Source organism: Virgibacillus halodenitrificans JCM 12304, assembly GCF_001310895.1.
In the GTDB taxonomy this organism is placed as follows: domain Bacteria; phylum Bacillota; class Bacilli; order Bacillales; family Amphibacillaceae; genus Virgibacillus_Q; species Virgibacillus_Q halodenitrificans.
The window spans coordinates 1-54,161 of record NZ_BAZS01000030.1; the positions used below are offsets into that span (position 1 = coordinate 1).

Annotated in this window: 42 protein-coding genes and 4 pseudogenes; 39 read left to right on the forward strand and 7 right to left on the reverse strand. The window is 38.9% G+C overall.

What is annotated here, in order from left to right; all coding sequences use genetic code 11:
- Positions 1-872: 872 nt before the first annotated feature.
- Entirely contained in the window at positions 873-2,267 is a 1,395-nt protein-coding gene (locus tag JCM12304_RS14530) for an L-cystine transporter (RefSeq protein ID WP_019379335.1), read from the forward strand.
- A gap of 70 nt (positions 2,268-2,337) precedes the next feature.
- Here JCM12304_RS14530 and JCM12304_RS14535 read toward each other — a convergent pair whose 3' ends face one another.
- The gene (locus JCM12304_RS14535; protein ID WP_060681187.1) at positions 2,338-4,116 is read right to left on the reverse strand and encodes a DNA ligase D; all 1,779 of its coding nucleotides are present in this window, start codon (positions 4,114-4,116) and stop codon (positions 2,338-2,340) included.
- Between the two features lie 161 nt (positions 4,117-4,277).
- On the opposite strand from JCM12304_RS14535, the gene ku reads away from it, so the two are divergent.
- The 3 genes from ku (at position 4,278) to JCM12304_RS14550 (ending at position 7,297) form a co-directional block, all read left to right on the forward strand.
- Entirely contained in the window at positions 4,278-5,135 is an 858-nt protein-coding gene (ku, locus tag JCM12304_RS14540; RefSeq protein WP_060681189.1) for a non-homologous end joining protein Ku, read from the forward strand.
- A 281-nt stretch (positions 5,136-5,416) separates the two neighbouring features.
- Positions 5,417-6,436 (forward strand): acyltransferase family protein, encoded by a 1,020-nt coding sequence (locus JCM12304_RS14545; protein ID WP_019379199.1) that lies wholly within the window; start codon positions 5,417-5,419, stop codon positions 6,434-6,436.
- Positions 6,437-6,469: 33 nt separating this feature from the next.
- A complete protein-coding gene (locus JCM12304_RS14550; RefSeq protein WP_060681191.1) occupies positions 6,470-7,297 on the forward strand; it encodes a sugar nucleotide-binding protein in 828 nt (275 codons plus the stop codon).
- A gap of 95 nt (positions 7,298-7,392) precedes the next feature.
- On the opposite strand, the gene JCM12304_RS14555 is transcribed toward JCM12304_RS14550, so the two are convergent.
- A complete protein-coding gene (locus tag JCM12304_RS14555; protein WP_019379201.1) occupies positions 7,393-8,736 on the reverse strand; it encodes a YjiH family protein in 1,344 nt (447 codons plus the stop codon).
- A gap of 131 nt (positions 8,737-8,867) precedes the next feature.
- Here JCM12304_RS14555 and JCM12304_RS14560 point away from each other — a divergent pair, with 131 nt between their 5' ends.
- The 6 genes and pseudogenes from JCM12304_RS14560 (at position 8,868) to JCM12304_RS14585 (ending at position 14,612) form a co-directional block, all read left to right on the forward strand.
- Positions 8,868-10,514, forward strand: coding sequence for an ABC1 kinase family protein (locus tag JCM12304_RS14560; protein WP_060681193.1), 1,647 nt, complete (start codon positions 8,868-8,870; stop codon positions 10,512-10,514).
- A gap of 13 nt (positions 10,515-10,527) precedes the next feature.
- The gene (locus tag JCM12304_RS14565) at positions 10,528-10,833 is read left to right on the forward strand and encodes a phasin family protein (protein ID WP_019379203.1); all 306 of its coding nucleotides are present in this window, start codon (positions 10,528-10,530) and stop codon (positions 10,831-10,833) included.
- Positions 10,834-11,053: 220 nt separating this feature from the next.
- Positions 11,054-12,627, forward strand: a pseudogene (locus tag JCM12304_RS14570) (FMN-binding glutamate synthase family protein).
- Between the two features lie 127 nt (positions 12,628-12,754).
- Positions 12,755-12,958: a hypothetical protein gene (locus tag JCM12304_RS14575; protein WP_019379205.1), complete on the forward strand. Its 204-nt coding sequence runs from the start codon at positions 12,755-12,757 to the stop codon at positions 12,956-12,958.
- A gap of 972 nt (positions 12,959-13,930) precedes the next feature.
- Complete coding sequence (locus JCM12304_RS14580; RefSeq protein WP_019378259.1) at positions 13,931-14,224, forward strand: YwdI family protein; 294 nt, start codon at positions 13,931-13,933, stop codon at positions 14,222-14,224.
- A gap of 20 nt (positions 14,225-14,244) precedes the next feature.
- Positions 14,245-14,612: pseudogene (locus tag JCM12304_RS14585) on the forward strand (DUF423 domain-containing protein).
- On the opposite strand, the gene JCM12304_RS14590 reads toward JCM12304_RS14585, so the two are convergent.
- The 3 genes from JCM12304_RS14590 to hemQ all read right to left on the reverse strand — a co-directional run bounded on the left by JCM12304_RS14590 (position 14,607) and on the right by hemQ (position 16,655).
- Complete coding sequence (locus JCM12304_RS14590) at positions 14,607-14,858, reverse strand: hypothetical protein (protein ID WP_019378257.1); 252 nt, start codon at positions 14,856-14,858, stop codon at positions 14,607-14,609. The pseudogene JCM12304_RS14585 and the gene JCM12304_RS14590 overlap by 6 nt on opposite strands.
- Before the next feature lie 107 nt (positions 14,859-14,965).
- Positions 14,966-15,418: a spore coat protein GerQ gene (gene gerQ, locus JCM12304_RS14595; RefSeq protein WP_019378256.1), complete on the reverse strand. Its 453-nt coding sequence runs from the start codon at positions 15,416-15,418 to the stop codon at positions 14,966-14,968.
- 487 nt (positions 15,419-15,905) lie between these two features.
- The gene (gene hemQ, locus JCM12304_RS14600) at positions 15,906-16,655 is read right to left on the reverse strand and encodes a hydrogen peroxide-dependent heme synthase (protein WP_019378255.1); all 750 of its coding nucleotides are present in this window, start codon (positions 16,653-16,655) and stop codon (positions 15,906-15,908) included.
- A 238-nt stretch (positions 16,656-16,893) separates the two neighbouring features.
- On the opposite strand from hemQ, the gene pta reads away from it, so the two are divergent.
- Positions 16,894-17,865: a phosphate acetyltransferase gene (gene pta, locus JCM12304_RS14605; protein ID WP_060681195.1), complete on the forward strand. Its 972-nt coding sequence runs from the start codon at positions 16,894-16,896 to the stop codon at positions 17,863-17,865.
- Positions 17,866-17,982: 117 nt separating this feature from the next.
- Here pta and JCM12304_RS14610 read toward each other — a convergent pair whose 3' ends face one another.
- Positions 17,983-18,834: a lipoate--protein ligase family protein gene (locus tag JCM12304_RS14610; RefSeq protein WP_060681197.1), complete on the reverse strand. Its 852-nt coding sequence runs from the start codon at positions 18,832-18,834 to the stop codon at positions 17,983-17,985.
- A gap of 97 nt (positions 18,835-18,931) precedes the next feature.
- Between JCM12304_RS14610 and JCM12304_RS14615 the strand changes: the two genes are divergently transcribed.
- The 3 genes from JCM12304_RS14615 (at position 18,932) to JCM12304_RS14625 (ending at position 21,329) form a co-directional block, all read left to right on the forward strand.
- Positions 18,932-20,251, forward strand: a complete 1,320-nt coding sequence (locus JCM12304_RS14615; protein WP_019378252.1) for an HD domain-containing protein — start codon at positions 18,932-18,934, stop codon at positions 20,249-20,251.
- Positions 20,241-20,735 carry a YwgA family protein gene (locus JCM12304_RS14620; protein WP_060681199.1) on the forward strand — a complete coding sequence of 165 codons (495 nt, stop codon included), beginning with the start codon at positions 20,241-20,243 and terminating at the stop codon, positions 20,733-20,735. Before JCM12304_RS14615 ends, JCM12304_RS14620 begins: the two co-directional genes overlap by 11 nt.
- A 72-nt stretch (positions 20,736-20,807) precedes the next feature.
- A complete protein-coding gene (locus tag JCM12304_RS14625; RefSeq protein ID WP_060681201.1) occupies positions 20,808-21,329 on the forward strand; it encodes a YwhD family protein in 522 nt (173 codons plus the stop codon).
- Between the two features lie 621 nt (positions 21,330-21,950).
- Here JCM12304_RS14625 and JCM12304_RS14630 read toward each other — a convergent pair.
- The gene (locus JCM12304_RS14630; RefSeq protein ID WP_060681203.1) at positions 21,951-23,972 is read right to left on the reverse strand and encodes a transglycosylase domain-containing protein; all 2,022 of its coding nucleotides are present in this window, start codon (positions 23,970-23,972) and stop codon (positions 21,951-21,953) included.
- Positions 23,973-24,169: 197 nt separating this feature from the next.
- Between JCM12304_RS14630 and speE the strand changes: the two genes are divergently transcribed.
- From speE to prmC, 25 genes and pseudogenes are all read left to right on the forward strand, one after another.
- Positions 24,170-24,997, forward strand: a complete 828-nt coding sequence (gene speE / locus JCM12304_RS14635; RefSeq protein WP_060681205.1) for a spermidine synthase — start codon at positions 24,170-24,172, stop codon at positions 24,995-24,997.
- Positions 24,998-25,010: 13 nt separating this feature from the next.
- Positions 25,011-25,883: an agmatinase gene (speB, locus tag JCM12304_RS14640; protein ID WP_060681207.1), complete on the forward strand. Its 873-nt coding sequence runs from the start codon at positions 25,011-25,013 to the stop codon at positions 25,881-25,883.
- Between the two features lie 578 nt (positions 25,884-26,461).
- Entirely contained in the window at positions 26,462-26,896 is a 435-nt protein-coding gene (locus tag JCM12304_RS14645) for a YwiB family protein (RefSeq protein ID WP_040956579.1), read from the forward strand.
- On the forward strand, positions 26,893-28,563 hold the full coding sequence (gene argS / locus JCM12304_RS14650) for an arginine--tRNA ligase (RefSeq protein ID WP_060681208.1): 1,671 nt from the start codon (positions 26,893-26,895) through the stop codon (positions 28,561-28,563). The genes JCM12304_RS14645 and argS overlap by 4 nt, the downstream gene beginning before the upstream one ends.
- Positions 28,564-29,549: 986 nt before the next feature.
- Positions 29,550-31,657 (forward strand): annotated as a pseudogene (locus JCM12304_RS14655) ((Fe-S)-binding protein).
- A gap of 194 nt (positions 31,658-31,851) precedes the next feature.
- Positions 31,852-33,038: pseudogene (locus tag JCM12304_RS14660) on the forward strand (acetyl-CoA C-acetyltransferase).
- Positions 33,039-33,129: 91 nt separating this feature from the next.
- Positions 33,130-33,981 (forward strand): 3-hydroxybutyryl-CoA dehydrogenase, encoded by an 852-nt coding sequence (locus JCM12304_RS14665; RefSeq protein WP_060681211.1) that lies wholly within the window; start codon positions 33,130-33,132, stop codon positions 33,979-33,981.
- Positions 33,982-34,014: 33 nt separating this feature from the next.
- A complete protein-coding gene (locus JCM12304_RS14670) occupies positions 34,015-35,151 on the forward strand; it encodes an acyl-CoA dehydrogenase (protein ID WP_019378238.1) in 1,137 nt (378 codons plus the stop codon).
- A gap of 12 nt (positions 35,152-35,163) precedes the next feature.
- Entirely contained in the window at positions 35,164-36,303 is a 1,140-nt protein-coding gene (locus JCM12304_RS14675; RefSeq protein WP_060681213.1) for an acyl-CoA dehydrogenase, read from the forward strand.
- Positions 36,304-36,385: 82 nt separating this feature from the next.
- Positions 36,386-37,324 carry a methylmalonyl Co-A mutase-associated GTPase MeaB gene (gene meaB / locus JCM12304_RS14680; RefSeq protein ID WP_060681215.1) on the forward strand — a complete coding sequence of 313 codons (939 nt, stop codon included), beginning with the start codon at positions 36,386-36,388 and terminating at the stop codon, positions 37,322-37,324.
- Entirely contained in the window at positions 37,321-37,947 is a 627-nt protein-coding gene (locus JCM12304_RS14685) for a TetR/AcrR family transcriptional regulator (protein ID WP_019378235.1), read from the forward strand. The genes meaB and JCM12304_RS14685 overlap by 4 nt, the downstream gene beginning before the upstream one ends.
- A 31-nt stretch (positions 37,948-37,978) precedes the next feature.
- A complete protein-coding gene (gene icmF / locus JCM12304_RS14690) occupies positions 37,979-41,221 on the forward strand; it encodes a fused isobutyryl-CoA mutase/GTPase IcmF (RefSeq protein WP_060681217.1) in 3,243 nt (1,080 codons plus the stop codon).
- Between the two features lie 157 nt (positions 41,222-41,378).
- Positions 41,379-41,618, forward strand: a complete 240-nt coding sequence (locus tag JCM12304_RS14695) for a hypothetical protein (protein WP_019378233.1) — start codon at positions 41,379-41,381, stop codon at positions 41,616-41,618.
- A gap of 450 nt (positions 41,619-42,068) precedes the next feature.
- Positions 42,069-42,581 carry a DNA-directed RNA polymerase subunit delta gene (gene rpoE, locus JCM12304_RS14700; protein ID WP_019378232.1) on the forward strand — a complete coding sequence of 171 codons (513 nt, stop codon included), beginning with the start codon at positions 42,069-42,071 and terminating at the stop codon, positions 42,579-42,581.
- A 216-nt stretch (positions 42,582-42,797) separates the two neighbouring features.
- The gene (pyrG, locus tag JCM12304_RS14705) at positions 42,798-44,399 is read left to right on the forward strand and encodes a CTP synthase (protein WP_019378231.1); all 1,602 of its coding nucleotides are present in this window, start codon (positions 42,798-42,800) and stop codon (positions 44,397-44,399) included.
- A 155-nt stretch (positions 44,400-44,554) separates the two neighbouring features.
- The gene (locus tag JCM12304_RS14710; protein WP_237670158.1) at positions 44,555-44,917 is read left to right on the forward strand and encodes a response regulator; all 363 of its coding nucleotides are present in this window, start codon (positions 44,555-44,557) and stop codon (positions 44,915-44,917) included.
- A gap of 106 nt (positions 44,918-45,023) precedes the next feature.
- Positions 45,024-45,881 carry a class II fructose-bisphosphate aldolase gene (locus JCM12304_RS14715; RefSeq protein WP_060681221.1) on the forward strand — a complete coding sequence of 286 codons (858 nt, stop codon included), beginning with the start codon at positions 45,024-45,026 and terminating at the stop codon, positions 45,879-45,881.
- Positions 45,882-45,993: 112 nt separating this feature from the next.
- Positions 45,994-46,635: a fructose-6-phosphate aldolase gene (gene fsa, locus JCM12304_RS14720; RefSeq protein WP_019378228.1), complete on the forward strand. Its 642-nt coding sequence runs from the start codon at positions 45,994-45,996 to the stop codon at positions 46,633-46,635.
- Between the two features lie 143 nt (positions 46,636-46,778).
- Positions 46,779-48,065 carry a UDP-N-acetylglucosamine 1-carboxyvinyltransferase gene (gene murA, locus JCM12304_RS14725; protein ID WP_019378227.1) on the forward strand — a complete coding sequence of 429 codons (1,287 nt, stop codon included), beginning with the start codon at positions 46,779-46,781 and terminating at the stop codon, positions 48,063-48,065.
- A gap of 699 nt (positions 48,066-48,764) precedes the next feature.
- A complete protein-coding gene (gene rho / locus JCM12304_RS14730) occupies positions 48,765-50,045 on the forward strand; it encodes a transcription termination factor Rho (protein WP_019378226.1) in 1,281 nt (426 codons plus the stop codon).
- Between the two features lie 214 nt (positions 50,046-50,259).
- A complete protein-coding gene (locus tag JCM12304_RS14735; RefSeq protein ID WP_019378225.1) occupies positions 50,260-50,505 on the forward strand; it encodes a type B 50S ribosomal protein L31 in 246 nt (81 codons plus the stop codon).
- Positions 50,506-50,589: 84 nt separating this feature from the next.
- Positions 50,590-50,970 carry a hypothetical protein gene (locus JCM12304_RS19635; RefSeq protein ID WP_172675298.1) on the forward strand — a complete coding sequence of 127 codons (381 nt, stop codon included), beginning with the start codon at positions 50,590-50,592 and terminating at the stop codon, positions 50,968-50,970.
- Between the two features lie 102 nt (positions 50,971-51,072).
- A complete protein-coding gene (locus tag JCM12304_RS14740; protein ID WP_060681223.1) occupies positions 51,073-51,702 on the forward strand; it encodes a thymidine kinase in 630 nt (209 codons plus the stop codon).
- 136 nt (positions 51,703-51,838) lie between these two features.
- Positions 51,839-52,909 carry a peptide chain release factor 1 gene (prfA, locus tag JCM12304_RS14745; RefSeq protein ID WP_019378223.1) on the forward strand — a complete coding sequence of 357 codons (1,071 nt, stop codon included), beginning with the start codon at positions 51,839-51,841 and terminating at the stop codon, positions 52,907-52,909.
- Between the two features lie 10 nt (positions 52,910-52,919).
- Positions 52,920-53,771 (forward strand): peptide chain release factor N(5)-glutamine methyltransferase, encoded by an 852-nt coding sequence (gene prmC / locus JCM12304_RS14750; RefSeq protein WP_369813175.1) that lies wholly within the window; start codon positions 52,920-52,922, stop codon positions 53,769-53,771.
- Positions 53,772-54,161: the final 390 nt, after the last annotated feature.

Consider the following 54,161-nt stretch of genomic DNA (forward strand, 5'->3'; position numbering starts at 1 on the left):
GTGGAGGGCGGCAATCTAAGAACGCCACGTCCTGGGACTGGGGCTGCGCTAACTCGCCCCATCAAAGACCGTCTGCGCTAACTCGTCCCATCGAAAACATTTGTGGCAACGATTGCATGACCAACGTCCTTGAAAAAGAAACCCGCTTTTTCTGCGTGCGATGTTTCTCTTAGAAGCTTTCCTTGTCCTGTTGGCCCGCGACTCCTGCCGGAATAGCATGAAGCCACTGAAAAACTACGGTAAATTCTTGAGAAGGCTAGTTCCAAAAAAATACATCACCACTTTTTAGTCTATGAGTGGATTAAACTGGTATTGACTCTCCATTTAGGTAATTTAAACAACGAAATTTTTGGATAGCGTTTTTTGAAAATCCTCTATTTTAGTAGAGAATGACTTTTTCAGTGGCCTCGAATAGCATGAGGCGAAGAACCTGAACGGAGCATAGCGGAGGAAGCGGCTGAGGCCATGCCGGTGGAAAGCGCCCGCCTGAAACGGAAATCAATGGGGCACTTCTTCTCAAATATTTCACTGAGCTTTTCATCAATAAAGTTACGTCGCAGTATACTCCTACTATGAATGAACAAAATACTACGCTTGTATTTCAATGTCTGTAGTAAAACCTCTTAATTTGAAAAATATATCTCATATATGAATATGTCCTACAAATCCTCGCCTACAGGAAGGTATTTTGACCACTGATTTCTTCAGAAATATATTCGAATTGTTACCAAAATTGCTTGACACTTCTCTTAAATCAATGTATTTTAAATTAAGTCATAGTAAATTTATCGGAATTATATATTTTAGGTCATTTCTATAAACTTATGCATATAATAAATTTACTAAATGACTAACAGGGAGGGGAAGAAGAAATGGATTTACTTTATATATTTCTAAATATTGCCGTATTGTTAGCGGTAATTGGTTTGTTAATTTGGATGCAAAAGAAGCACTATTCTTTTTCTAGAAGAGTGTTTACAGGTTTAGGTCTGGGAATTTTATTGGGGACGGTTTTACAATTAATCTATGGCACAGGGTCTGATGTGCTGACTGCAACAACAGACTGGTACAGCATTGTTGGTAGCGGGTATGTACGTTTACTTATGATGATTGTTATACCATTAGTACTTGTATCCATTATTCAGTCAATCATTAATTTGGAAAACTCAGCTGAGTTAGGAAAGATGTCAGCGTGGATTATCGGGATATTAATAACCACTACGATGGTTGCTGCTTTTGTAGGAATAGGGACTGCTACATTATTTGATTTAAGTGCAGAGCAAATTGAAGCAGGTCAAGCAGAGAGTGAACGGGGGACAATGCTGGAAACAACATTAGGAGAGGTGCAAGACCAATCCACCCCGGATAAGATCCTTAATTTCATCCCATCAAATATTTTTATGGATATGACAGGACAACGCTCCACTTCTGTAATAGCTGTTGTTATTTTCTCTATCATCGTAGGGATAGCAGTACTTGGCGTACGACGTAAAAAACCAGAGCAGGCAGAAATGTTTACGAAGATTATAAACTCCCTGTACGCTGTGGTAATGCGAATCGTGACATTGGTCTTACGTTTAACTCCATTTGGTATTTTAGCTTTAATGGCTAATACAGTAGCAAATACAGATTTTGCTGGAATTGTAGAGCTTGGTAAATTTGTAATTGCTTCTTATGTAGCATTATTTGTTATGTTTATCATTCACTTAGTATTAGTCGGAGTGTTTGGTTTAAACCCATTAACATATCTGAAAAAGGTAATACCTGTACTTGGCTTTGCGTTTACTTCCAGATCCAGTGCGGGGACCATTCCGTTGAACATTCAAGCACAGAAAAATTCTTTAGGTGTAGATCAAGGAATCGCAAACATGTCAGCATCCTTTGGAGCAACAATGGGGCAGAATGGATGTGCGGGTATTTATCCTGCTATGCTTGCAGTCATGATTGCGCCAACAGTTGGTATTGATCCACTATCACCAGGCTTCATTCTGCAGTTGGTATTAATTATCGGTGTTAGCTCATTCGGTATTGCTGGTGTAGGAGGCGGAGCGACATTTGCTGCGTTAATTGTCCTCTCGTCTATGAATATGCCTGTAGCTCTTGCTGGTCTTCTTATATCCATTGAAGCTTTAATTGATATGGGACGTACAGCATTGAATGTTAATGGTGCCATGGTTTCAGGAACAATAAGCTCTCGTATCTTGAAAAAATTGAATCTAAAAACGTTTAATGACAAAACAGCAATTGAAGAAAGCACTTCTTTATAAATAGAAAATCCGTTTTCCTTATTGGGAAACGGATTTTTTAGTAAATATAAATCTCCAATTTGTTATTGATTTAACCTCGTATAAGTGATAATACTTTATCCATTTCTTGATTCTCGCCAGCCTTAAAGTAATCGTTGAAGGGGCAACCAAGAGTTTGTACTCGTTCTACCATATTTTTTACTGTGAAACACGTCGGTTCTAATCCTTCTTTAACTTCTTCCCAAAATAAAGGAGTTGAAACTGTAGCTTCTTCCGTCCTTCTTGGTGAATATGGTGTAATAATAGTCTTGTCCTTACCATGCTGTACATAATCAATATAGAGCCTTTCATTCCGCTTTTTCTTCATTCGTTCCGTTGTAAATAAGTTAGGATAAGCTGTCTCCACTGTCCAGGCAATGGATTGAGTGATTAATGCCGTATCCTCATAGGATAGCTTATTAGACGGAAGTGGAATGTGTATTTGCAGACCTTTATTTCCGGAGGTTTTTACAAAGGAAGTGAGCTCTAATTCATCAAGCATTGGCTTAATAATATTTGCTGCTTTAATAGCTAAACTAAATCTTTTTCGATCTGGTGGATCTAAATCAAATACAATCTCATGTGGATGTGTTTGTGTAATATATTGAAATGGAACATGATATTCCACAGCTCCATGATTTGCAAACCAAATAAGTGAATCAAGCGAGTCACAAACAATGAGCTTTTTATTTTCATAAGGGATGGAGTTAATAAAATCCGGTGCGTAGTCAGGTAGATGTTTTTGAAAAAAATGCTCATTGCTAACTCCGTCCGGTGCGCGAATAATTGTAAGAGCTTTACTTTTTATAAACGGAAGCATATAGGGGGCTATTTCCCTTATGTATACAAGTAAATCCCCTTTTGTATAACCGGTACTCGGCCAAAAAATCTTTTCTGTATTCGTAAGCTCCACCTTTTGTGGAAGCATAGCCATATCCAGCTCAAGCTTCTGCTGGGTGCACTCAGTCGCTGATATATTTGGCAACAGTGTGGAAAACTCAGGTTCTCTTAACTCATTTTTATATAAGTCAAGTGTATGAAGAGAGGCACATATTGCTGGAGGAAGTTCATAGCCCTCTCCATGCTCCACACCATTTTTAATGAAGAATTGGGCAATGGAGGAGAACGTGTCTTTATCCAATCCATGCTTACATTTCCCAATAGTGCTTATATTTTCTCCATTAAATACTCCTACAGTAAAGTAATTATTTTTCTTGTCATAGGTCGTAAGAAAACCATGGAAGGTTCGCCAATTTTTTATTTTTAACCAATCATGATGCCCTTTGCCCAGTTGGTAAATACTTCGCTTTCTCTTTGCAATCATTCCTTCTCCCTTATAATTAAAAATTATTTCCCATAATTTATCCGGGTTTTCAAATGCTTTTACAATACGTAGCTGAGGTACCTTAATAGTTGCTAAAAGAGATTCTAGAGCAATTTTCCGTTCAATATAAGGGACTTTTTCCATGTTTTCCTTGCCTTGTTGCCAAAGGTCAAATGCTAAAAAAGATGCAGGTCTGGTCTCAGCTGCTTTGAGGATAGCTGCTTTATTTTTCAGGCGACCTCGTTTCTGTAGAGCGGAGAAATTCCCTTGATAGTCATTGTTTAGAATGACGAGTTCTCCATCTAAGGTTATCGGCAGGACTTCTGTCATTTCTGATTCTACTGCATATAGTGCTTCGACAATTTCTGGAAATCCCTTTGTAAGGTCTTTATTATTTTTACTTACCAGTTTAATTTCTCCTTGATTCCAGTATATAACACAACGAAAGCCATCGTACTTTATTTCATATAACCAATTCTCTCCCTGAGGAATGTCATTACTGCTAATAGCTTCATCACTGGCATGTCTTTCCGCCTTTCTTCTTTACTAGTACTAGTAAAACGCTTGCGCTTTTATTCATAACTTGGCTTATTTTTAGAAAAATACTCGCTGAGAGGATAAAAAGATATACAACCGACAAACTATGTAGAAAAGGGAGGTACGTATTTATGCACACAATGTGGAAGGGCACCATAAGTTTCGGATTGGTGAACATACCAGTAAAAATGCATGCAGCAACAGAGAATAAGGATGTGAAGCTTCGTCAGCTTCATAAGGAGTGCCAATCACCTGTGAAATATGAGAAGGTTTGTCCGGTTTGTGATCGAAAGGTAGAGAATGAGGAAATTGTGAAGGCATATGAATACGCTAAAAATAAGTTTGTGATTTTAGATGATGAAGAACTGGAAGCATTGCAAAAGGAACAGGCCGATAAAGCAGTTGAAATTGTAGATTTTGTAAAGCTGGAAGAAATTGATCCGATCTATTTCGAAAAAAGCTATTACTTATCACCAAATGAAGGTGGCGGGAAGGCATACGGTTTATTACGAAGTGCTTTGAAAGACACCGGGAAAATTGGCGTAGCGAAAATGATTATCCGTTCAAAAGAGCAGCTTGCTGTGATCCGTGTATACGAAAATACACTTATTGTAGAGACGATTCACTATCCTGATGAAGTCCGGAGTGTACAAGATGTGCCAAACGTGCCTGAAGAAGTAGCTGTCGCGAAAAAAGAACTCGACACTGCGAAAATGTTAATTGATCAGTTAACAGCTGAGTTTGATCCTGAAAAATATAAAGATGAATATCGCACCGCATTGCTTGATTTAATTGAAGATAAGAAAAATAATGAGCAAACAACTACGGTTAAGGATGTAAGTACAAGACCGGCTACAGCCACAGGTGCTGATAATTTAATGGATGCACTGCAAGCCTCTTTAGAGCGAGCTAAAAAAGAAAAACCGAAGCCAAAACAACCAAAACGTAAAACAAAAACAACGACACAGAAAAAGAAAACAGCAACGTAAAAGTCTCTATTTTTTGAGGCTTTTTCTTTTTGTATATAAAGGTAAACGGCAGTAGAGCGTATAAGTTCGCCGTAGAATAAGATTAGCGCCTTGCACCTTTGAAATATAGCTATTACCTCGAAATATAAAAACCTTATTTCTGCCACACATATTACAAATATTCAAGTTATTTTCATTCTGCTAACAAATGGTTAACAACTACTTTAAATAGGATTGAAACTCCGTTTAAACGTGTAAAATAGGGTATAGAATACGTAAATAAAAGTTTAAGGATGAGTGTAATGGAAAGAAACGCCTTCTTTGATAATGCGAAGTTCATTTTAATATTCCTTGTGGTGTTCGGTCATATGATTCAACCATTTACAGATGGTTCTACAACTATAAACACGCTGTATATGTGGATTTACACCTTTCATATGCCTGCATTTATTTTGTTGGCGGGTTTTTTTGCCAAAGGTTCAGGGAACATTTCTTATATACTGAATTTAATAAAAAAACTACTTGTACCCTATTTGATTTTCCAATTAATCTATACAGGCTATTACTTTATGATCGGGAAATCCGGTTGGCAAAATGATTTATTTCACCCGCAATGGGCTCTATGGTTTTTGTTTAGTTTATTCTGTTGGCATCTTTTGCTGTATTGGTTCAAAAAAATACCAGCAGTATTAAGTATTACACTTGCTGTTCAAATCGGCTTGATCGTTGGTTACTTTGGAGAAATTGGACACACATTTAGTTTATCTCGTACATTTGTGTTTTTCCCATTTTTCCTAGCTGGTTACTGGCTAACAGAGAAGCAAGTAATGTTAGTTAAACGAAAAGTATTTAAAGTGATATCTGTTGGTGTAATGGCCGCAATTGCATTTGCTATCTACTACATGCCTGATTTCAATTCAGGTTGGTTACTTGCATCCAAATCTTATGGAGATTTAGGAATGAGTGAGTACGGTGGTTTAGCTCGACTAGCGGTTTATATTACAGCAGCAATTATGGTAGCGAGTGTGTTGGCATGGATACCAAAAAGTAAGCAGACTTTTACTAAACTTGGAACAAGGACATTATATGTGTACCTTCTGCATGGGTTTTTTATTCAGTATTTCCGTCAAATAGATGTATTTAAAATTAATAATCTTGTTGACTTTGTAGGATTGGCAGCTATTTCTATGGGGATTGTTCTCCTCCTATCCAGTAAGCCTGTGCTGGGAATTTGGCAGCCTATAATTGAAGGAAAAGCATCCATTATGAAGAAAGCCTATCACGAGAAAATAAGTAAAAAGCAGCCTGGAACAGAATCATAATTCTAACTGTCTTAAAGAGAGGAAGTGTTAGGTATGAAGGTTTGTGTATTTGGGGCAAATGGTTATGTTGGGTCATCCGTTTATAAAGTACTAAAGGATATTTCTGGCATAGAAGTTAGTGGGACGTTTTTAGAAGATCCGTCCATGTTTGACGATCTAGTAAAGTTAGATGTAAATGAACCGGAATCGTTTTCTGAATACTTTAAGGAAGAACAGCCAGATGTAGTCGTTTGGTCAGTGATGGCTGGACCAAACGAACATGAATTAACAGATCAAGGCTTAATACACTTAATCACACATCTTACTCCAGAGACGAAGCTAATCTATCTCTCGTCTGATTTTGTTTATAGTGCAGGAAATGGACCGTATAAGGAAGAAGATCCATTATCAACACTGCCTGAGGATCATACGTTTAGTAATTATACAAATGCTAAGGTAAAGGCCGAACGGCTCATTGATAAGGAGTTAACAAATTACGCTATTTTGCGAGCTGGTCCGATATATGGAGAAAACGAGATCGGGAAGTTGGATGAACGTACAGATAAATTAGCTTATCATTTGCGTGCAGATAAGCCGATTGCATTTCGTGATGATCTCATTCGTTCCTTTGTGCATGTAGCGGATTTGGCAGCCGTCATTGTAGAGTTCGTCCAAAATGATCTCATCGGTGTTTATAATACTGGTCCTGAAAAGACACAAAGCTTTTATGAATTTATGAGAGAAGAAGCAGAGAAATTGGGCTATGATGCAGATTTAGTAGAAAAAGGTTCTGAAGAAGAACGAGTAGACGAAGAAATTCCGAAGAATACTTCTCTGAACACGGAAAAAATTAAAGAAAAATTGAAACTAAATTTCAGATAAAACGTATAGCATATCACCCCTTTTTTTATAAAAGAAAAAGACGGTCATCTATGAGGTGACCGTCTTTTTCGTATTTGCTTATAAACCTGTATGAATTAAAAAATCAGATGGGCAATCAGTGTAATAATAGGCAATGTAATTAATGTTCGAAGTAAGAAAATAATTGCCAGGTCCTTAAATGATACAGGTACCTTGGAGCCGAGTAATAAGCCACCAACCTCAGACATATAAATTAACTGTGTAACAGACAAGCCTGCGATAATAAATCTCGTAATCTCTGCATCAATGGATGAAGCAAAAATGGCAGGTAAAAACATATCTGCAAAACCAATTAAAACCGTCTCGGATGCCTGAGCAGCATATGGTACTTGCATTAGTTCAAGTAAAGGGATAAACGGCATGCCAAGCCACTGGAATACTGGAGTGTATTCGGCAATAATCAAAGCAACTAAACCGAAAGCCATAACTACTGGGGCGACACCCATCCACATATCGAGGATATTTTGTCCGCCTTCTTTGAAAAATTGATATACACTCGTTTCCTTTTTTCCCCGGTCCAATGCTTTTTTATAACCAAATGTAAAAGAGTTGTAGCCTTTAGGAATGTCCTCATTAATTCCTTCTGCATCATCTTTTACAAAGGAATCGGCTTTTCTTGAAAGTGGCGGTATTCTTGGCATAATTAAAGCAGCGATAAATCCAGCTATTAGTACAGTTGCATAAAAAGGAACAAACATATGCTCTAAGCCTACTTCAGAAATTACTACTAGTGTGAACGTAATGGAAACAATAGAAAAGGTTGTCCCAATTACGGCTGCTTCACGCTTTGTATAGTAACCATCTTCGTATTGCCGACTAGTTAAAAGCACTCCAATAGTACCGTCACCAATCCAAGAAGCTAATGAATCAATAGATGCTCTACCTGGTAAGCGAAATAGCGGGCGCATAATTTTTGTCATTAATGTACCGAATAATTCTAGTAAACCAAAATTCATAAGTAATGGTAGAAATAATCCGGCGAATAAAAAGACAGCGAATAGAACATGAAGCAGATCATCCAATAATACCTCACCTGTATTGGGACCATATATTGCTTCCGTACCTAAATCAAAATAAACCATAACTGCAAATACTGCGGCGACAGCCCTTGTAATTGTCCAGAATATACTTACATGAAATAAGTTTTGAAAAAACGGTGTATTTTTAAAAATAGAACTAAGCCTTGCCATTATTGTCATTATTGCGGTTAGCACAATAATAATCATCATTATCATAGATAGCTGATCAGCAAGCTTATCCTGAACCCAATTTGCTAAAACGGCAATTGGTATCGTTAAACCTTCTTTTGTTTGTACAGGACACATAAATAAAAATATTCCAATGAGGGAAGGAATAATAAATTTAAGATGATCACTCCATTTGTAGTTTTGCTTGTTCATATAATCCTCCCTGAATAACTCTTTTTTGTACTATTATACAGGGGGTTGTATAAATATCCAAGCGTTTTTTTAAGTATACAGACATGTTTTATTTCATATATTACCGGGAAATGGCTATAGAGGTGTTTAATGTGAAAAATGCGTTAACATATAATATGTTTTACCGGTGTACGGTTATCGTATGGATGGTCTTAAAATTTATCTCTCAAATTTATTTTTTTCATCTTTTTCATGGGATTTGGGATGAACAGACGAAACGAAAATGGGAACACCTGCTACATAAACAGGCTGTAGAATATCGGAAAAAAGCCGTTAAAATGGGTGGGGTATTAATAAAGGTGGGTCAGTTTCTTAGTACAAGAACAGACTTTATGCCGGAAGTATTTATTAAAGAATTGAGTGGCTTGGTCGATCGTGTCCCCCCAATGCCATATAGCTATGCAAGTCGTCTGCTTAAAGAAGAGTGGGGAGCGGAACCTGATGAATATTTAGAGGATATAAACAAAGCCTCCATTGCTTCAGCTTCGATAGGGGAAGTCTACTACGCAAGGTTAAAAGGAAGCGGGAAGGAAGTTGCAATTAAGGTTCAGCGGTATCAAGTGGAAAAAATCTTTCATATGGATTTTAAAGCATTACGAGTTGTGTTTTGGATTATTTCTTTCTTTACTTCTTTTGGTAAAAAAGCAGATTTAAAATCACTCTATTTGGAACTAATACGGGTAATGGATCGTGAACTGGATTTTACCCAGGAGTTGCATTATGGAAAATATTTTAAAGAAAGATTTAAAGATGATAAGACGGTATATATTCCGGCGTTTATGGAGGAGCTATGTACAAAAAGAGTGTTGGTTATGGAATGGGCGGAAGGTGCAAAAATAACTGACCTTGAATTTATGCGTAAGCATCATATTCAACCAGAAAGAATTGCAAAAAATCTATTTAACTTTTATAGTGAGCAGTTTTTAAACCCAGGAAACTTTCACGCAGACCCGCATGCAGGTAATTTATTGATTAATAAAAATGGTATAATTACTATACTGGATTTTGGAATGGTGGGAGAAGTTAAAAAGCAAGATACCACTTACTTTAAACACTTGATTCAAGGTGTAATTATTGATGATTACGATCGTGTAATTGAAGCGTTGGAACAAATGAATTTTGTTTTGCCAAATGCAGACACGAATAAACTAAAGAAAATGGTAAAACAACTGATCGAAATGTATCGGGATGGTTCATTTAAAAATATGGATGGACAGTTGCTCGAGCAAATTAAACAGGATATTAAACTGTTTGTAAAAGAGCAACCAATTCAGTTGTCTGCCGAATATGCCTATTTAGGACGGGCGATATCTATTAATATAGGTATACTTTTTGCAATATATCCAGAAACAGACATAGAAAAATGGGCCAAACCTAAAATCAAGAAATGGCTTGGCAGCAAGACGCTAATTGAGTCAATTTATAAACAATACGCGAAAGAATCCATTGAACCTATCTTTTCTTTTCCGAAAGCAATGTTAGGATGGCTGGAAAATGGGGAAAAGGATAGAGAATGGGATAAGGAAAAACAAGAAAAAACATGGAAACATCACTTTTTTCTCGTACTGGAGTCATTTCATTTTATTATGATTCTAGTCAGTATTGCAGCAAGCTGGTATGGCTATGTAGAAGGCTATACTATATTTGGAAGCTTTGGTCTGGCTGGTATTACCTACTTTGTGATTATGTTTACTATACTTGCCAGAAAGCATTACAAGGTAATTCAATCTATAAAATAAAGGAGTGCTAAAAATGAATGAATTACTAAAAAAGGGATTCTTATTAGGACTTGGAGCAGCCGTAACAAGTAAAGAGAAATTTGATCAGAAACTAAAGGAACTTGTAGATAAAAATGAACTGACACAGGATGAAGCTAGGACCGTACTTCAAAGCTTTACAGATAAAGGCGAAATGAAAAAGGATGAATGGAGTGCCAAACAGTTTGAGCAAACCCAGAAAATGGCAAAGGACCTTGGTCTGGCAACAAAAGAAGATATAAATGAATTGCGTGCACGCATTACGGAGCTGGAAGAAAAACTAGGAGAAAACGAATTATAAAAAACAGGTCATTACTGGCCTGTTTTTTCTTTAAAAATTTATACTAGACGTTCTTTCTACCGAGATAGCATACTCAAAGAATTAAATATAACTCTTCACCGTAAAGAACAACTGCTAAGGCTTGTCCTTTCCTCTAAGTAGGTGAACCAGTGTAATGTTTAGCTTGATTGAAGGAGGGTATTGCTATTATGACGTATATAGACAAAGGGAGGAGATTGAAATGGAAAATGCACTATTAATAGTAATAGTTAGTTTAATAGCTGTTCTTATACTTATTCCATTACTCGTTTTATTGCGGATTTACTTATTTGATGTGAAACAAGATGAGCATTCCATTCTGCGTAATTACCCTCTATTAGGAAGATGCGGTATATCATAGAAAAGATGGGGCCCGAGTTAAGGCAATACTTATTTAATAACAATAATGAAGGAAAGCCATTTCATCGAAGAGAGTTCGAATTTGTTTATAAAGCTGGAAAATATAATGATCGAATGATTGGCTATGGATCAGAGCGTGATTTCCACGAGAGTGGTCTATATGTTGTAAACAATATGTTCCCTAAGCTGCGAGACGAAATAAAGGTTGATCAACAGCCTAAAGTTAAAACTAAATTATATAAAATAGATAATGAGAAGCTATTTAGTCGAAAAGAACATCGGGAAGAGGGAGAGTTAGATCCATTTTATTTAACAGATGATGAAGCGATTGTACTAGGCGAGAACACCGCCCGTCATCCTTTTAAAATTAAAGGCCTTATTGGGCAATCAGCGATGAGTTTCGGATCACTGGGAGATCATGCTATTACAGCACTCTCCGAAGGGCTTGGCATGGCAGGTGGCACCTGGATGAATACAGGAGAAGGCAGTGTCTCCCCATATCATTTAAAAGGTGATGTGGATATTATTATGCAAATTAGCCCTGGTCTGTTTGGTGTCAGGACAAAGGATGGCGATTTTTCTTGGGAGGAATTCAAGAAGAAAAGTGATAATGACCAAATTAAAGCATTTGAGCTAAAAGTAGCGCAGGGTGCAAAACAGCGTGGCGGTCATGTGGATGGTAAAAAAATCACAAAAGAAATTGCGGAGATTAGAAAGGTCGAACAAGGCAAGGATGTAAACAGTCCTAACCGTTTCCATGGTATTAATAACGGCAAAGAGTTTCTGGAATTTCTAGAACAATTGCGAGATGTCGGTGGTAAACCTGTTGGTATGAAAATAGTTGTAGGTAATCAGGAACAGGTAGAGAGCTTAATGAAAGCAATGAAGGAAACAGGCATTATACCTGATTTTATTACAGTAGATGGAGGTAACGGAGGAACCGGCGCTTCTTATTATGAATTGGCTGATTCTGTAGGACTTCCAACATTTGCTGCACTTCCTATGGTTGATGAATTGTTAAAAAAATACGATTTGCGGGAGAGAACGCATATTATTGCTTCTGGACAGTTACTTACACCAGATAAGATTGTGATGGCATTGGCACTAGGTGCTGACATGATAAATATTGCAAGAGGATTTATGCTTAGTGTCGGTTGTATTATGGCCGAAGTGTGCCACACCAACAATTGTCCAACAGGTGTAGCGACAACAGATCCCAAATTACAACAAGCGCTAAGCATTGAAGAGAAAAAATACAGAGTTTGTAATTATTTGTTGGCATTGAGAGAAGGGGTTTTTGAAATGGCTGCTGTAGCTGGAATAGATTCACCTACAAAATTCACAAGAGAGCATGTTGTTCTAAAGGACCAATTACAAGAGGTAAGTAATCGCAAGGATTATTCCTATATAAGCTAAAGATTTTGTCAGTATGAGTAGTTTTCTGTAAATTCAGCATATTTATAAAAGTTTTTATTGAAATAATGGCTGTTTCCGTTTACAATATGAGTAGATTTTAATTTTTCGACTCTACAGGGGGTTGTCGATGACTAGTCTAGGGGAATTTTGCAGAGAGCTACAAACAAATCTAGAGAGGCCTTTCAACAACAAAGAGTTGGAGTTTATTAAGTGGATGTATGAGCAGCATGTAGCTGAACAGAAAGGAAGATTAAAAAAAGAAGTTCTGTTAATGTCTGAAGTAGCTTTTTTAAAGGAAGATAACATCCATGTGAAAAACTTTATACTTTAACCACTATACTCTGCTTTTGCAGGGTTTTATTTTTGTTCACATTAGCTTTTGAAGTAACCGTCGGAGTTTTAAGGTAATTCACAAAATAGTTATACTGCGAACTAATTTTTGATGTTTAAAGTGTGAAAAATAACTTTTTTGTTGGAAAGCTCACTGAAATATTGAATCTAGTTGCATCACCGCTACGGAAAATACTGCGCTTTTCGGGGGCGGCTGATGAGCCTCCTCATGCTACCGCATTCCGGGGTCTCACCTATGCCTCATCTCCCCCAGAAGTCTCCGTATTTTCCTTCGCTTAATTTTACTTTTTCAGCAATAATGACTTTAACATTATGAGGAAAAAGCTTGCTTAACATCTCCAAGTACTCGTGAGAAGCCTACTCGGCATTTAAAATTTAAAAGCTCATACAAATTGATTGGAGCGGAAGGGGGCGACTCCTGCCGGAATAGCATGAGGCCACTGAAAAAGTCATTTTCTACTAAAATAGAATTTTTTCAAAAGACGCTATCCCAAAATTTTGTTTTGTTAATATGCATAAATGGAGAGCCAGAACCAGTTTATTCCACTCATAGGCTAAAAAGTGGTGATGTAATTTTTTGGAACTAGCCTTCTCAAGAATTTACCGGACTTTTTCAGTGGCCTCGAATAGCATGAGCTGAAGATCCTGGACAGAGCGTAGCGGAGGAAGCGGCTGAAACCATGCCGGGCGGCAAAGAAGACACTGCGAGATAACGAGCAGATGTCGCACTTGTACCCGGAGGTGTGAAAGCGTCCCCCTGTAGTGGAAATCAATGGGTCTATTCACCTCCTTAAAAAGAAATAAACTACTACAAAATCACTTCGCAGTTCCCTCCAACTGTGCGGCAACAACTGACATTTGAAAAAATAGGTTGTCCAAACCCTTCTTAAGTTAATTTCATTAAATAACATGATATAATGGCAGTTGAATCGATTGGAAGGAGCGATCGTAAGTGGCAGTAGCAAATGAAACGATTATAATTAAAATGAAAGAAGAGTTAGGCCGTGCGGAGAAATGGGCGGATAATCCTGAAAAAATGTCTAAGTCAATAAGTAATATCCGTCTATTATGTGATTTATTGCTGGAAGCGGATGAGACTTCGAAAAGTAATCAAATAGATAGCAATGAAATCTCTCCTGAAGAAATGAAAGCAATGATTGGAAAGGCAAACGCTGGTCAACCTTCAGTAAATAAATCTACAATTGATCATGAAGAAGCGAACGGGGATTCCTTATTTGATTTTTAATATAGAAGGGAAGGATTACAATGAAAGTGTTTTTATTACTAGGAGTAATTAATGGCTTTTTGGCAGTAGCCTTGGGAGCTTTTGGCGCTCATGGCTTAGAAGGAAAAATTTCCGAAAAAGCTTTGGCTACGTGGGAAAAAGCGGTTAACTATCAAATGTTTCATACCATGGCGTTACTAGTGACTGGATTGTTAGCAACAAAAATCACCGGGAGCGGTATCAGTTGGGCTGGATGGATGTTTTTTATTGGCATCATTCTTTTTTCAGGAAGCTATATATTTACTCGACAACTGCAATAAAAACCTTCGCAATGATTACTCCATTGGGAGGAGTAGCTTTTCTGATCGGTTGGATAATCTTAGGCACAGTCATTGTGAAAGCATTATAATTTAAAGATGAAATAAGTAGTAAAAATAAATAATAAGATAGCTCGCAGCACTTGTTTTGCTGCTAGTGGTGCTTGATTTGTATGAATATGGATTAATGCATCTACAATTAAACTGAGAGAAATGAGATATACACATAGAAAAATAAGGGTGATAAAACCTTTAATCAGTGCAAGGGTCCCTATAATTAGCGCACAGATAATCGATATGATTTCTAATCGGATCAATCTAGTGTACGGATGGCGCATAGGGTGGGCTCCTCTCCATGTCTTTCTTTGTTGAAATGGCAAAGGATGCCCTCAGTAATTAAGGTGCCATCCTTTGCCATTTAATGGCTAAACGTTTTCTTCGTATTCTATCTAGGGGAATACATAGCCATTTGGCTACCGCCGTCATATGGGTAGGAATAATTTATTTCTTCATCAAATGTCACGTAATCCAAATAAACCATTAATAGTAGATACCTTTTTCCAGTTTGCGGATCACTTAATATAAGATGGTCTCTTCCAGCTGCCTCAATAATTCCTTTAAAAACCTTTGCATTCCACTGATTGTTATTCTCAAATGTCATATAAACAGTTGCCTTTTTTCCTCTATTTAAGCGCAAGATATTTTCAATGTACGATTCTTGTAATGGAAGCATTCCTTGCTCCTGTGTTGTAGGGGCTTGTGGCTGCTGTGGATAGTTAGGGTACTGTCTCTGCTGATTGGCAGGATAGTACGCTGGTGAAGTTTGTGGGTAATAGTAATAAGGGTATGCCTGATACGGATTTCCTGTATACTGTTGCTTATTGTCTTTCTCACTCATAAAATAACCTCCTTAATTTAAACATACATAGATTAACGAAAGACTGCTGGACACTCCGAAGAAGAAGGGGAATAAAAACAATGTGATTTATATCTCCCCGAATTTTCCGTGTGTGCAACAACGGCCATCAAACTCCTCATTTCTGCATAAGCATGATGCATGACTCACTAAATTATATGTATGCCCAGAATGATTAAATGATGACAAAAAGTTTAGGTTTAAATAGGTGTTTAAAGGAGGAGGGGCTATTAAGTAAAAGAAAGCTTTTCTGTGAGAAGGAATTAATCACCAGGAGAACAGGAATATCCGCAGTAGAGCGAGATAATCCGCCGGAGAATAAAATAATCTGCAGGATAGATTATCTATTTTACTGATCATTGAATAACCCAACAAATAGATTTGAACCTAAAAAAGAGCCGTCACAACTGAACGGCTCTTTAGCTTATTCTCTTTTACCTTCAATGTGCCCATGCTTTTCATTTGAAAATTAGACTTTTAGGTAGGATGCGATCTCTTCTTTTGGAAGATAATTCCCAATGAAAAACTCTCCGAATTCACCATAACGGGAACTCACTTCATCAAAGCGCATTTCATATACTATATTTTTAAATTCTAATGGTTCATGGGCGAATAGCGTAACTCCCCATTCCCAGTCATCAAGACCAATAGAACCTGTAATAAACTGCTTGATTTTTCCTGCATACTTCCTTCCAGTTTTACTATGTTCATATAAAAGTTTCCCGCGAACATCTTTTTCTAGTGTATACCAGTTCTCTTCTCCCTCACGGCGTCTGTCCATTGGGTAAAAACAGATATGCTCCCATTTTGGTAAGATTGGTTTTAAGCGCGCTTGCGTTTCCGGTAAAGTTTCCGGATCCACACCATCTTTGGCAGGGCGGTATTTTGCTAGCTCAATAATGGATACATAGGAATGTGCCGGGATAAGAAACTCACCCATTTTTGATTTATTTAATTCTGTTTCAATATCATTTAGCTCGTTCATTGTAGGTCGGAGGAACATAAACATGAAATCTGCTTTCTGGCCGACGATTTTATAGAGAACCTGGCTTCCGTTTTTTTCTTCTTCAACCTTTTCCCATTTGGACATCAGCTTCTCCAGGCTGTGAATTGCTTCTTCACGTTCCATTTCAGATGCAAGCTTCCATGCAGTCCAGTCAATAGAGCGGAAATCATGTAAACTACACCAGCCATCCATTGTTTCTACTGCTTCTACCATATGTATCTCTCCTTCATAATTGTAAGTAAGTTTCATCTGTTTTTACTATATCATAATTGGGGTAAGATATTCATGAGGTACGATTTTAGTTAAAGGAAAAGAATGTGTATGTTTTTCCTTTCTGTCACTGGAATGTCATAACTATTTTAAAACACTGCAATGCTAGTGGACTTCGACTTTAAAAAGATGTGTTCTTAGTCTACAATTTAGGTATAAAAATCGATGGAGGGATGAACCCATGAGCCAGTTATTTGATCAGTTGGAAGAAAAAATTACCGGACAAAATAAATCAATCGTTTTTCCGGAAGGGCAAGACGAACGAATTCTAAAGGCTGCCAGCCAGTTAGGAGCAGCAGGAATTATAACACCAATTCTAATTGGTAATAAAACGGATATTCGCCATAAAGCAGGAGAATACGGCGTAAACGTATCTTCATGCAAACTAATGGATCCTGCAGAATTTGCGGAGATGGATGTAATGGTTGAAACTTTCGTGGAACGACGAAAAGGAAAGGTAACAAAAGAGGAAGCTCACAAAATATTACAGGATGAGAACTACTTCGGGACGATGCTTGTGTATATGAATCAGGCAGATGGTCTGGTTAGTGGGGCAGCACATTCAACAGCAGATACTGTACGCCCGGCCTTGCAGATTATTAAGACGAAGGAAGGTATTAAGAAAACATCCGGAGTGTTTATTATGGTTCGGGGAGAAGAAAAATACGTTTTTGCTGACTGTGCTATCAATATTTCTCCAGATAGCCAAGACTTAGCGGAAATTGCAGTGGAAAGTGCTGTTACAGGAAAACTTTTTGATGTAGATCCTCGCGTGGCGATGCTTAGTTTTTCTACAAAAGGGTCTGCAAAGTCACCGGAGACGGAAAAAGTAGAGGAAGCACTTGAAATAGCCAAAGAGAAAAATCCTGATCTCATTATTGACGGGGAATTTCAGTTTGATGCTGCCTTTGTCCCAAGTGTTGCTGAGAAAAAGGCTCCTGATTCTGTAGTACAGGGAGATGCAAATGTATTTATCTTTCCTAGCTTGGAAGCGGGCAATATAGGGTACAAGATTGCTCAACGGTTAGGTGAATTTGAAGCAGTTGGTCCTATTTTACAAGGCTTAAATAAACCAGTGAATGATTTGTCCAGAGGCTGTAGTGTTGACGATGTGTTTAAGCTTGCATTGATTACGGCAGCCCAGGCTGAATAAAATAATTACTTAAGCAATTTATCTGCATTGTTTTTTATTGATGCCCCTCCACAATGCGAAGAAAACAAATAAGGCCGTAGGATGCCTCCAATAATTTAAGGAGGCCGCTCCACGGCTTTATTTTCTTTCTAAAATTTCTGTGATGACTTCATTACGCTTTTTCATTAACGTATATCGTTTGTTGAAGGTCGATATTTCTTCTGTCGTTAAATCATTTTCATTCATTTCCTCTGTAAAGTCACGGAGTGCGTGATAGACTCGTCGTTTCATATCGTCAACGGAAATTTTTATTCCTAACAGATCAGATAATGAACCCATTACATTGGGGTTTACCTCTGGAAAATTGAAATTTGTTTGCTCTCCACGCTTACTAATTTCGTAAAATTTTTTAATCATAGAAGCCCGCTTGTGACTGTCACCTTCCACATCCAAGTAAATTTGAATAGCAGCACCATCTTTAACCCGTCGCTGAGAAATTCCCGCAAACTTTTTGCCATTAATGCTTAGATCATAATCTCCTGGACAATAGGAGTCCTCTATTTCATATGCCTTAATTTCCTCTGTTAAATCGCGCAGCATATACTGAACAAAACTAACCATCGCCTCATAACAATCATATATGGAGATATGTTTTACATTAGGAAGAACGAGAGAAATATTGAGTACCCCCTCGTCCAAGGCTACAGCGAGTCCCCCGGAATTCCGAACAACGACATTATAGTTTTCACTGGTCAAATACATAACGCCTTCCTCAATATGGGGAAGTTTGGCATCCGGAATGCCTAAGACAATCGTGTTTGGGTGGACCCACAAGCGTACTGCGGGTGGGGATGCTTCATTACTAACCGAAATGGCTAATGCATCGTCTATAGCAAAGGATGTCATTGCATTAGAAGTATATTTTCTATTAACAGAATGGTCTATATAACGAAATGTTGTATGTCGAATAATGTCTTTCCAGTTTTTCATAATGTTCTCCTACTCTGAATACTTGTTATCTCTTTTTTAGTTTCTCCAACTATTATATAATAAAAAGAAATAGTCGAAAAGAAACGGATGGGAAGTCATGTGTTATAAAGAGGAACAATTAATTGAAGAAAAGGTTTTTAAAGATCCGGTGCATAGGTATGTACATGTCAAGGACCGTGTCATATGGGATCTTATAGCTACACCCGAATTTCAAAGATTACGCCGGATCAAACAGCTGGGGACTTCTAATTATACATTCCACGGAGCAGAGCACAGTCGTTTTAACCATTCTCTTGGCGTTTATGAAATTGTTAGGAGAATTATATATAATTTTCAGGAACGTCCTTATTGGAATAATGAAAAACGATTACTCTGCTTATGTGCTGCATTATTACATGATCTAGGACATGGTCCGTTTTCCCATTCCTTTGAAAAAGTATTTAAATTGGATCATGAACAGTATACTCAGGCAATCATCCTGGGTGATACCCATGTTAACCGTATTTTAAAATCAGTGGAACCGGGGTTTGATCAAGCGGTTGCAGATGTCATTGCTAAAACGTATGAAGATAAGCTGGTTGTCAGTTTAATATCCAGTCAAATTGATGCGGATCGGATGGATTATTTGCAAAGAGATGCCTATTTTACAGGTGTCAGCTATGGACACTTCGATATGGAACGCATTTTGCGAGTAATGCGACCGATGGAGGATCAAGTTGTTATTAAATCAACTGGGATGCATGCAGTAGAAGATTATATTATGAGCCGCTATCAAATGTATTGGCAGGTATACTTTCACCCTGTTACGAGAAGTGCAGAGGTAATATTGTCAAAAATACTTCATCGGGCTAAATTTTTATTTGAAACAGAGGATTTTACATTTAAATTGGAACCAACTCACTTTATCTCTTTTTTCAAGGGGAAGGTAGATTTGCAGGAATATTTAAGGCTGGATGAGGGTATTGTGTCGTATTATTTCCAACTATGGCAGGAAGAGGATGATGAAATATTACAAGATCTTTGTGAGCGGTTCTTAAACCGTCGCCTCTTTAAATACATTGAATTCAATCCCAATCTGCAAATGAATGATTGGATGGAGTTATACCGTTTGTTCCAAAAAGCAGGTATTGACCCGGAATATTACCTCGTGGTCGATTCTTCGTCTGATTTACCCTATGACTTTTATCGGCCTGGAGAAGAGGAAGAACGACTTCCTATCCATCTACTAATGCCTGATGGTAGCTTAAAAGAGTTGTCCAGGCATTCAGATATAGTTGAAGCAATTTCAGGAAAAAAGCGGACAGACCACAAGTTATATTTTCCTAAGGATATGTTGGAAAAGCTAAAGGACGAGCACATTAAAACGCGGATTAAGGATATTTTATACGGTCAAGGAGAGGTAGAAAATGCTAAGTAATCATGCAAAGCTAATGCAGTTTTTTTCTGTTGCTAAGGAAGTAACCGGTCGGAAGAAACTTCAAAAGATGATATACATACTTCAAAAATGTGAAGTGCCTTTTGAAGAGAAATACCAGTTTCACTTTTATGGACCATACTCTGAAGAACTGACATTGCGCGTAGAGGAACTATGTAACCTCGGCTTTATTGAGGAAGTGAAGGAAGAAAAGAGTAACTATTATCAATACAACTATGCCATTACTGATGATGGAAAAGGGTTTCTGAATCAATTCCGCATGGATATGCCAGATTTTAGTGAGCAAGTGGGATTACTACAAGGGAGAAGTTCACGGTTTCTTGAACTTGTTTCTACCATGCTTTACTTTGATTATTTGCCAGCTGAGCAGGTCGTCGATAAAGTACATACAGTAAAACCAAAACAAAAATACAGCGAACAAGAAATTCAGGAAGCGAACGAATTTATTCATAAACTGAAGCATTAAGCGAGATATATGAATATAGGTATATACTTATGCTACAATGGAAAACAATAGAAATATAAGGAGGGCATTGAGATGAGTTCGGATCAATCTTCCAATCAAAAAAAGACAAATGCTTTTACCATTATTAAAGATGATTCTACAGATGGCCATGGTGGTTATGGTGCAGGGACAATTAGCTTGGAAAATATGTCACCTGTCATTATAGACCCGGAAGAGAACAATGCTTATGTAGATATGGGTGCCATGCATGCAAGAAGTGATATAGAGCGCCGTGTTAAATATATGCCCAACAGAGAAGACGTCCCTAATGGAAGGTTATACTGGATTGTCTGGGTGAATGTGGAGCGTGGGGAAAAAGGTCCGTATTATGCTGGTGTGGCAGGCAGTGAATTACGTGTGGATCGCCCGAACAAGCGTGCATATAAATCCATGGCACAGCATGTAACACATATGGAGAAATCACTAAAAGGTAAAATAGTTGTAGAGCATATGGAGGAGCACTCTAAAAAGCTTCTAAAGGATTTCCTTGTCGATTTTAATGGCGAGATGTGGAGTAATTCTACAAACGAATTAAAAGACGCATTGTCGGAGTGAAATTTGAAAAGTGAACATTTTGTGACTTAATCATGAACATTCTTCTAATATCTTGTACTTTGCGCTATAAATTTGTAAAATATGTGTACATGGGCTACTCATGTATTACTAGGACAAAAAAGAAGCCGACAGGAAGTAAGACGGACCTTACTTATGTCGGCTTCTTTTTATGCTTGAAAATAGTATTAATATATATGGGAGTTATCCAATCATTCGCAAAATGGCTAAACTGTAAAATAACTTGGTTGTAGTTTATCTCATTTTAAGAAAGTGGGTGGACTCATTGATTTTCATTTTTAGAGAGTTAAAATGCAGTCTTTAGCGAAGGGGAAATATGAAGACTCCAGCGGGAAAAGCGAGACCCCACATTCATACAAAGGTTGGAAGGCTAAAGGCGCGACGTCCTGGGACTGCGTAAACTCGTCCCACCAAAGCCCATTGTCGCAACGCCTTCATGACCAACATCCTCGAAAAAGAAGTACACTTTTTCATCGTGCGATGTTTCTCATAGAAGCTTCCCTTGTCCTGTTGGCCCGAAGCTCGCAGGCTGCCCGCGGAAAGCGTAATATTTTCCCGTAGCGAGATTAGAAAATCATATTAACTCGTTTTGTTCAAAAATAATCAGCGGAAGAGGTCGAATAATTTTTCTAGCATCCCTTCCTCATCTTTGGCTCCATTTTCTTCATAAACATGATCTGTACAATGAATCTGTGGTTCGGTACCTTTTTCAAAATACATCACACGGCTTGTGTCACAATAAGCAGTAGCTCGTTGCCCAGTCGACGGATCTACAGGGACACCGACAACTCCTGCAGGCATATCAAAGGCTTCGTTAGGCAAACCCTTATGTGCTGTCTCCATAAACTGGCTCCATATAGACTTAGCATAAGACTTTTCGGCAACTGCTTCCATAGGACGGTTGTCATCATACCCCACCCATACCCCAGTTACCAATGACGGACTATACCCAATCATCCAGCTGTCCGAATTTGTTGTTCCGGATTTGCCTGCATAGATGCGTGTCAATCGATTACTTATCGTAGACCCAGTTACTGACATATAACCATCCAATTGGCTGTCGAACATGCCAGTCATTAAATGATTTAACACGGAAACCTTCTTTTCATCTAATTTTTGTTTTCCAAGGGTTTCTTCTCTTTCAAATACAGTTTTTCCGTTTGCATTATCAATTTTTTTAATCGTATGTGGAGACATCTCATAGCCTTCATTTGCAAGCATGGCATAGCCTGCAACCATTTCCTTAACAGAAACAGTGGCTGTTCCAAGTGCAAGAGATGGTACGGCAGGAAGTGGACTTGTGAAGCCAAACTTCCTTGCTGTATCAACGAGTTCATCAACTCCCAAGAATAAGTGTGTTCGGACAGCATATACATTATCCGATAATGCGAGGGCTTGTGCCAATGTGATTGGTTTATTGGCATAATAACCATTATAATTGCTTGGTTTATACTCCTCTCCATTTTCCAAATGAAAAACAGTTGGCTCACTCATCAATTCTGTTGTCGGAGTAAATCCTTTTTCAAGCGCAGCATAATACAAGAAAGGTTTAAATGCAGACCCAGGCATTCGTTTCGCCTGTGTTGTACGGTTGTACGGACTCTCTGCATAATTTCTTCCGCCGGACATTGCCAGTATTCCTCCAGTATTTGGCTCAATTGCTAGTACACCTACTTCTACTTCACTGGAAGAGCGTACGGTTTGATTAATCTGCTTCTCTAATTGCTGCTGGTAATCCCTATTTAATGTTGTATGGATTTCAAAGCCACCAGAACGAATTGCTTCCACATCTAAATTCAATATTTCAGCAGCCTCTTGCAGTACGGTATCTTGAAAGTGTGCGCCAATTACCTCTTCATTTTCATTTTTTGCAGTATATGTCAGTTCTTCTTCAATTGCTTCTTTGTATTCACTCTCTGTGATTACTTGTTCGTTCCGCATGACCGCTAAAATATGCTGCTGTCTTTTTGTTGCGCGCTCTATATCATTTAATGGCGAATAGTAGGTTGGTCCTTTCGGTATGCCTGCTAGCATGGCAGCTTGTGCTAAGGTTAATTCGCTTGCTGGGATTTCAAAATAGTAATTACTTGCGGACTCAATTCCATAGGCACCATGGCCATAATAAATAGTATTTAAGTAGCCTTCGAGAATTTCATCTTTGGAATAAAACATTTCCAATCTTACCGTGTAAAAAGCTTCCTTTATTTTTCTTAACCACGTCTTTTCATGGGTCAAATATAAATTTCTTGCGTATTGCTGGGTAAGTGTACTTGCACCTTCCTTAAGAGATAGACTTTTTATATCTTTGATAATGGCACCCATAATTCGCTTGTAATCAAAACCATGATGTTCATAGAAATGCTGATCTTCTATTTGCAGGGTGGCATCAATAAGAAAAGGAGAAATTGCCTTTAATTCTACCCAGTGGCGGCTCTCACTTCCGCTTTCTTCGCCAATAATCTCGCCATCATTGCTGTAATAGACAGTATTTTGCTGATTTGATAAGGGCGGCGGCCCCATTATATAGCTCAGCAAATAAACACCGCCAATTAGGCAGCCAATCGCAAAAAAAGATCCGACCAAGACCCCAAATATCCATTTTAATCTTTTAAACTTTTTTCTCATTATAATGGCTCCAATATGTGTGCATTAGTATCATTATGGGAAAAGATATAAAGATATAAACAAAAAGTGCTTGTCTTTTTATAAAAAAAAGCATAAAATGTTGCTCTATCAAGTTTCATAACGGAAACAAAGGAGAGCTTCTTCGTTTTTGTGTGCAATTTATTTTATAGGTAACAACACCAAGAGGAGTGTTTATATTGAGTATATGGTTTACGGAAAAACAGACAGCAAACTTTGGCATTACTGCAAAGGTAAACAAAACTTTAGCCGCACTTCAAACTGACTACCAAGACTTGAAAATGGTAGAGACAGTTGAATGGGGAAATATGCTTTTATTAGATGATATGGTTATGACAACAGAAAAGGATGAGTTTGTATATCATGAAATGGTTGCACATGTACCCTTGTTTACCCATCCAAGTCCCAAGCATGTACTTGTAGTTGGCGGGGGAGATGGTGGTGTTATTCGTGAGGTACTAAGGCATCCGTCTGTCCAAAAAGCGACGCTTGTGGATATTGATGGGGAAGTCATTCACTATTCAAAAAAATATTTACCAACCATTGCCGGATCTTTAGACGATGAACGCGTGGAAGTAAAAGTGGATGATGGTTTTATGTTTATAGCCAACAGTGAAAAAGCATTTGATGTCATACTGGTGGATTCCACTGAACCAGTTGGACCAGCAGTAAACCTGTTTACACAAGGTTTTTATGCAGGAATTCATAAAGCTTTAAAAGATGATGGGATTTTTGTAGCCCAGACAGATAATCCATGGTTTAAAGCAGATTTGATTCATCAGGTTTTTCATGATGTGAAAGAAATATTTCCGGTAACTCGATTGTATACAGCAAATATACCAACATATCCAAGTGGTTTATGGACGTTTACTATTGGGAGTAAAATTCATGATCCGTTGAAAGTGAAGCAAGAACGTTTTCATGAAGTTGATACAAAGTATTACACGCCAGAAATTCATTTTGCATCATTTGCCCTTCCAAGATTTGTGAAAGAATTGACAGAATAAAGGGGGAAGCAATATGCGATTTGATGAAGCGTATTCTGGCAAGGTATTTATCATGTCAGGAAATGATTTTGAAAAAGCAAAAGCGGTTATTTATGGAATGCCGATGGATTGGACAGTGAGCTTCCGCCCGGGTTCCAGGTTTGGTCCGGGAAGAATTCGTGAGGCCTCGATTGGTTTGGAGGAATATAGTCCTTATATGGACAAGCATTTGGAGGAAGTCGCCTTTTTTGATGCAGGTGATATTCCGTTGCCATTCGGTAATGCGGAAAGAAGTCTCCATATGATTCGTGAATATATTGGCAAGCTGCTTGCACAGGGAAAGTTTCCAATCGGACTCGGCGGTGAGCATCTGGTAACATGGCCAGTGATTCAAGCAATGCATGAGAAACATCCGGATATGGCGCTGATCCATATTGATGCACATGCTGATTTACGTGAGGAGTATGAAGGTGAGACGCTTTCCCATTCTACCCCAGTACGTAAAATATGTGATTTAATTGGAGCAGACAATGTATATTCCTTTGGTATCCGTTCTGGTATGCGTGAAGAATTTCAATTCGCCAAGGAAAGTGGCATGCACATGTCGAAATTTCAGGTGGCAGAGCCATTAAAAAAAATGCTGCCGGAATTACAAGGAAGAAAGGTCTACGTAACGATTGACATCGATGTACTTGATCCGGCTTTCGCTCCTGGAACCGGTACAGCAGAGGCAGGGGGAATTAGCTCCACAGAATTATTGGAAGCTATTCAACTGATTGCGGAATCTGATATCCAGGTAATCGGCGCCGATCTTGTGGAAGTGGCTCCAGTATACGACCATTCTGAAAAAACCGCCATTGCAGCTAGCAAATTCATCCGAGAAATCTTACTGGGATGGGTGAAATAATGAAAGCGCGCTTCTGTTTTGAAACAGGAGTGCGTTTTTGTTTTGACTCTAATACACATCTAGGGTTACTCAATGATTCGGAAAATATATATATTGCGACGTAACTAAGAATATAGAGGCTGCTTAAATCACCGCTACGGGGAAATATTCCGCTTTCCGCGGGCGGCTCCTACCGGAATAGGATGAGCTGAAGACCCTGCACGAAGCGTAGCGGAGGAAGCGGCTGAAGCCATGCCGGTGGAAAGCGGCCCCCTTCAGCGGAAATCAATGGGGTTATCCGCTTCTACAAGGGGCTAAAATTTTCAGTAGTTCGCATTTTTCTCCAACTATGAATGAACAAAATACGGTTGTACCCCAACATTTGCAGTAGAACCGTTAGTCAAATGGAAGAGGTTCTGTAGTCTGTATTTTTTTACTTATTATTCTATCTCTATAACCGAAACCAGCACGACAAAAATAAAGCATTTTAAAAAGATAATGAACGAGATAGTGAGTTTTACCAGAAAGATATTGATTATCCTATTCATTTAAAGATATAATAGTAAATTATATGAATTAATATAAGTAGAGGGATTAACATGAACGCACTACACAAAAACGTATCCATTGAACTCCAGACCATGATTGAAGAAGATGGGGCGAAGGAATCAAATAAACAAAAACATACAGGGAAATACTATAAGAGAAATAATCTGGATGTACTTACATATGAGGAAACATCTGATGACAAATCTGTCATTCACAACCTGATTACGATTCAACAAAATAAGGTGAGTATTAAGCGTTCTGGAAATGTAAAAATGAATCAGCAGTTTCGAGAAGGTCAGATTACGGAGAATGTGTTTTACCACCCGCATGGTGGTATCCATATGGAGACATATACAGAAACTATTCACTACCAGTCGAATGAGGAGTCAGGTTCATTAACGATTGATTATAAAGTCAAGCTAAATGGGCAAGAGGAACGGAATCAGGAAATAAAGTTGAGTTTTAAAGAGGAGGAATCCCAATGAACGTATTAGTTCAAACGGAAGAAACGTTAAAACAAGAAATAGCAGCAGCAGTGATCCAGGCAAAATTGGCTACAGCTGAAGAGCTTCCTGCGGTCATTTTGGAAAAACCAAAGGATAAAGCACATGGAGACTTTGCATCCAATATTGCAATGCAGCTTGCTCGTATAGCTAAAAAAGCCCCGCGTCAAATTGCTCAGGACATTGTAGATCATTTGGATCAAACAAAAGCCTCCATTGAAAAGGTGGAAATAGCAGGACCAGGGTTTATTAACTTTTTCATGAAAAATGACTTTTTGGAGTCAATTATTCCTACTATTTTGGAGGCGGAAAGTACATACGGCCAAACAAACGCTGGAAAAGGTGAAAAAGTCCAAGTAGAGTTTGTTTCTGTAAACCCAACTGGTGATTTGCACTTAGGGCATGCTCGTGGAGCAGCTTTTGGAGATGTGCTTTGCAATGTTTACGCGGCTGCTGGTTATGATGTAGAACGTGAATATTACATCAACGATGCGGGTAACCAGATTGATAATCTGGCCTTATCAGTTGAGGCACGTTATCTGCAGGCACTTGGACAGGAAACGCCTATGCCTGAAGACGGTTATCATGGTGCAGATATTATTGAAATAGGTAAAAAGTTAGCAGAAGAAGTTGGTGATAAATGGGCCAAAACGAATCGAGAGGAACGGCTTGCTTACTTTAAAGAATATGGTTTGAAATACGAATTAGGAAAAATTGAAGAAGATTTGGAGGCTTTTCGTGTTAAATTCGATAATTGGTTCTCTGAGCGTTCCCTTTATAATGATGATCAAATTTCGAAAGCATTGGAAAAGCTGCAGCAGGGTGATTATATTTATGAAAAAGACGGTGCTACCTGGTTCCGCACTACTGCATTTGATGATGACAAAGACCGCGTCCTTATTAAACAGGACGGCAGCTATACGTACTTAACTCCGGATATCGCGTACCATAAAAATAAACTGGACCGTGGCTTCAATAAGATTATTAACGTATGGGGTGCTGACCACCATGGCTATATTCCGAGAATGCGTGCAGCTATCCAAGCGTTAGGCTATTCTGCAGATAAGTTTGCTGTAAAAATTATTCAAATGGTAAACTTGTTTGAAAACGGTGAAAAACTTCGTATGAGTAAACGTACGGGGAAAGCAGTTGCTTTACGTGAGCTAATGGATGAAGTGGGTATAGACGCTGTTCGTTATTACTTTGTCACTCGTTCCAATGACTCTCAATTGGATTTTGATATGGATTTAGCACGCTCTCAATCCAATGACAATCCAGTCTTTTACGTTCAATATGCGCATGCGCGTATTTGTACAATGCTGAAACAAGCGGAAACGAAAGGGTTTGCTGTTGACGGAGAGTTTGACACAACCTTGCTGAATGCGGAAAAAGAAATGGATTTATTGAAGAAGTTAGGTGAATTTCCACAAACAGTAGCAGATGCTGCGGAAAAACAGACACCTCACAAAGTAACACAATATGTATATGATCTTGCCACATTGCTGCATAGCTTCTACAATGCAGAAAAAGTATTGGATGCAGATAATAAAGAATTAACCCAAGCGCGAATTGCTTTAATGAAGGCTGTAAGAATCACATTACAGAACGCTCTTGATTTAATTGGTGTATCTGCACCAGAAAAGATGTAACCAAATCTGTTCATATGCCGGTTTAAAAGATAGCTTTCTAAACCGGCATATCTATACCTTGGTTTGAAAGCGATTTCTTTTTTAAGGGTCTAATATATATGTTGGAGTTATTCAATGATTCGGGATATAGTTAAATTCTGAACTAGAGAAAACCAGTTTAGCTATTCATGTGAAATAGCTAAATAACACCGCTGCGGAAAAATACTGCGCTTTCCGGGGGCGGCTGATGAGCCTCGGGCCAACACGATGTTGGTCATGAAGGCGTTGCGACAATGGGGTTTGGTGGGGCGAGTATGCGCAGCCCCAGGACGTCGCGACTTTAGCCTTCCAACCCCTATACGCATTCCGGGGTCACACTGATGCCTCATCTCCCCCAGTAGTCTACGTATTTTTCCTCCGCTATTGTCTATTTTTTTTACGTCAATTTAAATTTTATTTTTAAAATAAATGAGCAATACAAATTGATTGGAGCTGAAGGGTGCAATCTAAGAACGCCACGTCCTGTGGCAACGATTGCATGACCAACGTCCTTTTGGCCCGCGGCTCCTACCGGAATAGCATGAGCCGAAGACACTAAACGGAGCGTAGCGGAGGAAGCGGCTGAAGCCATGCCGGTGGAAAGCGTCCGGATGCAACGGAAATCAATGAGGCACTCTTCCTCAATTATTTCAGGGTTAGTTCGGAGTTCTCTCCAATTATGAATGAACAAAATACGTTTGTACCTTAATATTTGCAGTACAATCCTTTTTAATAGTCAGGAGAAAATACAGGGTTAACCAGGGTTATTACTCCAATGGTTTGGTTTAAAGTAATTAGAAGTTATTATAGAAACAAAAAAAGAAGTTGACTGAATGATCATTCATAATTTATAGTATAGGTAGGTGTCCTATAAAAATGCCTTACTTATCAGAAAAATGCAATCGTTATCATTGTTAGTTATACTATTAAGATAGAAGGGCAGCTAAATTTTTAAGGGGGAGCGAGAAATGAATACTTTTTTGCTGATCAATACGCTGGCATTTGTGGCAATAACCTTATACGGGTTCTATTTATTCGGAAGAGTTGTTGCAACACGAGTGGCTTACATTAGGCTAGGGAAGAAATCAGAATTTGACCGGGACTTTAAAGAGCGGCTCCGCCGTGTGGGGAAAATTGTTTTCGGACAATCCAAGCTTTTAAAGGATAAAAAATCAGGAGCAATTCATGTCATGATGTTCTATGGATTTATCCTTGTGCAATTTGGAGCAATTGATATGTTTGTCAAAGGATTGTCACCAGGAAATCATTTACCTTTTGGTGTTTTTTATCCAGGATTTGTTTTCTTTCAAGAACTAGTAACATTAATGATTCTAGTTGCAGTAGCCTGGGCATTCTACAGACGTTATATGGAAAAGCTGGTGCGTTTGAAACGTGGGTTTAAAGCAGGACTTGTCCTCCTTTTCATTGGCACCCTGATGATTTCTGTGCTTGTTGGAAATGGAATGGCACAAATCTGGCATGGTCATGAAGCCACTTGGTTGGAGCCTGTAGCTAGTTTAATAGCTTTAGGATTTGGTTGGATGTCTCCAGCAGCAGCGATGGTTGTATTTTATATTGCATGGTGGGTACACACGATTACAATTCTAACGTTCCTCGTTTATGTGCCACAATCGAAGCACGCACATTTAATTGCTGCACCAATTAATGTATTTTTAAGTAAGCGGGTACCAGGTAAATTAAAGACGATCGACTTTGATATAGATGAAGAAAACGTGGAGAATGAAGAGGAAATGTCCTTTGGAGTAGGAAAAGTAGAAGATTTTGATCAGTTTCAGATGATCGATTTTTATGCTTGTGTGGAATGTGGTCGTTGTACTGATGTTTGTCCAGCTTCTGGGACAGGGAAAATGTTATCCCCGATGGACATTATGGTAAAGGTTCGCGACCATTTAACAGAAAAAGGTGCCGCGGTTACAGGAAAGTCCCCATGGGTACCAACATATGCGTTTGCTGGTACACAAGGGAATCAGGCAAGCGGGCAAAATGAGGCAGCTGCTACGGTACAGAGCAGAAGTTTAATTGGTGATGTAATTACAGAGGAAGAGCTTTCCGGTTGTACAACATGCCGTAATTGTGAAGAAGCTTGTCCGGTAATGAATGAACATGTAGGAACAATTATAGACATGCGTCGTTATCTTGTAATGACAGAAGGAAAAATGGATCAGGATGTCCAACGAGCAGTAATGAACATTGAACGTCAGGGTAACCCTTGGGGATTATCTAAAAAGGATCGGATTAAATGGCGTGAATTGGATGAAACTGCTATATTCCAACAGTAAAAGAACTTAAAAAAGAAGATAAGGAATTTGAATATCTTTTCTGGGTAAGTTCTATGGGTGCATATGACAGTCGCAGTCAAAAGATTGCTGTTGCTTTTGCTAAACTAATGAACCAAGCTGGTATCAGCTTTGCTATTCTTGGAAATAAAGAAGCTAACTCTGGAGATACTGCACGCCGTATTGGTAATGAGTTTTTATTCCAGGAAATCGCCGAGAAAAACATAAAGGAATTTGAAAAAAATGGTGTAACTAAAATTGTAACTATTGATCCGCATGCGTATAATATTTTCAAAAACGAGTATCCGGACTTTGGTTTTGAAGCAGAGGTTTATCACCATACTCAAATGCTTTATGACCTAGTGATGAATGGGAAGCTTAAACCCCAACGTGAAATTAATCAGCGTTTGACCTATCACGACTCTTGTTATCTAGGAAGATATAACGGTGTTTACGATCCACCAAGGGAAATTTTGCAATCCATACCTGGCCTGGAATTAGTGGAAATGGCCCGAAGTAAGGAAAATGGCATGTGCTGTGGTGCAGGTGGTGGGCTTATGTGGACAGAAGAAACTACTGGAAACCGTATAAACGTAGCCCGTACCGAACAAGCGCTAGCTGTAAAACCGACCATGATTTCCAGCGCATGTCCATATTGTTTAACAATGTTAAGTGATGGAACGAAAGCAAAAGAGGTAGAAGAGGATATAAGTACGATGGATGTAGCTGAAATCCTTGCTTTATCAGTATTCGTTGAAGAAGAAACAAAATCTGCTTAAAATGAATCTACCAAACTGCTATATTTAAATTCTGTATAATTTTTAGAAAAAAACAAATGAGTATGTTAGACTAATAGAGGGGTATCCATATGCCCCTCTAATTTTTGAGGCATGATTGAGCGAGCGTTCAATCATTATAATTTCATTAAAAAGAAAGCGTTAACAAAAATATAAAATAAGGGGTGCTGGTAAGTATGAGAAAAACGGTTATTGTTTCAGGTGCGAGAACACCTTTTGGCAAATTTGGCGGTTCTTTAAAATCATTCACAGCTTCACAGCTTGGTGGAAAAGCAATAGAAGAAGCGTTGAAACGAGCTCAAATGGATGGCGAACAGATAGATGAAGTAATTATGGGAACTGTATTACAGGGAGGACAGGGACAGATCCCTTCCAGACAGGCAGCAAGAGAAGCAGGTATTCCATGGCATGTAAAAACGGAAACGATAAATAAAGTATGTGCTTCCGGACTTCGAAGTGTAACATTGGCTGATCAGTTAATCCGTCTAGGCGATGAAGAAGTAATTGTCGCTGGAGGAATGGAAAGTATGAGTAACGCTCCTTACTTCCTGCCAGATGCTCGTTGGGGAAATCGTATGGGTGATAAAGCCGTTAAAGATATGATGATCCATGATGGATTGACATGTTCTTTTAAAGGCGTCCATATGGGCAACTATGGAAACTCTACCGCAGAAGAATATGAGTTAACTAGAGAGGCACAGGATGAATGGTCATACAGGAGTCATCAACGTGCTGGAGAAGCGATTGAAACTGGTAAATTTGCGGAAGAAATTGTTCCACTTGAAGTCCCTCAGCGCAAAGGGGATCCAATTGTAGTAGATACAGACGAAGCACCAAGAAAAGATACAAGTGTGGAGAAACTGGCTAAATTAAAGCCTGCTTTTGATCCAAATGGAACTATAACTGCGGGTAATGCGCCTGGCGTGAATGATGGTGCTTGTGCTTTTGTGGTGATGTCAGATGAGAAAGCAAGAGAGCTAGGGAAAGAACCTATGGCAACAGTGTTGGGACATGCTGAGGTAGCTGTTGAAGCAAAGGATTTCCCGCAAACACCTGGGCTCGTCATTAATAAGCTTTTAGAAAAAACTGGACATAAAAAAGAGGACATTGACTTATTTGAAATCAATGAAGCATTTGCAGCTGTTTCCTTAGCAAGTGGAAAAATCGCAGGTATTGACCAAGAAAAGGTAAATGTGAATGGTGGAGCTGTTGCATTGGGACATCCAATTGGAGCTAGTGGAGCAGGATTATTTTGACATTAATTCATGAATTAAAGCGACGCGGTGGCGGACTTGGTATTGCTGCTATTTGCAGTGGTGGGGGGCAAGGAGATGCCGTGTTAATTGAGGTATCGAAACAGTAATTGTGCCCATAAGAAGGGAAAAGCTGATTCGATAAAAGAGTCAGCTCCTTTCGTTTACAACGGCTTTTTTTAAAAATGGAGGTAGATACATATGGCAATACAAAAAGTAATGGTAATTGGCGCAGGTCAAATGGGGGCAGGGATTGCCCAAGTATGTGCACAAGCAGGATTTGACGTTTTGCTTCATGATATGAACACGGAAGCTTTGGAAAAGGGACTAAAGAACATTGAAAAACTATTAACCCGTGCGGTAGACAAGGAGCGAATTACCGACAAGGATAAAACGGAGACGTTAAACAGGTTAAAGCCGTCTCATCATCTAAAAGATGCACAATCCTGTGATCTTGTTATTGAAGCGGTTGTGGAAAATATGGATGTGAAAGCAAAAGTTTTTGGTGATTTGGATGTATTTGCACCGAAACATGCTATTTTGGCGACAAATACTTCTTCCCTGCCTATTACAGAGATTGCTGCGGTTACGAATCGACCGGATCAGGTAATCGGTATGCATTTCATGAACCCAGTCCCAGTGATGAAACTGGTAGAGATTATTCGCGGATTACAAACAAGTGATGAAACATATCAGGCAATTGAGGAGATGACAGCTAAACTAAATAAGACCTCTGTAGAAGTAGCTGATCTTCCGGGCTTTGCCGCCAACCGGATTTTAATGCCGATGATTAACGAAGCAGTCTTTGCTGTACATGAAGGAGTAGCTTCCGTTGAAGATGTGGATAAAGTAATGAAGCTTGGGATGAATCATCCGATGGGACCGCTGACTCTGGCTGACTTTATTGGACTGGATACGTGCTTGTATATTATGGAAGTACTCTACGAAGGTTTCAATGATAGTAAATACCGACCGTGCCCGCTACTTCGCCAATATGTAAAAGCAGGTTGGCTTGGCAAGAAATCAGGCAGGGGCTTTTATCAGTATAACTAATACATCATGAAACGGCAGAGGGGTGGAATATAGATGGATATGAACTTTACAGAAGAACAGCAAATGATGCAGAAAATGGTAAGGGATTTTGCTCAGAAGGAAATCACAGGTGAAATAGAACGGATGGAGACAGAGGATCGCTTCCCAAAGGAAATTATTCAGAAGATGGGTGAATTAGGGCTGATGGGAATACCAATACCTGAAGAATATGGTGGTAGTGGGATGGACTTTGTTTCGTATATTAGCGCGATCCATGAGCTATCTAAAGTAAGTGCGACAGTTGGTGTTATTTTATCTGTACACACTTCCGTAGGCAGTAACCCAATTCTTTATTTTGGTAATGAAAATCAAAAGAAACATTACTTACCAAAGCTGGCAAGTGGAGAGTATTTAGGAGCTTTTGCACTCACAGAACCAAGCGCGGGCTCAGATGCCGGCAATTTAAAAACAAAAGCAAAAAAAGACGGTGACACGTATATATTGAATGGCTCCAAAGTATTTATCACGAACGGTGGCGAGGCAGATACCTATATTACTTTTGCCCGAACTGGAGAAGGATCGAAAGGAATTAGTGCGTTTATTATTGAAAAGAACACTCCGGGCCTTATTATTGGCAAGAAGGAAAAGAAAATGGGGCTACATGGGTCTAATACGGTAGCATTAACCTTTGACAACTGTGTGATATCAAAGGAACAATTACTTGGGGAAGAAGGAGACGGCTTCAAGATTGCAATGGCCAATTTAAATGTTGGAAGGATTGGGATTGCCGCCCAAGCTCTTGGAATTGGTGAAGCTGCTCTTGAGCATGCAGTTGGTTATGCAAAAGAGCGGGAGCAATTTGGTAAGCCGATTGCTGCTAATCAAGGAATCTCATTCAAATTGGCAGACATGGCTACAAGCGTAGAGGCTGCTAAACTATTAGTCTATCAGGCTGCAGCACTTGTCCAACGAGGAATCCCTTGCGGAAAAGAAGCTTCAATGGCCAAAATGTATGCATCGAAAACAGCAGTTCAAACAGCGATTGAGGCAGTGCAAGTATATGGAGGTTACGGTTATACGGAGGACTATCCTGCAGAGCGCTTTTTCCGTGATGCCAAAATAACTGAAATATATGAAGGTGCCAACGAAATTCAACATATTGTGATTGCAAAAAATCTACTAAAGAACTAAGGGGGAACAACCATGGATTTTCAATTGACAGATGAGCAGGAAATGCTACGTAAAATGGTAAGGGATTTTGCTACAAAGGAAGTAGAACCGACAGCAGCGGAGCGTGATGAAGAGGAACGCTTTGATCGTGAGATTTTTGATAAAATGGGCGAGCTTGGATTAACTGGTATTCCTTGGCCGGAGGAGTATGGCGGAATTGGAGCAGATTATGTAAGCTACGTTATTGCAGTAGAGGAGTTGTCTCGTGTATGTGCTTCTACAGGAGTAACATTATCTGCACACTTATCACTCGCAAGCTGGCCTATTTTTAAATACGGTAATGAAGAACAGAAGAAGACCTTTTTATATCGTTTAGCCACAGGAGAAGCTTTGGGTGCATATGCACTATCTGAACCAGGTGCGGGAAGTGATGTTGTTTCCATGAAAACAACTGCAAAGGATGATGGCGACCATTATATTTTAAATGGCAGCAAGGTTTGGATTACGAACGGTGGCGTTGCTGATATTTATATCGTTTTCGCTAAAACAGATGCGGATGCAAAGCATAAAGGCATCAGTGCTTATATTGTTGAAAAGGGTACGGAAGGATTCACATTCGGTAAAAAAGAAAAGAAATTAGGTATTCGTTCATCTCCAACAACGGAACTTATTTTTGAAAACTGTCGCATACCAAAGGAAAACATGCTCGGAACAGAGGGCGAAGGGTTTAAAATTGCAATGACCACATTGGATGGGGGACGTAACGGAATTGCAGCACAAGCGCTAGGTATTGCGCAGGGAGCCTTGGATGCAGCAGTAGATTATTCAAAAGAGCGTGAGCAATTTGGTAAGCCAATTGCAACAAACCAAGGGATCTCCTTTAAATTAGCAGATATGGCTACAGATGTAGAAGCATCCCGACTATTAACCTACCAGGCTGCTTGGCTTGAATCACAGGGTCTTCCATATGGAAAGGCATCCGCGATGTCTAAGCTGTTTGCAGGAGATGCAGCAATGCGTACTACGGTGGAAGCAGTTCAAGTATTCGGTGGCTATGGATATACAAAGGATTACCCGGTAGAGCGATATATGCGTGATGCGAAAATTACACAGATCTATGAAGGTACAAATGAAATTCAACGCCTTGTTATTGGACGTATGCTAACGAAATAAGTTCACAGTGATACACAGCTTGTAAGAAAAACTGGCATAGTAAATAAATAGAAGAAGGAATGGATTAGAAAGGATGTCCACCATGCACGAAATAGTTGAACGGATAAAAAATAAAGATGTACGGGCACTGGCAAGAGCGATAACTATGGTGGAAAATGATCATCCAGAGAAGCTCGACCTATTGAGTGATATATTTTCACTTAAAAAGCATGCCCTTTATGTTGGATTAACGGGTTCGCCTGGTGCTGGCAAAAGCTCTCTTGTAAATCGCCTGATTTCACATATACGCCAAGAAGGCAAAACCGTTGCTGTTATTGCAGTTGACCCGACTAGTCCGTTCAGTGGTGGAGCCTTACTTGGAGATCGTGTTCGAATGAATGAGCATTTTACAGATGATGGTGTTTTTATCCGCAGTATGGCAACAAGGGGAAGCTTAGGCGGCTTGGCAAGAGCAACAAAGGATGCAGTGCGTATCTGTGATGCTTACGGTTATGATGTTGTTATTGTCGAAACAGTTGGTGTCGGACAATCTGAGTTAGATATTATGAAAATTGTTGATACAACGGCTGTTGTGATGACACCGAATAGCGGGGATGTATTACAAATCTTTAAAGCAGGTATTATGGAGATCGCTGATTTGTTCGTCATTAACAAAGCAGACTTACATGGTGTTGGTAAGTTGAAGGCATTATTAAAAGAATTGGTTATGATGACGGCAACAGAAAAGCATATGACCTCCATTGTAAAAACAATTACTACAGAAAACAAAGGTATTGATAAACTTTGGGCAAAAATTAAAGAACATCATGATTATTTATATCGTACAGAGGAAGGTCGCAAGCAGCGCATCCAGCAGCAGGAACTGGAAATCTATGAATTGATTCGCGAAGAGATCTGGCGGGACGTAAGAAATTATCTTGAGTCAAACGATGAACTAGCCACAATTGAGGCAGACAGTGATCCATATAAATTGGCAAGCAGATGGTATGAGCAGTGGAAAAAAGAGGGGGAGAGAAAATGAGTGATGAACAGGTCCTTTCCTCTGTAAAAGATAGAGAGTTAGTGGAGAAACGGCGGAATCAGATGATTAAAGGTGCGATGAAGCTCTTTAAGGAAAAGGGATTTCATCGGACCACAACAAGAGAAATAGCTAAGGAGTCGGGCTTCAGTATTGGTACACTTTATGAATATATCCGTACAAAAGAAGATGTGCTTTTCCTTGTATGTGATTCTATTTATGAGCAAGTGCGTGAACGGTTAAGTTTATCCATTGATTTGGAGTCGGCATCTGTAGATAATTTGATAGCTGTAATGAAGTCGTATTTTTACTTAATGGATGAGATGCAGGAAGAAATTTTAATTATGTACCAGGAAGCCAAGTCATTGAAAAAAGATACGAAGGAATATGTACTGCAGAAGGAACGTGACATGGTAGGAATGTTGGAGGAAGTGATCCTTACCTGCCTTCCAGAAAAAATTTCGCATCAGGATGTTGCATTACTTGCCAATAATATTTTTGTCCAAGGACAGATGTGGGGCTTCAGACGGTGGATGCTTCAACGGCAATTCACGTTTGAACAATATATGGATAGACAAATTCATTTTAACTTGCAAATGCTAGGTATAGTAGTAACAGAGAAATGAAAGCGATTTACTATTGAAGGAGGGGTAACAAATGGAACAACCAGAAATTTATAAACCGACAAATCCAGTACGGTTTGTCACAGCATCCAGTCTATTTGACGGTCATGATGCGTCAATTAATATAATGAGACGAATTTTACAGGCAAGCGGAGCAGAAGTGATCCATTTGGGTCATAACCGGTCTGTAGAAGATGTTGTTCATGCAGCCATTCAGGAGGACGCACAGGGGATTGCTATCTCTTCCTATCAGGGTGGGCATGTAGAATATTTTAAGTACATGATTGATTTGTTGAAGGAGCTTGGGGCAGAACATATTAAAGTCTATGGCGGGGGCGGTGGAGTTATTATCCCTCGTGAAATAAAGGAATTACATGAGTACGGGGTGTCACGAATTTTCTCGCCGGAAAATGGCAGAGAGCTTGGTTTACAAGGAATGATTAACCTCATGCTGGAGGAATGTGACTATGTACCGCCAATTGATATAAAAAAAGATCAGGAACAATTATTTAACGGAGAACGTCAAGCGATTGCCAGATTTATTACGTATATGGAAAACGCTGAAGTCGACGAGAAAGAAAAACAACAGGTCATTGACCAGTTGCAGAACCAAGCGAAAGACAATGTACCTGTACTGGGAATAACCGGAACGGGAGGAGCTGGAAAAAGCTCGCTTACAGATGAACTCATCCGGAGATTTATTAATGAAATTCCCGATAAAAAGATTGCTGTTATTTCCATCGACCCGACAAAAAAGAAAACAGGCGGAGCCTTACTTGGTGACCGAATCCGTATGAACGCGATTTTCACAGATCGGGTTTATATGCGCTCATTAGCAACACGTGATTCCAGCAGTGAGCTTTCTAAAGCAATTCAGGATGTCATCGATGTTGTAAGAGCTTCAGGCTTTGATTTTATTATTGTAGAAACAAGTGGAATTGGTCAGGGGAATGCTGCCATAACAGAAGTTACCGACTTATCGATGTATGTAATGACAGCAGAATTTGGTGCGCCTTCCCAGCTTGAGAAAATTGATATGATTGATTTCGCTGATTTTATTGTTATTAACAAATATGAACAAAAAGGCTCTGAGGATGCATTAAATCAAGTACGTAAGCAATATGAAAGAAGTCATATGCTATTCCACCAGGATAAAGAAAAATTCCCGGTTTTTGGGACTATTGCAAGCCAATTTAATGATGCAGGGACAAATGCGTTATTTGCTTCACTAATTGATACATTGAATGAGCGTTATGCGTGGACAGAAGAGATAAATTTTGAAAGAAATATTATTGCAGAAAAGCAAAATATGATTATTACAAATGAGCGTAGGCATTACTTACGAGAAATATCCACACATGTGCGAAGCTATCATAAACATACAGAGAATCAGAGTGAGGTTGCAAGAAAGATCTACCAGTTGGAAGGTGCAAAGGAAGTTTTAGAAGAGGATGAGGTCCAAACAGCCATTGAACAGTCTTTGGAGAAATATAATGAACAATTGGATGCCCGTTCGAGGAAATTACTTGACTCATGGGACGAAACGAAGGAAAGCTATAGCAAAGATAAAATGACGTTTAAGGTCCGTGACAAGGAAATTGAAATGGACCTGACAACTGAATCACTTTCTGGGCTAAAGATTCCAAAGGTTGCCTTTCCTAAGTACCAGGATTGGGGGGAACGTCTGACTTGGCTCCTTAAGGAGAATGTACCTGGAGCATTTCCGTTTACTGCAGGAGTTTTCCCTTTTAAACGCAAGGGAGAAGATCCGACACGTCAATTTGCAGGAGAAGGAACGCCAGAAAGAACGAACCGCCGCTTTCATTACCTGTCTAAAAACGAAGAAGCAAAACGATTATCTACTGCATTTGACTCGGTTACTTTATATGGTGAAGATCCGGCACACCGACCTGATATTTATGGGAAGGTTGGAGAAAGCGGAGTAAATATTTGTACACTCGAAGATATGAAAAAATTATATGCTGGCTTTGATTTAACGAATCCAATGACTTCTGTTTCTATGACAATAAATGGCCCTGCTCCAATTATTCTTGCTATGTATTTTAATACTGCAATTGATCAGCAGGTAAATAAATTTAAAGAAGAAAATAACCGGGAGCCAAACCAACAAGAATATGAAAAATTAAGGGATGAAACCATCGCTGTAGTAAGAGGGACCGTACAAGCAGATATATTAAAAGAGGACCAGGGACAAAACACCTGTATTTTCTCAACAGAATTCGCTCTACGTATGATGGGTGACATTCAGCAATACTTTATTGATAAGAAAGTTCGCAACTATTACTCAGTTTCTATTTCCGGATACCATATTGCTGAGGCAGGAGCAAATCCAATTACACAGCTTGCCTTTACGTTGGCAAATGGCTTCACTTATGTGGAGTACTATCTAAGTAGAGGAATGGACGTAAATAAATTTGCACCGAATCTGTCCTTCTTTTTCTCAAATGGTCTTGATCCTGAGTATAGCGTGATCGGTCGTGTAGCCCGTCGAATTTGGGCAATTACGATGCGTGATAAATACGGTGCGAATGAACGAAGTCAGAAGCTAAAATATCACGTCCAGACTTCCGGGCGTTCACTACACGCACAGGAAATTGACTTTAACGACATAAGAACAACATTACAAGCACTACTGGCCATTCAGGACAATACAAATTCTCTTCATACAAATGCGTATGATGAGGCAATTACAACGCCAACAGAAGAATCTGTTCGCCGTGCCATGGCAATTCAGATGATTATAAACAAGGAGTTTGGCCTGACTAAAAACGAAAACTCGCTTCAAGGCTCATTTATTATAGAAGAGCTAACAGATTTAGTAGAAGAAGCCGTTCTGCAGGAATTTGAAAAAATGAATGATCGTGGCGGAGTACTCGGAGCAATGGAACGACAATATCAGCGAGGAAAGATTCAAGAGGAGTCATTGTATTATGAAGGTAAAAAACATTCCGGTGAACTACCAATTGTGGGCGTAAATACGTATTTAAACCCGAACCCACCATCGGAAGACCAAATTGACTCCATGGAGCTTGCCCGTGCTTCCAAAGAAGAAAAAGAGCATCAAATCAGTGAATTGCAGCGGTTCCAGGAAGTGAACAAAGACGAGGTTGAAGAAGCTCTTGAAAGGTTAAAACAAACTGCTGCATCAGGTGGAAACATATTTGCAGAACTCATGGAAACCGTAAAAGTAGCCAGTCTCGGCCAAATAACCAACGCCCTCTACCAAGTAGGCGGCCAATACAGAAGGAATATGTAGACATCAAAAGCGGAAGTTCCCGTTTATAACCGTATGGCCTGGGCGGGGGTTGCTATTATAAAACTTACGAATAGAACCTCATTCTAATTCCAGTTTAGAACGAAGCGCAAACGGAAATAGGAAAAGTAGAATGCTTTAATAAAGGAGAGGTTCTATTATGTCTAACTTAAGTGTGCAAACGTTAAAGCAAGGACAAAATTATACAGCAAGAGAATTAGATAATTTTGTGAGTACGAAAGATGTTGTAGTACTATCCAATAACGAAAATCAGCTTTTTACAGATCCGGAAAGAGAATATAAAGTCGTTCATGAGTTTGAAGGATTCTTTGAACACTCCATGGAAGATGCAGAAAAGCACTTTCGAAATAAGAAAGCATACGTCGTGGAAAAAGTATAGACAGCTAACAATACTTTCATTGTAAAGTTGCAGTGTCACTTCATTTTAAGTAAAAAAAGTTGCACTCCAAAACAGGGGTAGCAACTTTTTTGTTTTACTGCCGATAAAAATGATCTGCAGCGGATAACTTTGTTCTACTGCTGATAAAATGTTTCAACTGCTTTCCCTCCCACACGATATCTAAATTTCTCTAGTTCGCCGCATTCCTGGTACTATGAATAAACGATATAACCTTTGTATCCTATCATTTGCAATAGCACCACAATTTTCAGGGAAGAAAAGTGTACATTTTTTTGCTTAAACTATAGCATAAACGTGGTAGATTTGTTTATAATGAATGGTATGGTTTATCACAAACGGAAAATTATAGTATAATTCTTCTAGAATGAGTAAAAAAATTACAAATGAGGCTAGATGCCCTCAATATATAAGTAAAGGGAGTGCGTTGCCGTGAGCTTATCGAATTACAGCCACGAAGATCTTAAAACAATGTCCATGATTGAATTAGCAAATTTAATCTTATTGGATGAAAAAAAGGCGCTTGATTTTAGAGATGTATTCGAAAAAATTGCAGAAATAAAAGAATTTACTGAGCAGGATAAAGAAAATAATATTGCCCAATTTTATACAGATTTAAATGTGGATGGCCGTTTTATTACCATTGGTTCTAATCTATGGGGATTAAAACGTTGGTATCCAGTTGAGCAAGCTGACGAAGAAGTAACTGCAGCACCTAAAAAGAAAAAGAAGGCAAAGAAAAAGAAAAAAGCAGATGAAGATGCTGATATTACAGAAAAAGAACTGGATATTGTCGACGAGGATATTGAAGAGCTTGCAGATGACTTCAATGATGACGAAGATGATGAGTTTGATGAAGACTTAGAAGAAGAGTTTGATGAGGAACTTGATGATTTTGAAGACGACGAAGATGAAGATGACGAAGACGAAGAAGAAAAGAAATAGCTGGGTACGATTAACAAAAAAGTTAGCTTGACTTTTCTTTAAGCTGAAAGTACAATTCTTATTGGGCTCTTTAAATTTACTTATCAAGGCGTTTCCCCATTCTATATATGGGGAGGCGCTTTTATTATTTTCTGCCAATTTTGGTGCAGACTATGAGATATAGCAACCTGTATGAACGAATTGAACGAAGAATATTTTGAAGAAAGAGGGAAAATAATGACCAAGTATATTTTTGTGACAGGTGGCGTTGTGTCGTCTTTAGGTAAAGGAATTACGGCAGCGTCTTTAGGTCGTCTATTAAAAAACCGGGGTTTGAAAGTGACTATTCAAAAGTTCGATCCATATATTAATGTCGACCCAGGGACAATGAGCCCATATCAGCATGGAGAAGTTTTTGTGACAGAGGATGGAGCGGAAACAGACCTCGATTTAGGGCATTATGAACGTTTTATTGATATTAATTTAAATAAGTACAGTAATATTACCACTGGAAAAGTATACTCCAGTGTAATCAAAAAAGAACGTCGTGGCGACTATTTAGGTGGCACTGTTCAGGTAATTCCGCATATTACGAATGAAATTAAAGATCAGGTATTTCGTGCTGGTGATGCAACAAATGCTGATGTTGTTATTACAGAAATTGGCGGGACTGTTGGAGATATTGAATCTTTACCTTTTCTTGAAGCAATTCGACAAATTAAAAATGATGTTGGCCGAAACAGTGTCATGTATTTGCATTGTACATTGGTTCCATTTATTCAGGCCGCTGGTGAGATGAAAACAAAGCCAACACAGCACAGTGTGAAAGAATTACGTTCATTGGGGATCCAGCCAGATGTAATTGTATTACGTACAGAGCATGAAATTAGTAATGAGATGAAAGAAAAAATTGCTTTGTTCTGTGACATTAATAAAAATTCTGTTATTGAAATGAAGGATGCAGACACACTTTATCAAGTACCAATTTCCCTTCAGGAGCAGCATCTTGATCAAATAACATGTGAGCATTTTGGTTTGGATTGTAAGGAAGCTGAAATGGATGAATGGAAAGAGCTTGTTACTAAAGTTCGTCATTTATCACAAAAAGTAGAAATAGGGCTCGTTGGTAAATATGTTGAATTGCCGGATGCTTACATTTCTGTGGTAGAATCTTTAAAACACGCGGGATTCGAGTATGATGCAGACATCAAAGTACATTGGATTAATTCCGAAAAACTTGATAAAGAGACAATTAAAGAAGAGCTATCTCATGTTGATGGTATAATTGTTCCAGGTGGTTTCGGTGACCGTGGTATTGAAGGGAAAATAGAAGCCATTCGCTATGCGAGAGAAAATAATGTACCTTTCTTCGGTATTTGTCTTGGTATGCAGCTTGCTACAGTTGAGTTTGCTCGTAATGTTGTAGGATTAAATGGTGCTCATTCTGCTGAAATTGACCCAGGAACTCCATATCCAATTATCGATTTATTACCTGAACAGAAGGATATTTCTGATTTAGGTGGAACACTAAGGCTTGGCAGCTACCCATGTATGCTTCAAGATGGTACAAAAGTAAAAGAAGCATATAATGGTGCAGCAACAATAGAAGAACGTCATCGTCATCGTTATGAATTTAATAACATGTATCGCGACCAAATGGCTGAGCATGGCTTTATATTTTCCGGAACCAGCCCGGATGGTCGCCTCGTGGAGACAATTGAATTAAAAGATCATCCATGGTTTGTTGCTTGTCAGTTCCATCCTGAATTTACGTCTCGTCCTACAAGAGCACAGGCTTTATTTAAAGGTTTCATTGGTGCTTCTGTTAATAATAAATAAATTTAGATGTAAGTAACGGAATGACTCACATTTAGCAATTGCTAAATGTGAGTTTTTATTTAACTTGAATTTAAAGGATTTAGGGGTTTAATAGCGAATTTAATACAGTAAGGGAAATACGTTGGGGGAATCTTTTGGAAGGAAGGGGAATGAGTATGGCAAGAAGAATCCTAATAGTGGATGATCAGCCTGGGATTCGCATGTTATTAACGGACGTGCTCACAGATCAAGGGTATGAGGTAATCACAGCCCAAACAGGAACAGAAGCATTGGAGAAAATAAGAATGGAGAACTTAAACCTCATAATACTTGATTATCAGCTACCATTATTAAGTGGGAAAGAGGTTTTACATAAACTGGAAGAAGAACAATATGAAATCCCGGCAATATTAATGAGTGGATTGGTGGAGAATATTAAAAGAAAAGAAATCAAATATCAATATTTGAAAGAGGTACTTGGAAAACCGTTCAGTATTCATAAAGTCATTGAACTGGTTGCACATATCGTGTCAGATTAGTTTTTCTGTAATGTTGCGCGAACAAGCTGTTGTTGGTATTCTAATATTGTAAAAGATGATATAATTTTCACAGACTGTAACTTCATCAGAGGAGGAAATAAACAAGATGCCATTAGTATCAATGAAAGAAATGCTTGAAAAAGGAAGAAAGCAAGGCTACGCGGTAGGTCAGTTTAATTTGAATAATTTGGAATATGCACAAGCGATTCTCCAAGCTGCAGAAGAAGAGAAATCTCCTGTCATTCTTGGTGTGTCGGAGGGTGCCGCAAGATATATTGGCGGTTTTAATGTTGTTGTCTCTATGGTTAAATCCTTAATGGAAGCTTATGGCACGACTGTTCCTGTAGCAATTCATTTAGATCATGGTTCCAGTTTTGAAAAATGTGCAGAAGCAATTCACGCAGGCTTTACATCTGTTATGATTGATGCTTCACATGATCCACTGGAAGAAAATATTGAAACAACATCTAAAGTAGTAGAGCTTGCACATATTCATGGTGTTTCTGTAGAAGCAGAACTGGGTACAGTTGGTGGGCAGGAAGATGATGTTATAGCTGATGGCGTTATTTATGCAGATCCTAAGGAGTGCTTGGAATTGGTTGAGAAGACGGGAATTGATTGTCTTGCTCCTGCACTTGGTTCTGTACATGGCCCTTACAAAGGAGAGCCTAATCTAGGCTTTGCTGAAATGGAGGAAATCTCCAAAACAATCGAATTACCTCTTGTTTTACATGGTGGTACAGGGATTCCTACAAAAGATATTCAACGTGCTATTTCATACGGTACTTCTAAAATAAATGTGAATACAGAAAACCAGATTGCGCAAGCTGAGGCAGTCCGTCAAGTCTTAAATGATAAGCCGGATTTGTATGATCCACGTAAATATCTGGGCCCTGGTACAGAAGCCATCAAGGAAACTGTAAAAGGGAAAATGCGTGAATTTGGATCATCTCAACAGGCATAATTATCAGGCGCTTTGAGCTGTATATGAGCACAAGCGCCTTTATTCATATTTTTATTAGTTTTTTAAAATATACTTATAAAATAAGTAGTCTAAGAGGAGGTTATCAATTAAAATGAAATTTTTTATTGATACTGCAAATATTGAGGAAATCCGTACAGCAAACGAACTTGGAGTCTTATCAGGGGTTACAACTAATCCGAGTCTGGTATCTAAAGAGGGTGTATCTTTCCATGATCGTCTTTCTGAGATTACAGAGGAAGTATCCGGATCTGTCAGTGCTGAAGTTATTTCTGAGGACGCAGAGGGAATGATTAAGGAGGGGAAAGAATTAGCGGCAATTGCCCCTAATATCACGGTAAAAGTTCCTATGACATTGGAAGGCTTGAAGGCTGTCAAGGCGTTTAGTGATTTAAATATCAAAACGAATGTTACATTGATTTTTAATGCTAATCAGGCTTTATTAGCAGCTCGTGCTGGGGCAACTTATGTTTCACCGTTCCTTGGTCGTTTGGATGATATTGGTCATGACGGAATGAATCTTGTAGCAACAATCGCAGAAATCTTTGACAGACATGCAATTGATACTGAAATAATTGCTGCTTCCATTAGACATCCACTGCACGTTATTGATGCTGCTCTAAACGGTGCGCATATAGCTACTATCCCATTCAAGGTTTTAGAACAACTGGTGAAACATCCATTAACAGACCAGGGAATAGAAAAGTTTCTTTCGGATTGGAATAACCAAAAATAAGCGGATAAATTTGGAAATATTGCACAAGCTACCGATAAAAGACGGAATAGGTCCAAGAGGCACAAATTATTATACTCTGGAAAATTACTATTCACGTATAGGTAGCTTCCTTGTCCTGTGCGTCAAAAAGTGGGGTTTTTAATATGCAAAAAATGTTAATTGAAGGTGGCCATCTTTTAAATGGCCAGGTAAGAATCAGTGGTGCGAAAAACAGTGCGGTAGCTTTACTTCCGGCAGCTATTTTAGCTGATTCAGAAGTAACAATTGAAGGGCTCCCGGAAATTTCCGATGTGTACACACTTGGAGATTTGCTGGAGGAAATCGGTGGTACAGTAAATTGGGACGGACAAACTGTCCATATCGACCCAGAGAAAATGGTTGCAATGCCATTACCTAATGGTAAAGTAAAGAAGCTTCGTGCGTCATATTATTTTATGGGAGCAATGCTCGGGAAATTTAACAAAGCAGTAATCGGCTTGCCGGGAGGTTGCTTCTTAGGGCCACGTCCTATCGACCAGCACATCAAAGGCTTTGAAGCGCTTGGTGCTGAAGTGACGAATGAGCAGGGAGCCATTTATTTAAGAGCGAAAGAGCTTCGGGGTGCCCGAATATATTTAGATGTAGTAAGCGTCGGAGCAACAATTAATATTATGCTTGCTGCAGTAAGGGCAAAAGGTAAAACAATTATTGAGAATGCTGCAAAAGAACCTGAGATTATCGATGTTGCTACTTTATTAACAAATATGGGAGCGAAAATTAAGGGTGTAGGTACAGATGTGATTCGAATCGAAGGTGTACCTTCTTTACATGGCTGCAGACATACGATTATTCCCGACAGGATTGAAGCAGGTACATATGCCATTGCAGCCGCTGCACAAGGAAAAGAAGTAATTATAGACAATGTTATCTCCCAGCATTTAGAATCATTGCTCGCCAAGTTAAGGGAAATGGGTGTAACTGTTGAAGAAAATGAGGAACAGTTGTTAATTGCACCAAGGAACCCACTGAAGAGTGTTGATATTAAGACATTGGTTTATCCTGGTTTTCCAACAGATTTACAGCAACCTTTCACTTCATTATTAACAAAAGCAGTGAATACCGGAGTGGTTACAGATACGATCTACTCTGCAAGGTTAAAGCATATTGACGAACTAAGGCGAATGAATGCAGCTATTAAAGTTGAAGGTGGTTCAGCAATAGTTTCTGGACCTGTGCAGCTTGAGGGAGCACGTGTGAAAGCAAGTGACCTGAGAGCAGGAGCGTCATTAATTGTAGCTGGCTTAATGGCAAATGGGATTACTGAAATAACTGGGCTTGAGCATATAGACCGTGGATATGAAAAAATAACAGAGAAATTAAATAACCTCGGAGCTAATATATGGCGAGAAGAAATGACCGAACAAGAAATAACACAATTCCAAAACATGTAAAAACAAAAGCGCAAGCACCCGTTTCACTCTTCTAACTCCATTTAAATGGTCGCAAGTACATGCTTGTTAAAAAAGTATTGTATAAAGAAGTTAACGGCACACTCATATTAAAGGGGGGGACTCGACCCCCTTTATATGATTTCGGAATGGGATATTAGCAAAGAAGGAGAGTAAATAGGTACTTTTTGTGGTGATGATAATGTAATTTTTGCCAATGGGGAATTATTAAAAGGTGTACAATTTAAAGCTATAAGGCCAATTCCGAACTGTAATTATACGTGCTAAGAGTTCGTTTTATTGATGGAGAGCATCGTCTACAGAAAAAAACCAGACCTGGTAATAAGGCCATAGACCGTATGAACGGAAAGAAAATGGTTAATACTACCTTCAAACCTACTTTTTAAAACTGCAATAGAAAGGGAAGCGAAAGCCGTTTGCTTCCCTTTCTATTAAAATATAAAAAACCTAAAATTTAGTATTGAATAATATGAACCAAAGGAGTAATATGGTATAAGGTTTTGGAAAGCAGTTAAAAGAACTCCTAATCTAGCTTCTGATTTTTCCTTCATTTCTACGAAGACTTACCTTTAATAAAGAAGTGAAACTCTCATCTAAATAGGTTTAAAACATAGACCAATGATGTGTTGAATATATTTTACGAATATTACTAACATAAAAAACAATAGGCGTGGTGATTCTATGGCAGCATTAACAATCTCTCATCTGGAAACTCTGACTTTAAAAGAGATTTACACACTAGCGAGAGAATACAAAGTTTCATATTATGCAAAGTTAACAAAAAGAGAACTTATTTTTTCTATTTTAAAAGCACAGGCTGAAAAAGATGGTTTCTTATTTATGGATGGAATTCTGGAAATTATTCCTTCAGAAGGATTCGGTTTTCTTCGCCCAATTAATTACTCTCCAAGCGCAGAAGATATCTATATATCTGCCTCACAGATACGCAGGTTCGATTTAAGAAATGGTGATAAAGTATCTGGTAAAGTAAGACCTCCAAAGGAGAATGAACGTTACTATGGTCTATTGCATGTAGATGCCGTAAATGGCGACGATCCTGAGACTGCAAAGGAAAGAGTCCATTTTCCAGCACTAACTCCACTTTATCCGGATCGATTAATGAAGCTTGAAAACTCTACAAAAAACTTATCAACCCGCATTATCGATCTGATGACACCGGTTGGATTTGGGCAGCGTGGTCTTATTGTAGCTCCACCTAAAGCCGGTAAAACAATGTTACTTAAGCAAATTGCCAATAGTATTTCTGAAAACCACCCGGATGCCAAATTAATTATTCTATTAGTTGACGAACGTCCTGAAGAGGTTACCGATATTGAGCGATCTGTACACCCTGATGTAGATGTAGTTAGTTCTACGTTTGATGAAGTACCTGAAAGTCATATTAAAGTTTCAGAGCTCGTATTGGAGCGTGCAATGCGCTTGGTGGAGCATAAGCGAGACGTGATTGTACTGATGGACAGTATTACAAGGCTTGCGCGTGCATACAACCTTGCTATTCCGCCAAGTGGCAGGACTCTTTCTGGTGGTATAGATCCAGCTGCTTTTCATCGTCCGAAACGATTTTTTGGAGCAGCCAGAAACATAGAAGAAGGTGGAAGCTTTACAATATTGGCTACTGCTCTGGTTGATACAGGCTCGCGTATGGATGATGTTATTTATGAAGAATTTAAAGGCACAGGTAACATGGAATTGCATCTTGATCGAAATCTTGCTCAACGTCGCATTTTCCCTGCGATTGATATTCTTCGTTCCGGTACACGTAAGGAAGAATTGCTAGTGGATAAAGGCCAACTTGATAAAATGTGGGCAATTCGCAAGACGATGCAGGATTCCCATGACTTCCTGGAACGTTTCTTAAGAAGGTTAAAGGCATCCAAGAATAACGAAGAGTTCTTTCAACAGATGGAAGAAGAAATGAAACGAAGAGGCACAAAGAAATAAGCTGAACAACATTAGTTTCTCCATTATTTTATGTGTCTAAAATATAAAATGTATGTTATAATTTTAACTGGACAGGTAATGATTTTCTATTGCAAACAATGCAGGAGACTGTTATAATCTCTTTATGTGAGTTTAGATAAGGTATTGTACCTATGACGGCTCTTACAATAACTCTGTTTCAAAATGATTCAGGGCAAAAAGGAGTGGAAAGAACATGAAAAAGGATATTCATCCAGAGTACAGAAAAGTAGTTTTTCTTGATACAAGCTCAGAATTTAAATTCTTGAGTGGATCAACAAAAAGCTCTGACGAAACAATTGAATGGGAAGACGGTAATACGTACCCTTTAATCCGTGTTGAAATCAGCTCAGATTCACACCCATTCTACACAGGTAAACAAAAAGCTGATAAAGTCGGCGGCCGTGTAGACCGATTCAAGAAAAAATATAATATGAACTAATAGATGAACGGTATCAAACCGTTGCATCATATTAATAAAGCATTGGCAGCCAATGGTTGTCAATGCCCTTATTGATTGTTGTCCGTGTATTATGCATGGCAAAAATTAGTTTTGGGAAAGCAGGCAAAGCGTCTCATTTTGCCTGCTTTTTTACTTTTAAATATAGTAAATATGTTAATAAAATATATGTTGGGCTTAACCAATGATCGTTTTTATGATTATCTATCGCCATTGATTTCCATTGCAGATGAACGCTTTCACACCTCCGGGTACAAGCGCGACATCTGTTCGTTACCTCACAGTGTCTACTTTGCCGCCCGGCATGGCCTCAGCCGCCCCCGAAAAGCGCAGTATTTTTCCGTAGCGGTGTTATTTAGCCATTCTTTTCAACAGTTAAATAGAGCCATGGTGGGCTTTGAGTTAGTGGAATCAAGGTCCAGTTTTGTGCTTTTATATAAAAGTTAAAAAACCATGTTAGCTTATCAAAAATAGTGGTAAACTAGTTAAGGAACGTTTTAAAAATAATAATAATGATTGTACATAGATTTAGAAGGGAGCCCTTTGCTCATGTATGTAATGAAACAAAGTGGTTGGGTTGAAGTGATCTGCGGCAGTATGTTTTCTGGTAAGTCTGAGGAATTGATTCGCCGCGTACGCAGGGCAACTTACGCGAAGCTATCTGTTCGTGTATTTAAACCAGCTATTGATGACAGATACGACGACGAGGCTGTTGTTTCACATAATGGTTCTTCAACTGTCGCCAGACCTGTGAAAAGCTCAGATGAAATTTTGGAACACCTTCATGCTGATGTAGATATTATTGGTATTGATGAGGTGCAATTTTTTGACGAAAATATTGTGGAAGTGGTTGATGAGCTTGCAAACAAGGGGATTCGAGTTATCGTCGCCGGCCTCGATACAGATTTTCGAGGAGAACCATTTGGACCAATGCCAAAACTGATGGCACTTAGCGAGTCAGTAACAAAACTAAATGCTATTTGTCCTATCTGCGGTTCGCCAGCAAGTCGAACGCAGCGGTTGATAAATGGAAAACCAGCTTCCTATGATGATCCAGTTATTCTGGTGGGAGCCTCAGAATCTTATGAGCCAAGATGTCGTCATCATCATGAAGTTCCCAATAAGCCCAGCAACAAGATTGTAAAGGATTATTTAAACAGATTAGATAAAAGCGCCTGAGGGTGCTTTTTTTAGTGCAGATAGAAGCATCAAGTTTTACTTTAGCATAATGCACTCCTCTATGCTGCGAAATAACTTTGACCTTGCAACGTGAGTATACTATAATTATACTGTTAATCAGAAAGAGGTGGCCGTAATGTTAGACCGATTACAAACATTAGAAGACCGTTATAATAAATTGAATGAATTATTGAGTGATCCAGAAATTATAAATGATACGAAGAAGTTACGCGAGTATTCAAAGGAACAATCCGGTTTGGAGGATGTAGTACAAGCGTATCGTGAATACAAAGATGTAACCTCTCAATTAAAAGATGCCAAGGAAATGCTTGACGACAATTTGGATGCAGAAATGCAGGAAATGGTAAAAGCTGAGATAGAAGAACTATCGGAGAGTAAAGAAGAATTGGAAGAAAAAATGCGAATTCTTCTTTTACCAAAAGATCCGAACGATGATAAGAACGTATTCATGGAGATACGTGGAGCTGCAGGTGGAGATGAAGCAGCATTGTTTGCCGGAGATCTATATCGTATGTATTCCCGTTACGCGGAACAATACGGTTGGAAGACAGAAGTAATGGAAGCCAGCACAACTGGTGTTGGGGGATACAAAGAGATTATTTTTATGATTAACGGAAGTGGAGCCTATTCAAAATTAAAATATGAAAATGGCGCTCACCGCGTTCAACGTGTACCGGAAACGGAATCTGGTGGTCGTATTCATACCTCAACAGCTACAGTTGCTGTTTTGCCTGAAGCGGAAGAGGTAGAGGTTGATATTCATGAAAAAGACATTCGTGTGGACACGTTTGCTTCCAGTGGCCCTGGTGGACAGAGTGTAAACACAACCATGTCTGCCGTTCGCTTGACACACGTACCTACCGGTGTGGTTGTGTCTATTCAAGATGAAAAATCCCAAATTAAAAATAAAGAAAAAGCGATGAAGATCTTACGTGCTCGTATCTATGATAAATTCCAACAAGAAGCTCAAGCAGAATACGATGAAAATAGAAAGTCCGCAGTAGGAACTGGGGACCGTTCTGAACGAATTCGCACATATAACTTTCCTCAAAATCGTGTGACGGATCACCGTATTGGTTTAACGATTCAAAAGCTGGATCAAATTTTACAAGGCAAGCTAGATGAGTTTGTTGATGCATTGTTAATGGAAGAGCAAGCCAAAAAATTAGAACAGATTGGTGAATAAAATGAGCCAAATGAAACAATATGAAGTCCTTCAATGGGCTTCTCTTTTTTTAGAAAAGCATCATAGAGAACAACGTGTTGCAGAGATATTATTGCAGCATCATTTAAACTATAGTCGAAATGATTTTTTTATGAATATGCGGGAGCCAATAGATCCGAATATTATTCAAAGATTTAAGAGAGATGTAGAAAAGCATGTAGAAACAGGGATGCCTATACAGCATTTAATGGGCTATGAGGAATTTTACGGACGGAAATTTAAAGTGAATGAGCATGTATTAGTTCCTCGCCCAGAAACAGAAGAGCTTGTCCAACATGTTGCCAACTACATAGAAACAACTTCTTCTGAGCATCAGATTAGAGTTGTGGATGTGGGTACGGGCAGTGGAGTTATTGCTATATCGCTTGCGCTGCAATTACCCAATGCAATGGTGTATGCTACTGACATTTCGCAGGAAGCACTGCAGGTTGCTAAAACAAATGCAAAGAATCATCAAGCACAAGTGACGTTTTATCAAGGTAATTTCTTACAACCGCTCATTGATCAAGGGATAAAAACTGACATTATTGTTTCTAATCCCCCTTATATTCCTCGATCAGAAGAAAAAACATTAGCAGACACAGTTAAAAACTTTGACCCTGATATGGCTCTGTATGCAGAGGAGAACGGACTGGCAGCCTATAAAGAAATTATATCTCAATCCACAAGTGTACTTGAGTTGAACGGGTATATTGCTGTTGAAATCGGGCATGCTCAAAGTGAATCTGTAAATGATATTATCCAAAAAAATTATCCACAGAGTAAGCGAAACACGATCCAAGATATTAATGGAAAAGACCGAATAGTTACGGCAAAGCTGTAGTGAAGATAGTACGTTGCAGCTAGAATAAACTGCGGCGTAGCCTTTTTTGCTGGCAATATTACCTCATAAACGAAATAAATTGAACCCAAGTTCAAAACCAGTCTAGTAATACAAAAACAATCTGATTTTAAGGTGTTACTGCAAATGTTGGGAAACAAACTTATTTTTTTGATTCATAGTTGGAGTAAATTGCGAACTAGTGTGGGGACAATCAGTAGCGGAGCGGAGATTATCCGCCGGAGAATGAATTAATCGGCAGCAGAGCGAAATAATCCGCCGGAGAATGAATTAATCGGCAGTAGAGCAAAACTTTCCGCCGGAGAATAAATTAATCAGCAGCAGAGCGATACTATCCGCCGGAGAACAAATTAATCAGCAGCAGAGCGAATA

Coding starts and splice junctions, on each gene's coding strand:
- JCM12304_RS14530 (WP_019379335.1), top strand. CDS start 873: ATGGATTTACTTTATATATTTCTAAATATTGCCGTATTGTTAGCGGTA.
- ku (WP_060681189.1), top strand. CDS start 4,278: ATGCACACAATGTGGAAGGGCACCATAAGTTTCGGATTGGTGAACATA.
- JCM12304_RS14545 (WP_019379199.1), top strand. CDS start 5,417: ATGGAAAGAAACGCCTTCTTTGATAATGCGAAGTTCATTTTAATATTC.
- JCM12304_RS14550 (WP_060681191.1), top strand. CDS start 6,470: ATGAAGGTTTGTGTATTTGGGGCAAATGGTTATGTTGGGTCATCCGTT.
- JCM12304_RS14555 (WP_019379201.1), bottom strand. CDS start 8,736: ATGAACAAGCAAAACTACAAATGGAGTGATCATCTTAAATTTATTATT.
- JCM12304_RS14565 (WP_019379203.1), top strand. CDS start 10,528: ATGAATGAATTACTAAAAAAGGGATTCTTATTAGGACTTGGAGCAGCC.
- JCM12304_RS14575 (WP_019379205.1), top strand. CDS start 12,755: ATGACTAGTCTAGGGGAATTTTGCAGAGAGCTACAAACAAATCTAGAG.
- JCM12304_RS14590 (WP_019378257.1), bottom strand. CDS start 14,858: ATGCGCCATCCGTACACTAGATTGATCCGATTAGAAATCATATCGATT.
- gerQ (WP_019378256.1), bottom strand. CDS start 15,418: ATGAGTGAGAAAGACAATAAGCAACAGTATACAGGAAATCCGTATCAG.
- hemQ (WP_019378255.1), bottom strand. CDS start 16,655: ATGGTAGAAGCAGTAGAAACAATGGATGGCTGGTGTAGTTTACATGAT.
- pta (WP_060681195.1), top strand. CDS start 16,894: ATGAGCCAGTTATTTGATCAGTTGGAAGAAAAAATTACCGGACAAAAT.
- JCM12304_RS14610 (WP_060681197.1), bottom strand. CDS start 18,834: ATGAAAAACTGGAAAGACATTATTCGACATACAACATTTCGTTATATA.
- JCM12304_RS14615 (WP_019378252.1), top strand. CDS start 18,932: ATGTGTTATAAAGAGGAACAATTAATTGAAGAAAAGGTTTTTAAAGAT.
- JCM12304_RS14620 (WP_060681199.1), top strand. CDS start 20,241: ATGCTAAGTAATCATGCAAAGCTAATGCAGTTTTTTTCTGTTGCTAAG.
- JCM12304_RS14625 (WP_060681201.1), top strand. CDS start 20,808: ATGAGTTCGGATCAATCTTCCAATCAAAAAAAGACAAATGCTTTTACC.
- JCM12304_RS14630 (WP_060681203.1), bottom strand. CDS start 23,972: ATGAGAAAAAAGTTTAAAAGATTAAAATGGATATTTGGGGTCTTGGTC.
- speB (WP_060681207.1), top strand. CDS start 25,011: ATGCGATTTGATGAAGCGTATTCTGGCAAGGTATTTATCATGTCAGGA.
- JCM12304_RS14645 (WP_040956579.1), top strand. CDS start 26,462: ATGAACGCACTACACAAAAACGTATCCATTGAACTCCAGACCATGATT.
- argS (WP_060681208.1), top strand. CDS start 26,893: ATGAACGTATTAGTTCAAACGGAAGAAACGTTAAAACAAGAAATAGCA.
- JCM12304_RS14665 (WP_060681211.1), top strand. CDS start 33,130: ATGGCAATACAAAAAGTAATGGTAATTGGCGCAGGTCAAATGGGGGCA.
- JCM12304_RS14670 (WP_019378238.1), top strand. CDS start 34,015: ATGGATATGAACTTTACAGAAGAACAGCAAATGATGCAGAAAATGGTA.
- JCM12304_RS14675 (WP_060681213.1), top strand. CDS start 35,164: ATGGATTTTCAATTGACAGATGAGCAGGAAATGCTACGTAAAATGGTA.
- meaB (WP_060681215.1), top strand. CDS start 36,386: ATGCACGAAATAGTTGAACGGATAAAAAATAAAGATGTACGGGCACTG.
- JCM12304_RS14685 (WP_019378235.1), top strand. CDS start 37,321: ATGAGTGATGAACAGGTCCTTTCCTCTGTAAAAGATAGAGAGTTAGTG.
- icmF (WP_060681217.1), top strand. CDS start 37,979: ATGGAACAACCAGAAATTTATAAACCGACAAATCCAGTACGGTTTGTC.
- JCM12304_RS14695 (WP_019378233.1), top strand. CDS start 41,379: ATGTCTAACTTAAGTGTGCAAACGTTAAAGCAAGGACAAAATTATACA.
- pyrG (WP_019378231.1), top strand. CDS start 42,798: ATGACCAAGTATATTTTTGTGACAGGTGGCGTTGTGTCGTCTTTAGGT.
- JCM12304_RS14710 (WP_237670158.1), top strand. CDS start 44,555: ATGGCAAGAAGAATCCTAATAGTGGATGATCAGCCTGGGATTCGCATG.
- JCM12304_RS14715 (WP_060681221.1), top strand. CDS start 45,024: ATGCCATTAGTATCAATGAAAGAAATGCTTGAAAAAGGAAGAAAGCAA.
- fsa (WP_019378228.1), top strand. CDS start 45,994: ATGAAATTTTTTATTGATACTGCAAATATTGAGGAAATCCGTACAGCA.
- murA (WP_019378227.1), top strand. CDS start 46,779: ATGCAAAAAATGTTAATTGAAGGTGGCCATCTTTTAAATGGCCAGGTA.
- rho (WP_019378226.1), top strand. CDS start 48,765: ATGGCAGCATTAACAATCTCTCATCTGGAAACTCTGACTTTAAAAGAG.
- JCM12304_RS14735 (WP_019378225.1), top strand. CDS start 50,260: ATGAAAAAGGATATTCATCCAGAGTACAGAAAAGTAGTTTTTCTTGAT.
- JCM12304_RS14740 (WP_060681223.1), top strand. CDS start 51,073: ATGTATGTAATGAAACAAAGTGGTTGGGTTGAAGTGATCTGCGGCAGT.
- prfA (WP_019378223.1), top strand. CDS start 51,839: ATGTTAGACCGATTACAAACATTAGAAGACCGTTATAATAAATTGAAT.
- prmC (WP_369813175.1), top strand. CDS start 52,920: ATGAAACAATATGAAGTCCTTCAATGGGCTTCTCTTTTTTTAGAAAAG.